Raw genomic sequence first — 56,717 nt, 5'->3', positions numbered from 1 at the left:
GATGGGGCCAGGCCGTAGAGGGCCGCCGCCTTGCCGATCGAGACGCCGAGTGGATCACTCATGGTCGTCAGTTGACATCAAGTCGCCTTGAAGAATCAAGATGGGGGACGAGGTTAGGCATGCCTAAGTTCTGTGTGCCGTCGGGCAGTCGGCGGCCGTCCATGGGAGGAGTCCCCAGACTTGAGCACGACGACGGACACACCTGCGGTCACCGCGCCGGAGACCCGCGCAGACGACGAGCAGTCGGCCGGGCTCGCCAAGCCCGGGGCTCTGGCGCGGCTCTTCGCTCCCATCAGGCCGCACCTGATCGTGTGCGGCGTCCTGTCGGCGCTGTCGGCGGCGTCGGGGATCGTGCCCTATGTCGCCGCCGCCGAGATCGCGCGGATCATGCTCGACGACCGGGCGGCGGCCGCAGTCTGGACCTGGGTGGGTGTCGGGGCCGCCGGTGCCGGGCTGTGGCTGGTGCTGCTGGTCCAGTCTTCTCGGCTGGGGCACTATGCGGACGCGGCGGTCCTGCATGACCTGCGCGTGCGGATCGTGCGCCACCTCGGCGCGCTGCCGCTGGGCTGGTTTCGCGCCGTGGGCTCCGGACGGGTCAAGCGGGCCATGACGGGCGACCTGGAGGAGATGCACGAGGTCATCGCCCACGCTCTGGGGCAGCTGACCGGCGCGGTCACGGTGATGGTCGTCGCGGCCGGATATCTGTTCTTCGTGGACGTCCCCATGGCGCTGGTCGTGCTGGGTGTCATGGGCCTGATGGGGATCTGCTACCGCGTCTCGATGCGGTCAATGACGGCCCATGTGAACCGGCTGATCGCCGCCGAGGGACGGATCAGCGCCGCCGGCGTCGAGTACGCCGACGGCATCCAGGTCGTCAAGGCGTTCGGCACCGGGGGACGCGTCCTGCGCCGCTTCGACGACGCCGTGGACGAGTACGCCGAGGCGTTCGCGGCGTGGGTCGCCGAGGTGCGGTACAGCTCGGCGGCGACGCGGCTGCTCGGGTCGGAGATGGCGGTCCTCACCGCCGTGACGGCCGCCGGGCTGGCCTTCATCGCCGGCGGGTCGCTCACCGTGGCCGACCTGGTGGCGTTCCTGGTCGTCGCTGTCGGGCTGCCGACGTCGATCCTTCCGGCCGTTTCCGCAGCTCAAGGTGTGCGCAAGGGCCGGATGGGCGCGGACAACATCGAGCGGCTGCTGGCCCGTCCGGCGCTGCCCGAGCCTGAACGGCCACAGGCGCCGGACGGTCACGGCGTCGAGTTCGACCGTGTCTCGTTCTCCTACGACGGTGCGACCCTCGCGGTCGAGGACGTCAGCGCCGTCTGCCCGGTGGGCCAGGTGACCGCGATCGTGGGCCCGTCCGGTGCGGGCAAGACGACGCTCGCGAGCCTGCTGCCGCGCTTCTACGACGTGACGAGCGGTTCGATCCGCATCGGCGGCGCCGACGTGCGCTCGATCCCGACGGCCGAGCTGCTGAGGTCGATGTCGCTGGTGTTCCAGGACGTCGCGCTGCTGCGCGACAGCGTGGCGGAGAACATCCGCATCGGCCGTCCCGGCGCCGATGACGCGGACGTCCGCCGGGCCGCGGTCGCCGCGCACGTCCACGACGTGATCGAGCGGCTGCCCGGCGGATACGGCACGCTGCTCGACGCGGGCGGGGGCGGCCTGTCCGGCGGCGAGCGCCAGCGGCTGACGATCGCGCGGGCGATCCTGTCCGGGGCGCCGATCGTCGTCCTGGACGAGGCGACCGCCGCACTCGATCCCGACGGCGAGGCGGCGGTCCAGGACGCGCTGGCCACCCTGGCGGTCGGCAAGACGGTGATCGTGATCGCCCACCGGCTGCACACGATCGCGGGCGCCGACCAGATCCTCGTGCTCGATCGCGGACGGCTGGTCGAGCGGGGCGGCCACGACGATCTGCTCGCGCGGGACGGCCTGTACGCCCGGATGTGGGCCGCCCAGGAAGGGGTGCTCGCATGATCCGCCGCCTCTACCGGCTGTGGCCCGACCCGCGGCTGCTGGCCCGGCTGTGGTCGCTCACGGCGGCACAGGCCGTCCTGCAAGGCCTGTTGCTCGGCCTGCTCGTCCCGATCCTGGACGCCGTCGTCCGACCCGAGCCCGACATCGCCGCGGCGACACCGTGGCTCGTGCTCGGCACGACCGGTGCGGTCGTCTACGGAACGCTGAGCATCATCGCCGACCCGGTGGGGTACGCGGCGGGCGGCGCGCTCGCGGCACAACTGCGCAAGCGGTTGATGCGCCACGTGAGCACGCTGCCGCTCGGGTGGTTCACCGCGGAGCACAAGGCGCGCCTCGCGCGGGGAGTGACCGCCGACGTGGGCGACGCCGCGCATCTGGCCGTGGTGATCGGCAACCCGGTCATCACCTCGGCGCTGCTGCCCGCGACGGTCGTGACCATCGCTTTCGCCGTCGAATGGCGGGTGGCGTTGCTGCTGTGCGCGATTGCGCTGGCCGCGTCCTGGGCGCTGCGGCGGGCCGCACGCGTCGCCGCCGAGGCCGAGATCGAGCTGGAACGCGCGTCGGCCGACGTCGCGGGCCGGGCCATCGAGCTGGGTCAGGCCCAGCCCGTCCTGCGCGCCGCGGGCCACGCCGGCGGCACGCCCCGGATGCATGCCGCGCTGGACGACCACCGCGCGACCTACCGGGACGGCATGGACCGCGCGCGCCGCCCGTTCTTCGTCTACACCGGCGTGATCGCGGGCGGGTTCGTCGCCGTCCTCGCCCTGGTCGCCGGGCTCATGCTCGGCGATCGCGTCGCGGTCGCCGAGGCGATCGCGCTGCTGGTGCTGGCCGCCCGCTTCCTGCAGCCGCTCGGCAACCTCATCGACCTCGTCGGCGCCCTGCGCGCGATGACGAACAAGATCACCCGTATCGAGGACTTCCTCGCCACCGCCGCGCTGCCGGTCCCGGCCGACCCCGTGCCCGGGATCGGCGAGCCCGACGTCGAACTCGCCCGCGTCACGTTCACCTACCCCGGCGGCGACGCCCCCGCGCTGCGGGACGTGTCGATGCGCTGTCGTCCGGGCACCACCACCGCGCTGGTCGGGCCGTCCGGCTCCGGGAAGACGACCGTCACCCGGCTCATCGCCCGGTTCTTCGACGTGGACGCGGGAGCGGTGCGCGTCGGAGGCGTCGACGTCCGCGACCTCGCCCCGGAAGCCCTGGTCGACGAGATCGCCATCGTCTTCCAGGACGTCTACCTGTTCGACGACACCATCGAGAACAACCTGCGCCTCGCTCGTCCGGACGCGACCTGGGACGACCTCCGCGACGTGGCCGCCGCGGCCCGGCTCGACGAGGTGATCGAGCGCCTGCCCGGCGGCTGGCGCACGCGCGTGGGCGAGGCCGGAGCCCAGCTGTCAGGCGGTGAACGTCAGCGCGTCGCGATCGCCCGGGCGATGCTCAAGCGCGCGCGCATCGTGCTCGTCGACGAGGCCGCTTCCGCGCTCGACCCCGAGAACGAGGCCGCGATCACCCAGGCCATCGCCAACCTCGGCGACGACCCCGGCCGCACGGTCATCGTGATCGCGCACCGTCCCGCCACCCTCGCCGCGGCCGACCACGTGGTCTCGCTCGACACCGGCCAGGTCGTGGAGACCGGCACGCCCGCGGAACTGCTGCGCACCGGCGGGACGTTCGCCCGCATCAGCCGCCAGTACGAACGGACCCGGCACTGGCGCATCGCCAACCGCGGATGAACGCGCCCGCTCAGCCGGGGACCTCGCTCGTTTCGGGGTCGGGACGGTCGACTTCGAGGGTGTCGGCCAGGAGACCGCGGGTGTAGGGGTTCTGCGGGTCGGTCAGGACCGACTCGACGGGGCCCGACTCCACGACGCGGCCCTGGCTCAGCACGACGACGCGGTCGCCGATGCTGCGGACGACGGCGAGGTTGTGGGTGATGAAGATCATGCTCAGGCCGTCGTCCTGGAGGCTCCGGAGGAGTTCGACGACGGAGGCCTGGACGGAGACGTCGAGCCCCGAGGTGACCTCGTCGCAGATCAGCAGCGTCGGGTCGCAGGCGAGGGCGCGGGCGATGGCCACCCGCTGGCGTTGACCGCCGGACAGCTCGGCGGGGTAGCGGTCCGCGAGCCGCCACGGGATCTCGACGCGCTCCAGCGCCTCCTGGGCCTTGGCGCGGGCGGCCTTGCCCCGGTGTCCGTAGAAGTGCTTCAGCGGCACCATCACGGCGGTCGCGACGGTCTCGCGGGGGTTCAGCGAACCGTACGGGTTCTGGAAGACGTACTGCATCCGCTGCTTGACCGCCTTGGTCCGGTCGCGCAGCCGCGGCGGGAGCGGCTTGCCGTCCATCTCGAAGCTGCCGGACTGGTCCTCGTGGAGCCCGATCAGGCAGCGGGACATGGTCGTCTTGCCGCTGCCCGACTCGCCCACGACCGCCAGGCATTCGCCGGGCGCGACGTCGACGTCGATGTCGAACAGGACCTGGGTCCTGGCGTAGGACGCGTTCAGGTTCCGGACGCTGAGGACGGACGCCCCCTCCGCCCTGGTCTCGACACTTCGCAGCGGCTCCTTGACCAGGAGCGTCTGGTTCTGTCGGACGTGCTCGACGCGCACGCAGCGCGCCGCCCCGCCCGCGGGCGTGGTGACCAGTGCGGGCGCGGAGTCGCGGCAGCGGTCCTCGGCGAACGCGCAGCGGTCGGCGAACACGCAGCCCTCGAACTCGGCTCCCGGCGCGGGCGCCCGGCCGGGGATGGAGACGAGCGGCAGCCGCTGGCGCGTCGACGGCACCGATTCGAGCAGCGCGATGGAGTAGGGGTGCGCGGCGGAGTGCAGGACCTCCTCGCGCGACCCGGTCTCCAGGATCTGCCCGGCGTACATCACGGTCACCAGGTCGCCGACGGCGCCGACGACCGCGAGGTCGTGCGAGACGAACACGGCGGCCATGCCGTTGTCCGCGCAGAGCCGGGCGACCATCTCCAGGACCCTCGCCTGGGTGGAGACGTCCAGGCCGGTCGTGGGCTCGTCGAAGACGATCAGTTCCGGCCCCTTCGCCACGGCCATCGCGATCGCCACGCGCTGCTGCTGGCCGCCCGAGAGCTCCTGGGGGTGACGCCGCAGGAACGCGTCGTCCGAGGGCAGGCCGACGGTCTCAAGGACTTCGCGGATCCTCGGCAGGTTGTCCTTCTTGTTGCCGAGCAGTCCTTCGTTCAGCTGGGTGCCGATCCGCATCGCCGGGTTGAGCGCTGTCGCGGGGTCCTGGGGCACGAAGCCGATGAGCTTCTTGCGCGCTTCGCGCAGGTCGTTCGGCGCGAGCGCGAGCAGGTCGACGCCGCCCACCACGACCTTCCCGCCGGTGATGTTCGCGCCCTTCTTGGCGAAGCCGAGCAGCGCGAGCGACACCGTGCTCTTCCCCGAGCCCGACTCGCCGACGAGCCCCATGACCTGGCCGCTCTCCAGACTGAACGACACGTCGTCGACGATCACACTGCCGTCGTCGAGCGCAACGGTAAGCCCGGTGACTTCGACCGCCTTCATGAACGAGCCCCTTCGGTGCGGCCGATCACGCGCGCGGCGCCTTCGGCGAAGAGATTGCCCCCGATGGTGAACAGGGCGACGCAGGCGGCGGGAATGAGGACGGCGAGCGGCTGGATGGCGAGGCCGTCCTTGTTCTCGCTGACCATGAGCCCCCAGTCGGAGGCGGGCGGCTGGACGCCGAAGCCGAGGAAGCTGAGCGAGGCGAGGCCGACGACCGACCACATGAGCCTGAGCCCGATCTCCACCATGAGCGGGGACGTCACGCTCGGCAGCACCTCCCGCATGAGGATGTGGCGGGACGAGAGCCCGATCGTCCGCGCCCACATGACGTGCTCGCGCCGCATCACCGGACGCGCCGCGCCGCGCATCACGCGCGCCATCCCGGGCGTGAGGCCGACCGCCACCAGGATCACCAGGATCAACCGGCTCGGCCCGACCATCGAGATGAACAGGATCGCCATGATGACCGTCGGGAACGTCAGCAGCACGTCGATGATCCGCATGAGGATCGTGTCGACGATCCCGCCCGCGAAGGCCGCGACCAGCCCGATGGTGGTGCCGAGCGTCACGCCGCCGAACGTGGCGGCGATGCCCATCCAGGTCAGGTTGGCCCCGCCGCTGAGGATGCGGGAGACGATGTCCCTGCCCAGCGAGTCGGCGCCGAGCAACAGGCCGTCGCCGGGCGACGCGTACGGCTTCGCGATGACCGCGGTCGGCGAGTGTGGCGCGAAGAGGGGGCCGAGGATCGCGAAGAGGATCATGGCGATCAGCATGATCAGCCCGAGCCGGGTCTGCCGGGAGGTCAGGACGCGGCTGGTGAGGTTCTTCGGTGGAGCCTGAACACCCTGCTCCCTGGGTCGCGTTCGGATCATGGCCGCACGCTCCTTCGTCTGTCAGCGGGACTTGTTCAGGGTTCCGAGCACGTCGGCGAGCTGGTTGAAGCAGAAGAACGCGGCCGCCATGAGCATGATGATGGCCTGGACCATCGGCAGGTCGTGGCCGGCGACGGCGTCCACGAGCGCCGAGCCGATGCCCGGGTACGCGAACAGGTACTCGATCACGACCGACCCCGCGATGGTGTAGGCGGCCATGATGCTCGCCGCCGGGATGCTGGGCGCGAGCGCGTTCGGCAGCGCGTGCCGGAACAGGATCCGCCGCATCGACAGGCCCTTGATGATCGCGAGTTGCACGTACTCGCTCTCCAGCACGTCGATGAAGGAGACGCGCACGAGGCGCGACAGGTAGGTGACTCCGACGAGCACCATGACGGCGAGCGGCATCACGAGCTGCCGCGGATGCTGCCAGGGTGCGTCGCCCGGAGGGATCAGCGAGACCGGGGGCAGCACCTTGAAGACGACGGTGCCGAACAGGGCCACCACGAGGCTGCCGATGACGAAGTCCGGCGTCGCCGTCACGACGAGCGAGGTGCCGAGGTAGGACCGGTCCAGCAGCTTGTCGCGGAAGACGGCCGCGAGCAGGCCGACCAGGAGCGACAGCGGCAGGATGAGGATCATCGCGAACACGGTCAGCGTCGCGGAGTTGAAGATCCGCTCGGACAGGAGCTCGGACACGGGTTGACCGCTGACCAGCGAGTTCCCCATGTCGCCGGTGAGGACGCTGGTCAGCCAGTTCCAGTACTGGCTGACCAGCGGTTGGTCGAGGCCCAGGTTCTGATTCAGCTGGGCCACCTGGTCGGCGGTCGCCCCGGGTCCGAGGATGATCTGCGCGACGTCGCCGGGCATCGCCTGCGTCGCCACGAAGACGATGACGGAGATGCACCACAAGGTCACCACGCCCATCAGCACCCGCCGGCCGATGAGCCACGGAAGGGCGGCTCGCCGGGAGCGGCTGGGGGGCGGGGCGGCCTTGACCGCGTTGTCAGTCGTCGTCTCTATGGCCATCGCAACAAATCCCGTTCACCGTGTCCGGTCGCCGACCGTCCTACCTGCTCACTGGTCGAGGCTGGTCTTGCTGAAGTCGTACAGGTTCCCCGAGGGGAATTCCGGGATGAGGCCGTGCACCTTGGAGGAGTACACGCTCACCGTCGGGTTCGTCGCGGTGAGGATGCTCGCGCCGCGCTCGTACTCGATCTTCTTCATCTGCTTCTGGATCTCGCACTGCTCCTGCACGTCGGACGTGGCGTAGAGCTTCTTGGCGAGCGACTTGAACTCCGAGTCGTTCCAGTGGTTGTGGTTGAGCACCGCGTCACCACTGATCATTTCGGGCACGCCCTCCAGGTAGGGGCGCGTGTCGTAGCCGGTGTAGAACGTCCGGTCGCCCCACTTCTCCAGGTAGGCGCCCAGCTCCATCTTCTGCACCTTGATGGTCACGCCGATCTTTTTGGCGTCCTCGGACAGGATCTGGACCAGCTGGAGCATGCCGGGCTTGTTGGCGGCGGTCTCCAGGTCGATGGTGAGGTTCGACTTGCCCGCGTCCGCGAGCAGCTTCTTGGCCTGGTTGAGGTCCTGGACGCGCTGGGGGACGGCCGGCACGCACTTGTCGAAGCCGGAGTGGTCGTTCGCGACCTCCCCGAGGCCGTCGAAGGCGTTGGTGAGCGCGAGCTTGCGGTCGACGATCAGCCGCATCGCCTGCCGGACGCGCACGTCGTTGAAGGGCGGCTTGTCGGCGCGCATGCCGATGGAGACCTTCAGGTTCACGTCGCTCTTCATGACCTTCAGGCCCGGCGTCTTCTCGATCGTCGGCAGCGAGGTCTGGAGGATGTTGGAGCTGGCGTCGATCTGCCGGCCGATCAGCGCGTTGGTCGAGGCCTCCGCGGTCTTGAAGCTGATGATCTTGACCCGGTCGAGCTTGGCCTTCGGCCCCCAGTAGCCGTCGAACCTCTTGACGAGCGTCTCCCGTCCGGGGCTGAACGAGACGAGGCTGAACGGGCCCGTGCCCATCGCCTGCTCGGGCTTGGACCCCTTCTTGTAGAAGATGAGGTTGCTGTTGGTGACGGCGAACTCGAACGGCCCGTACGGCTCGGTCAGCTTGAACTTCACCGTCAGGTCATCGACCTTCTCGATGCCCTTCGGGTCGATGAAGTCGATGTAGTTGCGCTCGATGAGCGCGTTCTTCTTGTCGAGGACGCGCTGGAAGACCGCGATGACGTCGTCCGCGCTGAACGGGGTCCCGTCGTGGAACTTGACGTTCGGGCGGAGCTTGACGGTCCACTCGGTGTTGTCCTTGTTGTGCGTGATGCCGGTGGCGAGCGCCCACTGGTAGCCGCCGTCCTTGGTGCGGTGGGCGAGCGGCTCGAACATCGTGGCGTTGCGTACGTAGAAGTCCTGAGATCGCAGGTTGGCGTAGGCGTCGAGGGTGGAGATCGTGCTGGCGACGACGCCCACGCGGAGCATGCCCCCGGTCCCACCCCCCTTTCCCTCCGACGACGATCCTGACGAACATGCGGCGGCGAGGCTGACGACCATGGCGGAGGCCACGATGGGCGCGAGCATCCGGGGACGTCTCCTGTGCCCCTTGCCGACCAGTCGACTCAACATCCTTCCTCCTTAGAAAGACATTGGTGCGGGTGGGATGGGAGCTCTTGCCCGGAACGAGGTCGGTGGCTGTCCTTGGGTGGCGATGCTCCGTGAACGTGTGAACAGAAGGTCGTCCTGTCCGACCAAGTCTGGCTAGTTTGTATGACGTACCAAAGCAGACGTACTATGCCGCGTCAATGCCGGAAGCGGACAAGCTCGGCCGAAAGGGCAACTTTATCGTGGCTGACCAGTGGAAAAGCCGCAGAGCTACCGTACCGACACATCCGGTGGAGGTTGACCATGGTGTGGGCGTATGACTATCTTACGTCATACAAAAAATGAGGAGACGGCATGTCAGAGCCCGGACCGGACCTGCGGATCGACCGCCCTGCGGAGACCGTGCCGCAGCTCGTCGTGCGCAGGGTCCGGCAGGCCATCCTCGAAGGCACGCTGGCGCCCGGGCGCCGGCTCACCGAACGCGAGCTCATGGAGCTCACCGGCGTGAGCCGGACCTCCATCCGCGAGGCGGTCCTGCATTTGCAGGCGCTGGGCCTGGTGGAGACGTCGGGCCGCAAGGGCGTGCGGGTGGCGGTGCTGGGCAGCGACGACGTCCGGCAGCTGTATGAGGTGCGGGCGGCGCTGGAGTCCGAGGCGGCGTCGCTGTTCGTCCAGCGCGCCACCGACAGCGAGGTCCTGGAGCTGGTCAAGCTCACCCGGCCGGGCAAGAGCGATGATGAGGACCAGCTCTCCTCGATCTACCATTTCGACGAACTGCTGCTGGCGGGGGCGAGGAACGCCCTGCTGACGTCCACTCTTGCGCCGTTGCACGCGCGCATCCACGCGCTGCGCCGGTTGTCGCTCAGCATTCCGGGACGCCGGGAGCAGTCCGAGCAGGAGTACCGCGACCTGGTCGCGGCGATCACCGACCGGGACGCCGACCGCGCCGCCCAGCTCGCCCGGTACCACGTTGCGGCCGCGAAGGAGGCGGCGCTGGCGGCCATCGCGAAGCTGGAAGAAGAACGAGCCTCGGGAGCGTGACCGCCTCGGCGGGGCGCTGGTCCGCCGCGCGCCCCGCCTGACCGGGCGGCGGCGCACCCGAGAAGCCATGCCCGACCCGGGCGGGCGAGCAATGGCCAACCGACCGGAGAGACGCATGCAGCACGAGCAAGCTGAGATCGCCATCGTGGGCGTGGGGCAGTCGGACTTCCGCGCGCTCTACGCCACCACGGATCGGCCCCGGGACGCCTACGCCCTCGCGGCCGGCGCCCTCCGGGACGCGATCGAGGACTGCGGGATCGACAAGGACGAGATCGACGGCCTGCTCTGCTGTCGCGTGCGGTACGACCGGCTGGCCACCGTGGCCGGGCTCAAGCACCCCCGGTTCGTCCACGACCTGGAGGGGACGGGGCGGATGAGCGGCATCGCCCTCCAGGAGGCCGTCGCGCTGATCGCGAGCGGCACGGCCGACGTGGTCGCGTGCGTCTACGGCAACAACGGGCGGTCGGCGAAGGTCAAGTACGGCGGCGACGGCGGCGGCCCGACCGCCGCCTACGACGAGATGTACGGCATGACCTCGCCGGGCGCCTACGTCGGCCTGATGTACCAGCGCTACCGGGGGATGTACGGGGCGGGCGAGGACGCGCTGGCCCCGCTCGCGATCAACAACCGCCGGCACGCCGCGCTCAACCCGGTCGCCGTCTTCCAGGACGAGTTCACCCGCGAGGAGTACCTGGCGTCCCGGTACATCGCCGAGCCGCTGCGGCTCCTCGACTACTGCCTCATCAACGACGGCGCCGTCGCTTTCATCGTCACCTCGATGGAGCGCGCCAGATCGCTGCGCAAGCCGCCGGTGCGCGTCGCCGCGACGGCGGGCATGGCGCACCTCACCAACCACTACACGGCCGAGGACTTCTTCTACTCCGCCTGCCAGGACGTGGCGGGCCGGCTCTACCGGCAGGCCGGCATCGCGCCGGAGGAGGTCGACTGCTTGCAGATCTACGACAACTTCACGCCGACCATCCTGTTCACCCTCGAAGGCTTCGACCACGCGCCGCGCGGCGAGGCGTGGCAGTGGGTGGACGAGAAGAAGATCCGCCACGACGGCCCGCGCCCGCTGAACACGGCGGGCGGGCACACCAGCGAGAGCTACATGCAGGGCTGGGCGCACCACGTCGAGTCGGTGCGCCAGCTGCGCGGCGAGGCCGGTCCCAGGCAGGTGCCCGGATGCGCGACGGTGCAGTACATGTGCGCGTCGCCGATCGTCACCTCGCACATCCTCACCAACGACGAGGCGGCCACCCGATGAGCGTCGAGACCCCCAAGAGCCCTGTGAGCCCCGAGAGCCTCGCCGAGGACTACGAGCGGCTGCTGCCCGAGATCACCCCGGAGAACCGGCCGTACTGGGACGGCCTGGCCGCGAACGAGCTGCGGCTCCAGCGCTGCGACGCGTGCGGCGAGTACCGCTTCCCCGACAGCGAGGTGTGCCCGCGCTGCCTCTCCGCGTCCTTCAGCTGGCGCGCGGTCAGCGGGAAGGGACGGCTGTGGTCCTGGATCAAGATGCACCAGCGGTACCTCAGCGCGTTCGACGGGGTCAGGCCGTACCTGGTGGCCTACATCAAGCTCGACGAGGGCCCGCCCGTCATCAGCACGCTCGTGGACGTCGCGCCGGACGAGCTCGCCTTCGACCTGCCCGTCCGGGCCGTGTTCGAGCCCGGCTTCAGCGACCGGACGATCCTCAAGTTCGCCGCTGACCGCTCAGAGCCCGCCGGACAACCGGAGCCCGTCGAACGCCCGGAGCCCGCGGCATGAGCGCCGACCCACCCTTCACGAACAGCTTCCTGTACTGGATCTCCCTCGACTTCGCCGGCTCGGACCCGGCGGACGTCGCGCGCTTCAACCGGTTCTACGACGAGACGCACGTCCCCGAGGTCCTCGACAGGTATCCGGGCTTCGCGGTCGCGCACCGCTACGCCCTCCAGATCCAGGACCGTCGGGGCGACTTCGGCGGCGCGTACCTGGCGGCCTACGAGGTCGAGAGCGAGCAGGCGGTCGCCGAGTACCTCGCCGGGACGACCGCCCCAGGCGGCACCCGTCCCCCCTACTCCGCCGACCCGCCGCTCTGGCCCGACCTGCTCACCCATCGATGGCGCGTGGTCTACGAGAAGGTCGCGGAGACCGCGCCCTCGACGGGGAACCCGGGCGCGATCTACATCATCGGGATCGAGCCGCCCGCCGGCATCGGCGGCGACGAGCTGGCCGAGTTCGACGAGTTCTACACGAACGTCCACATGCCGGAGGCGACGGCCGTCGGCGGCTTCAGCCGGGGGACCAGGTACACGCTGCGGCGCTCGCTGGAGCATCCGGACCCCGGCTGCCCGCGCTACCTCGCCGTCTACGAGCAGGCGGGCGGCAGCGACGAGGAGTCGCGCGCGACGCTGCGCACGCTGGTCGAGTCGGACGACTGGACCCCGGGCCCCGCGTCCTGGTCCGGGAAGACGACGCCGTGGCGGCTCTGGTACCGGCACATCTCGGTCATTCCACGGACGACGTCGCCGGCCGGTGCGACCGTCCGGAACCCTTAGCGACCGTCCGGCAACCTCAGGAGGGGTAGGCGTGTTCATTCTCGACACCCAGATCCATATGTTCCTGCCCAACACTCCGGACCGGCCCTGGCCGGACATCGGCGAGACCTACACCGGGAAACCGGAGTCCACGCCGAAGCAGATCCTGCCCAGGATGGACGAGCTCGGCATCGACGCCGTGGCGATCGTCCCGGCCATCTGGGCGGGCGACGACAACTCGCCGCAGCTCGCCTGGGCCGCGGAGCACCCGGGCCGGTTCGGCGTGATGGGCAGGTTCAACCTCTGGGACCCGGACCGGGAGCGCATCGAGCGCTGGTTCGACGACCCGTGGATGCGCGGCATCCGGATGAGCTACCCGGACTTCCGCGGCCGCGACTGGATGGACGTCGACACGTTCCCGTGGTTCTGGGAGGCCGCGGAGCGGCTCGGCATCCCGCTGATGCTGCTGATCTACGGTCCTGAGGTCCGCAAGGTCGCCGGGATCGCGGAGCGGCACCCCGACCTCAAGCTGATCGTCGACCACATGGGCCTGATCATCGGCGACCCGGACAAGCAGGACCTCTGGGCGCACATCGACGACATCTTCCCGCTCGTGAAATACCCGAACGTCTACATGAAGTACTCGGCGATCCCCGACTACACGAACGAGCCGTACCCGTATCCGTCGCTGACGCCGACGCTGCGCCGCGTCTACGACGCGTACGGGCCGCAGCGGCTGATGTGGGCCTCGGACACGACGCGGGTGCGCGGGGCGACCTGGCGGGAGAACCTCGACCACGTCCGGTACACGCTCGACTTCCTCAGCGAGGAGGACAAGGTCTGGATGCTCGGCCGGACGGCGGCCGAGGTGCTGAAGTGGCCCCGTCCCGAGGGCGGTTTCGAGTGGGAGCGCGCCGATCCGGGCGCCCCCGGAGCGGCGCGCTAGCCCATGACACCCCCACACGAGGAGCGGGCCGCCGACCCGGGGACGCTGCGGGTCGTCGAACTGTCCGGCGGCGTCGCCACGAAGGTCTGCGGCCGGCTCCTGGCCGGGCTGGGACACGACGTGGTCCTGTGCGAGCCGCCCGGCGGGGACGCCCTGCGGACGCGAGCTCCCCTGGACGAGCACGGCGTCGGCTTCGCCTTCTCCAGCCTCGACGCGGACAAGCGCAGCGTCGTCGCCGACCTGGACACGCCCGACGGCCGGACGGCGCTGCACCATCTGCTGGACCGTGCCGATCTCCTGCTCACCGGCCTCGGCCCCGACCGGGCCCGGGCCGCCGGACTGACCGCGCCGGAGATCCGCGACGCCTGGCCGGGCCTCGTCGCCGTGAGCATCACGGCGGCGGGCCTCGACGACCCGCGCTCCGACCACCCGGGCGACAGCCTGCTCGCCGAGTGCTACGGCGGCCTCGCCTCAATGATCGGCGAGCCAGACCGTCCTCCACTGAGTCTCGGTGGGGAGCAGGCGGCGCACGCCGCCGCCTTCGCGGGCCTCCTCGGCGGCATGCTCGCGCTCAGCCGTCGCGCCCGCGCCGGTCAGGGCGACGTCGTCGATGTCGCCCTATGCGACGTCGCGGCGTACATCGACTGGAAGAGCGACATCGAGAGCGCCGTCGCCGGCACCGCGCCGACGCGCACGGGGGCCACCGCGGGGCAGTGGCGGATCGTCCGCGCGGCCGACGGCTGGGCCGGCGTCATCTTCGCGCCCGAGCAGTGGGATCTGCTGATCGAGCTCGTCAACGGGTCGGCGCCGGCGGTACCGGCCGATCCGGAGCGGTGGTGGCCGGTGATCGAGAGGTGGGCGGCCCGCCTGCCCAAGCGGACGATCTACGAGCGCGCCCAGGCGCTGGGGCTCGCCGTCGGCTTCAGCGCCGACCTGGGCGACCTGCGCGCCGACGGGCAGTACCGCTCGCGCGGCTTCTTCCGCGGCCCCCGGCAGGACGGGCGGACGTCCGCGCCCGTCGGCCCTCCGGCCCACGCCGCGGGCCTGCCGTGGCGCGCCGGCCCGCCCCCGGCACTCGGCGACGGCGCCCCGGCCGCGGCGCAGGAATGGGAGCATCCCAGGCGGCAGGCGCCGGTGCGCTGCACGTCCGCTCCGGCCCTTCACGAGGGGACGACCCCCCACACCGACCCGGTCGCATGCGGCGGGACGGCCCCCCTCACCCCCCGGAACGGAGCGGACGCGCCGCTCGCGGGCGTGACCGTGCTCGACCTCGGGACGATCACGGCGGGCGCGGCCACCGGACGGCTCCTCGCCGACTACGGCGCCACGGTGATCAAGGTCGAGTCGGCGAGCCATCCGGACCCGTTCCGGCACTGGCCGGTGGCGGGCCAGGCCCCGGACACGGACGTCTCGCCCATGTTCGAGTCCAACAACGCGGGCAAGCTGGGCGTGGTCCTGGACCTCAAGACCGGGGCCGGTCGCGAGACGCTGCACCGGCTGGCCGCCCGCGCGGACGTCGTGATCGAGAACTTCACCGTGGGCGTGACCAAGCGGCTCGGCGCCGACTTCGAGACGCTGCGCGCCGTCAACCCGCGGCTGGTCTACCTGTCCCTGTCCAGCCAGGGGCAGGACGGCCCCGAGGCGGGCCGCAGGTCGTACGGGTCGACGCTCGACCTCCTGTCCGGGCTGGCCTCCGTGACGGGATACCCGGACGGCGGGCCGATGTGGTCGTCCGGCGAGGTCAACTACCCCGATCAGGCGGCGTCCCTGTTCGGCGCCGCGCTCGTCGCGTACTGCCTGGAGCGCGGCGTCCGCGGCGTCCACCTGGACGTCTCCCAGCGCGAGCTCATCAGCTGGACGCTCGCCGACCGGATCGCCGAGCACGCGGCGACGGGCGTGCTCCCCGCGCCCACCGGCAACCGGCGCCCCGCCGGCACCCCGCACGACGTCTACCCCTGCGCGGGCGACGGCCAATGGGTCGCGGTCGCGTGCCACGGCCAGGCCGAACGGGACGCGCTGGCGGACCTCGTCGCGCCCGGCGAACTGGCGGGGAGGTCCGAGGAGTGGTGGTGGGAGCACGAGGATCTCGTGGACGAGCTGATCGGGTCGTGGACCCGCGCCCGTTCCCGGGAGGAGTGCGTCCGCGCACTGACCGAGGCGGGAGTGGCCGCCGCGCCGGTGCTCTCGGCGGCCGAACGCGGACGCGAACCACGGTTCGGTGAGCGGCGGGTCTTCCTGGGCGACCGCGGCTCCCGCCGCAAGGGATTCCCGTTCACGATGCGCGGCTACGCTCCGCCGGACCCGGCTCCGGCGCCGGCCCTGGGACAGGACCAGGAGGCGGTACTCGCGGACCTGAGCTTCACCGGCAGGAAGGGATCATCATGACACTGACCTCGCCTTCGGGCGCCGACTCCTTCGCGTCCTGGATCGACGGGTCGTGGAGCGAAAGCGACACGCAGTACCCCGCGATCAACCCCGCCGAAGGGCGGCCGTTCACCAATCTGGCGGCGGCGTCGATTCACGATGTGGACGCCGCCGTCGCCAGCGCGGGAAAGGCCTTCCAGAAGACCCGCACCGCACGGCCCGCCACCCGCGCCGAATGGTGCCGCTCAGCCGCCCAGGCGCTGCTCGCCAAGCACGAGGAACTCGCCGAGGTGCTCTCCACCGAGCACGGCAAGCCGATCGCCGAGGCGCAGGGCGAGATACTCTTCGCGGTTCGCGGGCTGGAGATGGCCGCGGAGACCGTCCTCGCCCTGGGCGGGGAGACGCCGCACGTGCAGGACGCGAACAAGCGGGCGATCGTACGCCGCGAGGGCCTCGGTGTGTGGGCCGTCATCACCCCGTGGAACTTCCCGGTGAACATTCCGGTCGAGTACATCGGCCCGGCCCTCGCGGCCGGCAACGCCGTGGTGTGGAAGCCGGCTCCGACCACGGCCGTCGTCGCGGCGAAATTCCGGGAGATCCTCCTCGCCGCGGATTTCCCGCAGGAACTGCTGCAATTGGTGATCACGAATGAGGTCGCGGTCGCCAGCCATCTGGTGACGCATCCGGGAATCGCCGCGGTCGGCTTCACCGGCGGCAGCGGGACGGGTCAGTCCATCGCCAAATCGGCCTGGGACAAGAAGCTCCTGCTGGAACTGGGCGGAAACTCGCCCATCGTGGTCCTCGGCGATGCCGACCTCGACGTCGCCTCGGCGGCGATCTCGAACGCGGCGTTCTGGAACGCCGGCCAGGTGTGCAGCGCCGCCGGCAAGGTGCTGGTGGCGGCGTCGTGCGCGGACGAGCTCGCCCCCCTGCTCGCGCAGCGGGCGACGGACACGGTGCTGGGGTCCCCGCTGGATCCCGAGGTCACGATGGGACCGGTCCACCTGGAGTCCAGCATCGCCCGCTACGACCGGCTGATCGAGGACGCCCAGCAGCACGGCGCGAACGTCGTGGCCGGTGGCGGACGGCTCCAGGACCAGGACGGCTTCTTCTTCCCGCCCACCGTCCTCACCTCCGTCGGCCGTGACGCCGCCCTCTTCGGCGAGGAGACCTTCGGCCCGGTCGCGTCGCTGTCGGTCTTCGACGACGAGGACGACATGATCGCGGCCGCGAACGCGGGCGACTACGGGCTCGTCGGCTCGCTGTTCACGTCCGACGTGTCGAAGGCCTTCAAGATCGGCGAGCGCATCGACTGCGGGCTGGTCGTGGTCAACGACACCTCCAACTACTGGGAGTACAGCCTGCCGTTCGGCGGCGCCGCCGGACGCCGGTCCGGCCGGGGCCGGCTCGGCGGCCGCTGGGTCATCGACGAGTTCAGCCAGGTCAAAACCCTCGCGATCGACATCCGCTGAGCCGGGAAGGGCGGCGGGCACCGTTGGCGCGCCAAGGGTGCCCGCCTGACCCTGTCCTATTCGGTGGGCGGGAAGGTGGGGAGGCCTGGCTCCGGCTGGACGTTGATCGTGTTGAGCATCGCGGCGACCGTCCAGTAGCGGCCGATGACGGCGATGAGGTCCAGGAGCTGGGCGTCGTCGTAGGTCTTGGCCAGGGCCGTCCAGGTGGGGTCGGTCAGGCGGCCGTGGGCGTGGAGCTCGTCGACCGCGTGGAGGAGGGTCGTCTGGAACTCCGTCCAGCCGTCGGCGGCGGGGCCCTGCGGGACGCGGTCGATCTCCTCGGGCGTCAGCCCGGCGGCGCCGCCCATCCGGACGTGCTGGCCGAAGGCGTACTCGCATCTGCTGAGCCAGGCGACGCGGAGGATGGCCAGCTCGCGGTCGCGGGCGGGGAGCGGCGACTGGCCGAGCAGGTAGTTCTGGAGCGGTCGCTGCGCCTTCGTCAGCCCGGGGCTGTGCGCCCAGGTGCGGGACACGTGGGCGGTGCCGGTCAGGGCGTCGTCGCCGAACAGCTCGCGTTCGAGCCGGTGGTAGGCGTCCACGTCAACGGGGCTTATGCGCGGGTCGGTTTCGCTCATGTCACGTCCTCCACGTCGTGGCTTGCGGTGCTCCGCACATGGCCGTCAGGGGTGCGGTCTACGTTGACGATGGTCGGGAGAGGGAAATGCGGGGCGAGGATCTTCGCGTTGCGGTCGGCGGCGAGGGCGGCGATGCGCTCGCGGCTGCGTATCGATTCCGAGGGCGCGTACTCGACGGACGGGAGCCAGCACGGATGGTCCACGTGCGCGGGATGGTGGAGGGCGTCACCGGCCAGGATCGCGGCCCCGTCGCCGTCCGCGACCAGCACCGACACGTGGCCGGGGGTGTGGCCGTGCGTCGGCAGGACGGTCATCGCGTCGGACAGGCGGAGTTCGCCGTCGAAGGTGTGCAGGCGCCCGGCGTCCTTGATGGCGCGGAGGCGGGCACGGACCTCGCCGGCCCCGTTGCGGTTGAACGCGATGGCGTCGACCTCGTCGCTCGTCCAGTAGGCGACTTCGCGCTCGTTGACGAGCACGGTCGCGTTCGGGAACGTGAGGGCGCCTTGGTCGTCCTTGGTCAGCCAGCCGCAGTGGTCGGTGTGCAGGTGGGTCAGGACGACCTGGTCCACGTCGCCCGGCTCGACGCCGAGCGCGGCCATGGCGGACGGCATCGCGCCCGCGTCCGCCAGCCCGGGGATCTCGTGCGCGCGGTGGCCGTAGCCCGCGTCCACCACGGTGACGTGGCCGTCGCCGGTGACGACGAATCCGCCGAACGTTACCGTGAACGGCGCGTCGGGCTGGGTGACGCCGACCGCGGGCATCCACTCGTCCGGGTCGGCGCCGGTGAACCAGTACTGGCGCGGCCCCCGCGCCACGCCGTCGCTGACGTGCGACACCCGTGTGCGGCCGACCTTGATCGTCGCCGAAGTCATCCCGTCCCTCTCCGTTCAGACCGCTCGCCGGTACTTGACCCGCCACCGGACCTGGCGTTCCTCCCACGCGCGCGGCCCCGGGCTGAGCGGCGGGACGCCGGGCGGCCTCGGCTCAGGGTCCTCCGCCTCGTAGACGGCGTTGTAGCGGGGGCTGCCCGGCGCGGGGTGCGTGAACTCGTGCCAGAGCAGGAAGCGGGTGCCCCGGTCGTAGCCGAGCCCGGAGACGATCTCGGGGAGGTGCGTTCCGGTGTAGAAGTCGTCGAACTCGGCGATCTCGGTTTCGGTGGCGTCCGCGGCCGGGTTCATGCCGATCATCGCCATCTTGCCGGGGGTCAGCTCCCCCGCGCCGGTCGAGCCTGCGCTCTCCCAGATCATCCGCCACACGACGGCGGCCCGGTAGAACGCGGGCGGGCCGGTCGTGTAGACCGGGCGCCGTTCACCCTGGCGGGCGACGAACGCGCGCGCGGCGTCCGCGTTCTCGATGCCGTAGACGGCCAGCCAGGACGGGACCGCGTCGTCGTCCAGCGGCTCGGTCAGCTCGTACCGCGCGCCGCTCACGAACCCCTCGTTGAGGCGGACGACCTCCGCCAGGTGGACGGTGTCGTAGAAGTCGGCGAGCGCGCGGAGCTCCGCCTCGGGCTCGTCCGGACGGGGCCTGAGCCCCACCGCCAGAAAGAACGGGCAGCTCAGCGGTTGCCTCCCCATGGACCGACCCCACCTCCGCTCGGAACAGTTCACTACAAACCATACATTTCAGACGGTCTGCCTCCGAACGGCGGGGGGTCGTTTCAGGATGTGGTCAGAGGGCGGCGAAGAAGGCCCTGACGTCCTTCAGGTAGAAGTCGGGCTGTTCCAGGGCTAGGAAGTTGCCGCCGTGTTCGAGTCCTCGACCGTCTTCTGGACGGCTTCCAGCCAAGGCTCGCGGACACCCCCGCCACCGGGTGACGACGGTGCCCGATCGTGTGGAACGGTGCAAGACGGTCTTCGGGCGGGAGTTCGTTCATGCAGGTCAAACGGCGTTCTGCGCGTCCACATCGGCAATCTTCGCCAGTCGTCCGCTCAATGATCAGAGAATTCTGACAATTCTTTGGAGCGGTCGAGAGTGGTTCAGTTCTCGGCCTGCGCTGGTCATGCGCACTCGAACGGTTCGTCCTGATCAGGCCCTTGCCTGCAATCGGACGGAGCGTTAACGTTCAGCTACCCGATAGGAAAGTTTCCTATCAGATGGAGTCCCGCATGCCCCGCTCCCCTCCATCGCTCCCACGGACGCGGCCGTGCCGCCCGCGAAGACGCGGCAGTCTCCCCGGCCCGGGGCCGTCACGCGGCCCGAGGCCGTCCCGGCCCGTCCACGCCACGATCATGACCACCCCAAGGCAAGGACCCCCCGCATGAAGAAGTCACAGCGCAGGCTCGCCGCCGCAGCGGCGGGCGTCGGAATCGCCCCGCTGATCGCCGTCATCCCGGCGAGCTCGGCCTTCGCGCACGGCTACGTCTCGGCGCCGATGAGCCGCCAGGCGCAGTGCGCCAAGGGAATCGTCCAGTGCGGCGCGATCAAGTACGAGCCGCAGAGCGTCGAGGGCCCCAAGGGCCAGCGCACCTGTAGCGGCGGCAGCCGCTTCACCGAGCTCAACGACGACAGCAAGGGCTGGCAGGCCACCAACGTCAGCAACTCGCTCACCTTCACCTGGACGTTCACCGCCCGGCACCGCACCACGAACTACGAGTACTACGTCGGCGGCAGGAAGGTCGCGGACATCAGCGGCAACAACCAGCAGCCGCCCTCCACCGTCTCCCACCAGGTCAACCTCGGTGGCGTGAGCGGACGCCAGAAGGTCCTGGCGATCTGGAACATCGCCGACACGTCCAACGCCTTCTACGCCTGCGTCGACGTCAACGTGCAGTGACGCCCCCGCCGGAGCGCCGCCGGAACCGCCGGCGGCCCCGGCGAACGCCGCGGCGGCCGCAGGCGCTGGAAGCGCCGGAAGCGGCTTGAAATGGTGAGACGGCCGGCTCGCCCCGGACCCCGGGGCGGGCCGCACCGCGTGAACTCTCAAGGACGTGATGTGGTGCATCGCACTAGGACGCTGCTCGGCGCCGCGCTGCTCGCGGCGGGGGCGCTCTCGGCCGTTCTGCCCCTGTCGCCGGCCGCCGCCGCGGACTGCGCGACGGAATGGAACGCCTCCACCGTCTACAACGGCGGCGCGGTGGCGTCCCACGGCGGGCACAACTGGACGGCGAAATGGTGGACGCGGAACGAAGCCCCGGGCAACACGATCGTGTGGGCAGACCAGGGGAGCTGCGGTGGTCCCAGCGGTCCCACCGACCCGCCCGACACGAGTGCCTTCGTGGTGACCGAGGCGCAGTTCCAGCAGATGTTCCCGAGCCGCAATTCCTTCTACACCTACAGCGGCCTGACCGCCGCCATGGCGTCCTTCCCCGCGTTCGCCAACACCGGCAACGACACGGTCAAGAAGCAGGAGGCGGCCGCATTCCTCGCCAATGTCAACCATGAGACCGGCGGGCTGGTGCACATCGTCGAGCAGAACAAGGACAACTACCCGCACTACTGCGACAGGAGCCAGCCCTACGGGTGCCCCGCCGGGCAGGCCGCCTACTACGGCCGCGGTCCCATCCAGCTGAGCTGGAACTTCAACTACAAGGCCGCGGGCGACGCCCTCGGCATCGACCTGCTGAACAACCCGTGGCAGGTCGAGCGGGACGCGGCCGTGTCCTGGAAGAGCGCCCTCTGGTACTGGATGACGCAGAACGGCCCGGGCACCATGACCCCGCACGACGCGATGGTCAACAGCCGCGGGTTCGGCGAGACGATCCGCAGCATCAACGGCAGCCTGGAATGCAACGGCGGAAACCCGTCCCAGGTGCAGAGCCGGGTGAACGCCTACAAGCGGTTCACCCAGCTTCTCGGCGTCCCGACCGGCGACAACCTGACCTGCTGAGCTGCCAATAGGACAACCTGACCTGCTGAGCCGCAGATAGATGGACCGATCGCGAATCGACCCCCTCGCGCGCGATCGACCCCGCGGTCGACCCGCGCCCGGCCGCCACCGGGCGCGGGTCGATCGCTTCTATCGCCTTTCCTCGCCGGGGACGTAGAGGCGGATGTCGTCGACGTACGCCGAGCCCTCGTAGTAGTTCAGGTGCGGGTCGCCGATGATGAACGAATCGGGATAGGCGGAGCCCTTGGGCCAGCTGTGCTCGGTCGTGTACGTCCCGGCGGGGCCGGTGTGCTTCAGCGTCCGCTCGAATCGGCCGTCGTATTCGCCCGGCGTCTGGTTGTAGTGCCAGATCGGACGGCCGTCCTCGACGAAATCGTGGTGGACGCGGAGCGTCGTCTGCCCCGTGTTGAGGAATGGGCCGCTCATTTCGAGTGTGTATCCCGTGCGGTCGCGTTCGATGGCGAACCTGTAGGACGCCTTCGGCAGCAGTTCCGGCCGCAGTTCGGCGCTGGTGAGGTGCTGGCGGAACTTGCCGCCCGGGCCGTACGGCTGGTCCATGGAGACGTTCCCGCAGGCAGTCTTGATGTAGTACTCGTTGCTGATGTTGTTGTTCGCCGCCTCGCGGAATTTGTCGCCGCGGACGAACAGCGCGTTGACGCCGTTGAAGGTGCCGTCGAACGTGCGGTAGATCTTCCTGGTCTTCGGGTTGCAGGTCCCGGCGTCCTTCCAGCGCTGGTCGTCGCTGTAGTAGCCGTCCATGATGACCTTGCGCCGGTAGTGGATGCCGGGGTTGCCGTGCGGCGCCGGGTTCCTGTAGTCGAGGATCGTCAGGTAGTAGAACCCGTTCTCTCTCGTCACGTCCGGATAGTCGCAGCGGGACTTGCCGGGCAGCGCGCCCTGGAACGTCCACGGGTACCGGGTCTTGCAGGGCTCGCGGGTGTAGCCGTTGTGCTTGCTGTCGTAGTCGAAGGTGCCGCCGCGCTCGCCGCCGAAGTCGATGCCGCGCAGCGTCATCTCCACGCGGTAGCGCGGCGGGAGCGGGCGCGTGGGCCGGATGAGGACCCCGGCGTCCCAGCTCGGCTCGGAGATCCGCGCGGCCCGCTGCCCGCCGGGCAGGGACGCGGTCGACAGGCCTGGACGCGAGTCGGGACGGCCGTCGCGGTCCTTGTCGACGGCGGCGACCTCGGCGGTCAGCCAGCCCTCGCGGCCGAACGCGACGCGCTTGCGGAACACGTTCAGGGTGGCGAGCTGCCGCGCGAACAGCGGTCCGCTGATCTTCTTCCAGGCGTCGCCGTCGTCGTCGAACGCGTCGACGTGCCACGGGCTGCCGGGACCCTGCGGGTCGATCCGCCACGGGGACTCGTCGACCTTCAGCGGCCGGTCGAAGCCCTCATGATCCAGTAGAACCCAGCGTCCCCGCCCGGCGGCGCCGGACGCGTCCCGCGCGCCGCCCGGCCAGGCCCCCGGGACGACCGCCGGCGGGACGACAGCCGCCGCCGTCGCTCCCGCGGCCGCCAGGGTGAGCTTCCACGATCTCCTCAAGACGAGCCCCCTCTCTCGCGGGGACCCTACGGTCGCCGGGGCCCGCGCCCGGGGGCGCTACACGGGCGCTTGCCCGCCCCTTTGCCCACCCCTTGCCCGGCTCGGGGATCTCTCTTGCAATAAAGTTGCATTTGCGGGATGGATGCACCAAGTGTGCCGTTTGTGAAGGGGTGATGTGCGGCGTGCCGAGCGGTACTACGCGGCGTGGGTTTCTCGGGCTGACGGGAGCGGCCGGGGCCGTCCTGCTGGGCGCGTGCTCGTCCGGCGGGACGGGGCCGGACGCGCCGCGCAAGGGCGGCACGCTGCGGGCGGTGTTCCCCGGCGCCGGCGCCAAGGAGACCATGGATCCGCACGCCCAGCGCCAGTTCGTCGACATCGCCCGGCACAAGGCGGTCTTCGACAAGCTCGTCGACCTCGGCCCCACCCTGCGGCCGGTGCCGCGCCTCGCGCAGCGCTGGGAGACCAACGACGACGCGACCGTCTGGCGGTTCCACCTGCGCGCCGCGACGTTCCATGACGGCCATGCGCTGGACGCCGACGACGTCCTCTACAGCCTCGCCCGCATCCTCGACCCGAAGGGCGTCGACCGCAGGGCGCGGGCCTCGCTGGCGAGCATCGACCTGAGGAGGTCGCGGGCCGCCGGAAAGCAGGTCGTGGAGATCGTGCTGACGCGGCCGAACGCCGAACTGCCGTCGCTGCTGGCCATGACCGGCACCGCCGTGGTGCGGCGCGGGTACGCGGACCCGTCGAAGCCGGTCGGCACTGGACCGTTCCGATTCCAGTCGTTCACGGCCGGCCGGTCGTTCGCCGCCCGCCGGTTCGACGACCACTGGGAGGGCGCGGCGCACCTGGACGAGCTCCGCATCCTGTCCGCCGAGACGGAGGCGCGGGCCAACGCCGTCCAGGCCGGGGAGGTCGAGTACGCGCACGAGATGACGCCCACGTTCGCCCGCGTCGTCAAGGCGGACCGGAAGGTGCGGATCATCGCCGCGCCCCGCAGCGGCGCCGAGGGCATCGTGATGAAGACCGACCGGCCGCCGTTCGACGACCCGGACGCGGCCATGGCCGTCAAGCTCCTCGCCGACCGTGCCCGCCTGGTGGAGGTCGTCTTCGGCGGACGCGGCGCCGTCGGCAACGACATGTACGGCAAGGGCTTCGCGTACTACCCCGGGAACGTGCCACAGCGCGAACGGGACGTCGACGAGGCCCACGCCCTCCTCCGCAAGACGGGCCTGCTCAACAAGGAGGTCGACTTCTACACGTCCACGGCCGCGAACGGCTTCGTGGACGCGGCGCACCTGTTCGCCGAGCAGGCGGGCGAGGCCGGGCTGCGCGTCAAGGTCGTCACCGGCCCGCCGGAGAGCTACTACACCGACCAGCTCAAGACGGGTCTGCTGGGCAGCCACCGCTGCGGGGCCATGCCGATTCCGACCTACATCAGCGACCGGCTCCTCACCGGCTCCCCGCAGAATGCCAGCGCCTGGGAGCGCGCGGACTTCGACAAGCAGTTCCGCCAGGCCCAGTCGATCGTGGACGAAGACCAGCGCACGCAGCGCTACGGCGTCCTCCAGCGGCGCATCCACGACGAAGGCGGCCTGCTGATCTGGGGGCATCCCGACTGGCTGAACGCGGTGTCCACGCGGGTGCACGGGGTGAAGGCCGCCCAGCCCAACACCGTCGACTGGGCCCGGTTCGACAACGTGTGGCTGGCCTGAGCGGTGCTGCGTCATGCTTTGCGGCGGGTGTTGCTGGCTGTTGTCCAGCTTGCGTGCCTCGCCGTCCTGATCTTCCTGCTGACCTCGCTGCTGCCGGGCGACGCCGCCGAGGTCCAGTTCAACGAGCAGGCGGGGCTCGGGGAGGTCGCCCAGCTGCGCGAGCAGCTCGGCCTCGACCGTCCGCCGGCCGAGCGGTTCGCCGACTGGGCGGGCGCGCTGCTGTCCGGCGACCTCGGCACGTCGCTGGTCGGCGGGACGCCGGTCAGCGAGATCGTCACCGGCTCGCTCACCGCGACCGTGGTGCTCGCCGCCGTCACGGCCGCGCTGCTGGTGCCGCTGGCGATGCTGCTCGGCCTGGCGATGGGGCTGCGCGCCGGCGGACGCCTCGACCGGACGATCACCGCCGTGACGCTCGCCCTCAACTCCATTCCGGACTTCGTCCTCGCGCTGGCGCTGGTCGCGGTGTTCTCGCTGAAGCTGGGGTGGCTGCCGTCCACCTGGCTGGGGGCGGAGGGCGGGCAGCTGCTGAGTCGGCCCGTCCTGCTGGTGCTGCCGGTCGCGGTGCTGCTCGCCCGGACGATCTGCACGCTGTCCAGGCAGATCCGGGCGGGCACGATCGCGGCGCTGGAGGCGGGCTACACCGTCCAGGCGCGTCGGCTCGGCGTGCCGCGCACGCGGCTGGTGCTGCGGCACGTGCTGCCGAACGCCGCCGTCCCCGGGGTCCAGGAGCTGGCGCGGACGGGCGACCAGCTCCTCGGCGGGGTGCTGATCGTCGAGGCGGTCTTCGCGATCCCCGGCACCGCCACGGCGCTGATCGAGGCGGTGCAGAGCCGCGACGTGCCGACCGTCCAGGCGCTGACGCTGCTGCTGGCGGCGGTGGCGCTGACGCTCAACATCGCCGCCGACCTCGTCAGCGAACGCCTCGCGCCCCGCGCGGAGGTCCTGCGATGACCCGCCGCCTCCCGGCGATGCCCCGCCGGTTCTCGACGATGACGCTGGTGGCGGCGCTGCTGCTGGCGGTGCCCGTCCTCGTCGCCGTCCTCGGGCCCCTCCTCGCCCCGGCGATCACCCCGGACGACGGCGCCCCCTACATCAGGGGCGACGGCCACCCGCTCGGCACCGACGGCACCGGACGCGACGTCCTCGGCCTGCTGCTCCGCGGCGGACCCAGCGCGCTCGGCGTCGCCTGCTGCGCGGTCGCGCTCGCCTACGTCCTCGGCGGGACGCTCGGGCTCGCCGCCGCCACGACCCGCCGCCGCTGGCTGGACGAGCTGGCGATGCGGCCGGTGGAGCTGATCCTGCCCGTCCCTTCGCTGCTGATCATCAGCGTGGTCGGGGTCGGGTGGCGCGGACGTCCGGAGGCCGTCGCGCTCGCGGTCGCGGCGATCAACGTCCCGGCGGTGGCGCGGCTGGTGCGGGCGGCGGCGCTGGACGCCGCCAGCGGCCCCGTCGCCGAGGCGATGCGGATGCAGGGCGAGTCGCGCGCCCGCGTCCTGTTCGGCCACGTCGGACGGGCCGTCCTGCCCGTCGCCGCCGCCGACGCCGGAACCCGCGTCTCGCTCGCCGTCTTCACCGTCGCCGCCGCCAACTTCCTCGGCCTCGGCCTGGACCCGAACTCGCCCGACTGGGGCGTCACCATCGCCGCCGGCCGCGAGGCCCTGCTCATCCAGCCGTGGGCGGTGTGCGCGCCCGCCGCGATGCTCGTCATGTTCACCGTCGGCCTCAACCTCCTGGCCGACCGCCTCGTCGCCCCCCAGAAAGGCAGGGCCCGATGATCGAGGTCAGGGGACTGATGGCGCGGGCCGGGGCGGTCGAGTTGGTGCGCGGGGTTGATCTCGGGGTGCGGGGCGGGGGTGTGACCGCGCTGGTCGGGCCGTCCGGCAGCGGCAAGACGACCACCGCGCTCGCGCTTCTCGGCGAGTCCGCGCCGGGCGTCGAGCTGCGCGGTTCGGTCAAGGTCGCGGGCGTGCCCGTGGTGGACGAGCGCGGCGTCACGCTCGAGGCCGCCCGCCTGCGCGGCGGGACGATCGCCTACCTGCCGCAGCATCCGGGCAGCGCCCTCAACCCCGCCCGCCGCACCGGCGCCGTCATCAAGGAGCTGGCGCGGCTGCACGGAGCCACGACCGTCACCGACGCGGTCACCAAGGCGCAACTGTCGCCGGAGAGATCCGTGCTGCGCCGATTCCCGCACCAGTTCTCCGGTGGGCAGCGGCAGCGCGTCGCCCTCGCGCAGGTCCTGGCCTGCGGGCCCGAAGCGCTCATCCTCGACGAGCCCAGCACGGGCCTGGACACCGTGACCCGCATGCGACTCGTCCAGGAACTCGCCGCGCTGGCCGCCGACGGGATGGCGCTCCTGCTGCTGAGCCACGACCACGACATTGTCAGGGCCCTGGCCGACCATGTCGTCATGCTGGACGACGGCCGCGTCACCGCCCAGGGCACGCCCCAGGACGTCCTGCCCGCCCCGGCCGCCCCGGCGCCCCGCCGCAAGCCCGCGCCCGCCGCGCCGCCACGCCTGGAACTCCGGAACCTGACCGCCTGGCTGCGCGCCGGAGGACGCGGCGAAGTCCTGCACGACGTGTCCCTGTCCCTCCTTCCGGGCGGTTGCCTGGGCATCGCCGGGCCTTCGGGCGGAGGCAAGACCACCCTGGCCCGATGCGTGGCGGGCCTCCACGAACGGCATCGCGGAAGGATCCTCCTCGACGGGACGGCGCTCCCGCCGCTCCGCCGCCGCGACCGTACTCAGACGCGCCGCGTCCAGTACGTGTGGCAGGAGGTCCGCGGCTCGTTCGACGAGCGCCGCACCGTGCTCGACCAGGTGGCCCGCACCGCCGTCAGGCTCCGCGGAACGTCCCCGGAGAACGCCGCCGCGGAGGCCGCCGATCTCCTCGCCCGGCTGGGCGTCGCCCCGGACACCGCCCGCCGCCCCCCGGCGGCGCTGTCCGGCGGGGAGCTCCAGCGCGCCGCGTTCGTCCGGGCCGCGCTGGCCCGTCCCGACGTCCTGGTCTGCGACGAGATCACCACCGCGCTCGAAGACGCCGCCACCGGCCGCGTCCTGGACGAGATCGCACGCCTGCGCGCGGACGGGACGTCCGTCCTGTGGATCGGCCACGACCTGGCATTGCTGGCCAGAGTCGCGGACGAGCTGGCCGTCCTCGACGGAGGCCGCGTCGTCGAGCACGGCGACCTCGGCCGCGTCCTCGAAGCACCCGAGTCCGACACGACCCGCCTGCTGATCCGGGCGGCGCGACCAGAGAAGGAGTGACCCATGACGGAGACCGCCGCCTGGCAGGCCTGGCAGGACAGCTGGGACCGCCAGCAGGAGTGGTACATGCCCGACCGCGAGGAGCGCTTCCGCGTCATGCTCGACACGGTCGAGGCCCTCGCCGGGCCGGAGCCGGTCGTCCTCGACCTCGCGTGCGGGACGGGCACCATCACCGACCGGCTGCTGAAGCGCTTCCCCAAGGCCCGCGCCACCGGCGTCGACATCGACCCGGCCCTGCTCGCCATCGCCCGCGGCCATTTCGCCGGCGACGACCGGGTGGAGCTGGTGACGGCCGATCTGACCGACTCGTCCTGGCGGGACGCACTGCCGCACCGCTCGTACGACGCCGTCCTCACCGCCACCGCCCTGCACTGGCTGGACACCGAACCGCTCCGCGTCCTGTACGGGGACGTCCACGGCGTGCTCATGGACGGCGGCGTCTTCCTGAACGCCGACCACATGACCGACGAGTCCGCGCCACGCCTCAACGCGGCGGCCGAGGCGTTCCACGCCGCCCGCCAGGAACGCGAGCAGGCCGCGGGCGCCCTCGACTGGCCGAACTGGTGGACGAAACTCGCCGCCGACCCCGTCCTCGCCGAGCCTGCCCGCCGCCGGTTCGAGATGCTCGGCGACCCCCGCAGCCCGGACGGCGCGCACCGGGCCGACCGTCCGACCACCACCCGGTGGCACCTGGACGCCCTCCGCGAACAGGGCTTCGCGGAGGCCCGCCAAGTCTGGTGCTCCCACAGCGACGCCTTGATCGCCGCCCTGCGCTGACCAGTGCGGGCGGGTCAGCCGGTGGCGGGGCTTGGTGCGGGGCGGCGTGGGGCGCTGACGGCCAGGTAGAGCAGCACCATGCCCGCGATCTGAGCGAGGTGGTAGACGGACGTCGGGTCCAGCGCGACGCGCCCGGTGACGTCCGGGTCGAGCGCCTTGGTCCCGGCGGCCGCGCCGCTCGCCGCCAGCGCGACGATCATCGGACCGGCCATCGGGTTGCGCCGCCGCGCCGCCACCCCCCACAGGATCAGGATGCTGATCATCGTCAGGCTCTCGCAGGCCAGCAGCGCGGCGACGCCCGCGTGCCCGGTGACCGCGAGACAGGCGTAGGCGATGATCCCGATCGAGCGCAACAGCCAGAACGTCCGGTGGTGGCGCGGGCCGAGAACCTCCGCGACGGTGGCGGCCAGCAGGTACGACACCGCGATGACGACCATGGCGCTGATGACGGCCCAGCTCGGCGCGTCCCATCGGTCCGAGTACTTCACGAAGCCGTGGTGGACGAACCCCGCCAGCGCCGCGAACCCCGCCCACCAGAACGACGTGCGCCAGTGCCGGTTGGCGAGCGGCGCGCGCCCCAGCCGGACGGCGAGCGCCAGCACGACCAGTCCGAGCGCGAGATCGCTCAGCGCGGGCGCGGGTTCGGCGAGCATACCTGCACGGTACCGGGCAAATTACTCACTAAGCGTGGCGGCCTCGCGTATAGCATGAACGGTGACCTCGTCAGGGGGACGCACCGTTGGGGAGCGGAGCGTCCACCCGTCCCCACGCCCGCGCCGCCGTGGAGTTTCCGCCATGAGCTCTCCCGCACACTCCCACCGGAGGGTCCACAGAGCGATCACCTGCGTCGACATCGAGAAGTTCGGCCGCTCCGTGCTCAACGACTCGCAGCGGGCCGACATGCGCGAGGGCCTCTACGCGCTGCTGGAGCGGTCCTTCGGCAGGGCGGGGATCGGCCCGGGGGACCGCTACCACGAGGACCGCGGGGACGGGGCGTTCTTCCTCGTCCCGACGGAGGGCCCGCAGTCCCGGCTGGTCGAGCCGCTGCCCTTCCATCTGGCCAGCGAGCTGCGCCGCTACAACCAGGGCGCGGACGCCGACACCCGCCTCCGGCTCCGCGTCGCGCTGCACGCCGGGTACGTCCACCACGATCCGAACGGCGTCGTCGGCACGGCGGTCAACGAGGCGTTCCGGCTCCTGGACGCCCCCGAGCTGAAGCGCGCGCTGCGCGACGCGTCCTGCGACCTGGCGTTCATCGCCTCGGCGCAGTTCCACCGGGACGTCATCAGATCGCGCGGCGCCCCCGGCCCCGACGTCGACCTCAGCGTCCGGGTCACCCTCAAGGAACCGCACGTCGAGGGGCTGATCTGCGCGTTCACCGAGCAGACCCGCGCGGGCCTGGAGTACCGCGAGGGGCTGGCCCGGATCCGGGACGCCCTCGCGTCCGCCGACGCGACGCTGCGGAAGGCCCGCGAGGTCCGGGCGGAGACCGTGGCGAAGGTGTCCTCTCCGGTCCCTGACGTCTCCGACCCCGCGGCCGGCCTGCGGGAACGCCTCGCGGCGCTCGACGAGCCCCGCGCCGCCCACCGGTGGCGGCGCCTCGTCACCGGGGTGCGGCAGCTCGAACGGGCCGCCGTCGCCGCCGTGGACCAGGCCGCGGCGGCGCTCGCCGTCGTCCAGGAGCCCCTCGACGTGCGGGAGGAGCTCCGCGGCCGCCTGGCGTCGCTGCAGGTGATGGCGCGCGACCTCGGACGCGCCGAGGACCCGCGCCTCGACGACCGGTACCAGGAGGCCCACGACCTGCTCTGGACGGCACCCTCCGATCTGGAGGCCGCCGAGTCGGCTGTGCTGCGCTACCTGCAGGCGATCCAGGAGGGATAGCCCATGAGGGAGTGCACGCATTGCCACGAGGGCGTCATCGGGCCCGCCGGTTTCTGCAACCGCTGCGGCATGGCGCCACCGCCACCGGAATCGTCGTTACCCCCGGCGCCGCCCGCGCCCCCAGAATCGCCCGCGCCGCCTGCTGCGTCGACGGCCGCGATGCCCACGGAAAGCGCCCCCGCAGACTCGCCGCCGGACGGTGAGCACCGGGACAGGCGGTCTTCGGCGAGGCGGGCCGCCACCGCGCCGTGGCCCGAACCGCCGATGCAGACCTCGTCCAGGCGCCTCACGCCCTACGGCCTGCTCGACATGGCCGGGGTTCCGTCCGTGGAGTACCGCGACCCCGAGTCGGCCGTCCTGCAGGACGCGGCCGTCGGCGAGCCCGCGCCGACGCTCCGTCCCGGCGACATGGTCGGCGGCCAGTACCAGGTGCAGGGCTGCCTGGCGCACGGCGGCCAGGGCCGCATCTATCTCGCGCACGACAACAACGTCGGCCACTGGGTGGTGCTGAAGGGCCTCCTCGACGCCGCGGGCGCGGACGTGTCCGACGTGCCGGAGTCGGAGCGGGCCGCGCTCGCCGCGGTCAGCCACCCCAACATCGTCAAGATCCACAACTTCGTCCGGCACCCCGCCGGGACGCCCGGCGCGCAGCGCTACATCGTGATGGAGTACGTCGGCGGCCGGACGCTCCAGGAGCTGCTGCACGACCGGCGGCGCGCCGAGGGCCCGCACGCCGTGCTGCCCGTCGACCACGTCATCGCCTACGGGATCGAGATCCTCTGGGCGCTGGACTACCTGCACGCCCGCCGCATCCTCTACTGCGACCTCAAGCCCGCCAACGTCATGCAGTGCGAGCAGCGGATCACGCTCATCGACCTCGGCGCGACCTGGCGGATCGACGGCGCCGCGGCGGACGCGCCGATCTACAGCACGCACGGCTTCGGGGCGCCCGAGCTGGCCGAGCGCAAGCCGTCGGTCAGCTCCGACCTCTACACGGTCGGCCGGACGATGGCGGTGCTGAGCTTCGACTTCGACTACACCGGCGAGTTCGAGACCGGGCTGCCCGAGCGCGACGAGGTGCCGGTGCTGCGCCGGTTCGACTCCTACGACCGGCTGCTGCGCCGCGCCACCCACCCGGACCCCGGACGCCGGTTCACCGACGCGGCGGAGATGGCGGAGCAGCTGTTCGGCGTCCTGCGGGAGGTCATGTCCGCGCCGCGCAACGCCGATCCGTGGCCGGTGCCGTCCACGCTGTTCGGACGGGAGCGGGTCGCCGTCGGCACCGAGATCGACCACGCGTCCGGCGGGCCGGTGCTCGGCGCCCTCACCCCGGACGCGGCCGCGGCGGCGCTCCCGGTCCCGGTGATGGCCGAGCCCGACGAGGCCGCAGGTCTCGTGGACCTGTCGGCGCGGCCGCCCGGCGAGATCGTCGCGACGCTGACCGCCAGGGCCCGGCGGCAGTCCCCCGCCCCGGAGGAGCGGCTGTTGCTGATCCAGGCCCAGCTGGATCTCGGCGACCGGGCCGAGGCCGACCGGCTGCTCCGCGAGCATCCGCCCTCGGATCACGACGTCGACTGGCGGGTCCTGTGGTACCGGGGCGTCAGCGCGCTGCTGGCGGGCGAGTACGCGGCGGCGCGGCGGCTGTTCGACGGCCTGTACGACCGGATGCCGGGCGAGGCGGCGCCCAAGCTGGCGCTCGCGTTCTGCTGCGAGGCCTCGCACGACATGGACGCGGCGGCCCGCCGCTACGAGAGCGTCTGGCGGACCGACCGCGGCTACCTCAGCGCCGCGTTCGGGCTGGCCCGCGTCCGGCTGGCGCTGGCCGACCGGGGCGGCGCCGTGGACGCCCTGGACGAGGTCCCGTCGCTGTCCAGGCACTACGGCGCGGCGCAGCTGGCCGCGATGGCCGCCACGCTGCGCGGCCGTCCGTCCGTCCAGCTGTCCAAGGAGCACCTGCGGAGGGCGGCGGAGCGGCTCGACCACGCGCGGGTCGACGGCGAGCGGCGCCGTCAGCTCGTCGCCGAGGTGCTGGAGGCCGCGCTGGGCTGGGCGGAGGCGGCCGGGGAGGAGCACCCGGACACCACGCTGATCGACGCGCCGCTCACCCGCGACGGGCTGCGAAGGGAGCTGGAGAAGACCTACCGCGCCCTCGCCCACGTCGCCGACGGGAGGGACGCGCGGCACGCGCTGGTGAACAAGGCCAACGCGGTCCGCCCGAGGACGTTCTTCGGCCCTTGACCCCGACCCCCGACCCGGCACCCCCGACCCCGGCCCGCGGCAAGCTCCGCGACCGGTCCCGAGACCCTGGCCCCAAGATGTCCGCGACCGCCTCCATCGAGCAGGAAGGTGACCGATGAGCGCCCGCCCCGACTTCGCGGTCAAGATCTACCAGAACCCGTACCTCCCGGTGGACGGCACGCAGGTCCACGCCATCGTGCGGGTCGAGGCCAGGACCGGCTCCCCGGCCCTGGGCGCGGCGGAGGTCATCATCGTCGACACGTCGGCGTCCATGGCGGGCGAGCGGCTGGTCGAGGCCAAGCGCGCCGCGAAGGCGGCCGTGGACGCGCTGCGCGAGAACGTCGACTTCGCCGTCGTCGCCGGGTCCCGCGAGGCCGTCATGGTCTACCCGGACGGCGTGCGGCTGGCCCCCGCCGACGACCGCGGCAAGGCCGCCGCCAAGGACGCGATCTCCACGCTGTCCGCCAGGGGCGGCACCCGGATCGGCCGGTGGCTGGCGCTCGCCGGCGACTTGTTCGACGCCTCGCCGCACGCCGTCCGGCACGCCGTCCTGCTGACCGACGGCCAGAACGAGCACGAGAGCCGCGACGAGCTCGACGCCGTCCTGACCCGCTGCACGGGCCGGTTCGTCTGCGACTGCCGCGGCGTCGGCGCCGGCTGGGACCCCGCCGAGCTGCGGGAGGTGGCCGTCCGGCTGCTGGGCCGCTTCAAGATGGTCGCCGATCCGCGGCACCTCACGGCCGACTTCACGGAGATGATCGGGCAGACCATGGGCAAGGCGGTCGCCGACGTGGCCCTGCGCGTCTGGACGCCGCACGGTGCCGCGGTGCGGTTCGCCAAGGAGGTGCACCCGGGGCGGCGCGACCTGACCGGCAAGCGGATCGAGCGGGAGCCGTCCGTCAAGGGGACGGCCGCAGGCGACTACCCCACCGGCATCTGGGGGACGGAGAAGCGCGACTACCACCTGTGCGTCACCGTGCCGCCCCGCGAGCCGGGGATGAAGATGCACGCCGCGCAGGTGTCGGTGGTGCTGCCGGGCTCCGGCGACCCGCCCGACCCGCCGGAGGAGACCCTGGCCGAGGGCATGGTCCTCGCCGAATGGACGGACGACAGGGCGCGCCCGACCGGCCGCCACCCGTCGGTCGAGCACTACTCCAGGCAGGAGGAGCTCGCCGACTCCGTCAGCCAGGGGCTGCGGGCCTACAAGAAGGGCGACGACGAGGCCGCGGGCGGCGAGCTCCGGCGGGCGCACGAGCTGGCCGAGCGGAACGGCGACACGGGGACGTCCAGGCGGCTCGCGCGGATCGTCGTCCCGGACACGGGCGAGATCCGGCCGCGCGAGGAGGTCGACGCCGCCGACATCCTCGCCCTGGACACCGATTCGAGCGAGACGGCGCGGCGGCCGCGCGGGGACGAGGACTGACGTGGCCCGCGGACTGTTCAGGCTCCATACCGTCCCGCGGCGCGTCCAGGCGCTGGCGGCGCTCGTCCTGCTGGCGCTGGTCGTGCTGTTCACCGTCACCGGCGTGGCGCTCTGGGACGCGCGGTCGGCGCTGCGCGCCATCGGGCACGACGAGGGGCCGATGGTCGTCGCGACCAACGACGTCTACCTGGCCCTCAGCGACATGGACGCCCAGGTCACCAACGTGCTGCTGACCGGCGCCGAGCGGGACTGGCTCTGCGACGTCGAGCAGGACGACCACAAGGACGAGGCCCAGAACGAGACCCCGAACGGCACCCGCGGCGGGGCCCCGGGCAAAACCCGCGACGGCGCGCGGGACGGCGGCCCGCCGTGCGAGCGGAGCCAGTCGCGCTACTTCTACGACATCCGCCGCGAGGACGCCCAGCGGGCGGCGCTGCAGGCGGCGCGGCTCGCCGAGGACGACCCGGTGCGGCAGCGGACCGTCCAGTCCGTGCTGGACGGGCTGCACCTGTACGACGAGCGCGTCCAGGCGGCGATGGAACGCGGCGGCGAGGCCCGGCACGCGTTCGGGCTCCTCCCGGAGGACGCGGCGGGCGAGTACCGCGCCGCCACCAGGATCATGACCGAGGAACTGCTGCCGAAGGCCGGCAACCTCACGCTGGGCGGCGCGGCGGACGTGGAGGCGTCCTACGGGAACCCGCTCTCCCGGATGGAGACCGGCCGGATCTGGGTGCTGGCGCTCGGCCTGGCGGTGCTCGCGGCGCTGGCGGGCCTGCAGATCTACCTCGCCAAACGCTTCCGGCGGGTGATCAGCCTGTTCCTGGTCGCGGCCGCTGTGGGCACGGCGGCGCTGACCGCGGCGGCCGCGTCGCTGCTGGCCACCGAGGCGGACTACCTGCGGATGGCCAAGGAGGACGGCTTCGACCCCGTCCTCAGGCTGTCGCGGACGCGGGCGACCGCCAAGAGCCTGGACGCCGACCGCACCCGCGCCCTCCTCGACCCGTCCGGCGCCGACCGGTACGACCAGACCTATTTCGAGAAGGCCCAGGCGATGCTGTACATCGCGGAGGCGAACGATCTCGGCGCCTACTACGCCATGCTCGACGAGCGGTTCGAACGGCACGGCGACGACGGGCGGCGGCAGCGCTCCTTCGAGGGCTTCTTCGGCGTCGAGGCGGCGGAGGCGGCCGTGCGGGGGGATCGGGGGCCCGTCCAGACGCTGCTGGCGCGGTACCGCGCCTACCAGCAGAACGACCGCCGCGTCCGCGTCCTCGCGCGGGGCGGCGAGCTGGAGGGCGCCGCCAGGGCGCACGTCGACCCGCGATGGCACTACCTGACACACCCCAGTTTCCGGGAGCAGGACGACGCGCTCGACGCGCGGGTCGTCCGCCACCAGGTCGTCGTGAACCGCATGGTGCGGGACGGGGAGGGGGCGCTGCGGCCCTGGGCGTGGGTGCTGCCCGTGTCCGCCCTGGCCATCGCCGCGCTGGTGGTCGGCGGCGTCTGGCCGCGGCTGGCGGAGTACCGCTGATGGAGGGAGCGACCGTGCGCGCACTCAGGAACGCCGTGGTGGTGATCGTGGCGGTGCTCGTCGCCGGCGCGGCGCTGGCCGTGTACCGCGCCGGCGGCGACGCGGACCCGGCGTCGATCGTCGGCAAGCGGAAGCTGCGGATCGGGGTCAAGGCCGACCAGCCGCGGCTGGGCCTGCGGATGACGGACGGCAAGATCAGGGGCTTCGACGTCGACGTGGCCACCTACCTCGCGGGCCGGCTCCACGTCGCCGCCGACGACATCACCTGGGTCGGGCTGACCTCGGACGGCCGGGAGAAGGCCCTGAGCGACGGCACCGTCGACATGGTCGTCGCCACCTATTCGATCACCCCGAAGCGCAAGAAGGAGGTCACCTTCGGCGGGCCGTACTACGTGACGCACCAGGACATCCTCGTCCGCACCGCCGACAAGAAGTCGATCAAGAACGTGAGCGATCTGGCGGGCCGGCGGCTGTGCCAGGCGGCCGGGTCGAACTCGTGGCGGCGGGTGACGCAGGAGCGCCAGGTGCGCGCGACGCTGGTGCCGGCGAACTCCTACAGCGAGTGCGTCGCCGACCTCGTCAAGGGCCGGGTGGACGCCGTCTCGACCGACGACCTGATCCTCGCCGGGTTCGCGGCCTCGACGGTCGGCACGGGCACCACGATGGTCGGGGCGCCGTTCACCAACGAGAAGTACGGGGTCGGGCTCAGGAAGGGCGATGTGGCGGGCTGCCGGGCCGTCAACCGGCACCTGACCGAGATGTACCAGAACGGCACCGCGAAGACCCTGCTCAGCGAGTGGTTCGGGTCGGTGGACTTCGCCGTCGCGACCGGGGTCCCGGAGTTCGAGGGCTGCGCCTGACCCCGGGAAGGCTGAACCTCCGTGCGGCCCCTGGAAACGCCGTACGGCGGGCGCCCCCGAGGGGACGCCCGCCGCACGGTCGACGGAGCGGGTCAGGCGGGAACGATGTTCTCCGCCTGGAGGCCCTTCTGGCCCTGGGTGACGTCGAACGACACCTTCTGGCCCTCCTGGAGCTCGCGGAAGCCCTGCGCCGCGATGTTGGTGTAGTGGGCGAAGACGTCGGCGCCGCCGCCGTCCTGCTCGATGAAGCCGAAGCCCTTTTCGGCGTTGAACCACTTGACCGTGCCGGTGGCCATGGTCATCTCCTCTGGTCGGTCAAGGCCGCACACCCTGTGCGACCGAGAACGCCGCGATGGCCCATCCGGAAGATCCAGAACAACAAAAATGCGCCCTAGGTTCAGATCCTACAGGCGCACGAACATGTCTATGGGAACCGCAACTACTCGCACGGTACCACACGATTCCGGTGCCCGGACGGAGCCCCTGATCACCGCCTGTCCGGTACGACCATGAATTCCGTTTCGGGTGCGGGGGAGTTCCCCGGACCGCGCTGTTGGGAGCATAATGCGGTAATGAAGCGCTCCGGACCCGCCAGGCGGCGACATCTTCCCACCAGCCCCTTCAAACCCCCGCCCGCTGCCCCACCCGCCAAGGAGTTCGCACTCCAGGACCAGGTCACCCACGACAAGTACGGGCTCGGGCGCATCCTGGAGGTGGAGCCGGGACGCGCCGTCCTGGTCGACTTCGGGACGCGCCGGGTCAGGATTCTCGCCCCGTACGAGAAACTCTTCAAGCTCTGAAACCCCTGCCGCGCACGCGCTGAGCGCGTCATCGAACGGCCAGGTGGCGTTCATTTTCGTAAAAATCGGTGCCGGCTCAGTCGCGCCGTAGAAAAGCATCTACCGGAGTCCCCGCCCGTTTTCAGTCGGTGGCGACCCCGTCGGTCCGCCACCAGGTGAACCGGTGGACGTACCGGACGCCCGCGCCGCCGCGGTCGGGCCGGCGGCCGTAGGTGAGGACGATGATCCCGCGCCCGCCCGCGCCGCCGTCGGCCGTGCCGCCGGTCCCGGTCCTGGCGGGCAGCGGATGGATCTCGCCGAGCAGCATCCGGGCGGACGCCCGCAGCTCCAGCCGGAGGTCGATCGTCCCGCGTCCCCGCATGGGGCTGCGGGCGAGGACGTCCTGGACCAGTGCCGTCAGCTGGTCGGCGAGGTCGTCGGCGGCGGCGCCGAGCCCCCACCGCCGCAGCGCCCGGCGGATCGCCCGGCGGGACTTCCGGCCCGTCGCGCGCCCGCCAGGCAGCTGCCAGCGGCCGGTGCGCAGCGCGGGTCGCGGTGCGCCGGCGTGGTCTAGCGATGACGTGGGCACAGGGGTTCTCCGGGTCGTAACAGCCAGGACGGGGACGCTCGGCCGACGTCGCCTGCCCCGGCGCGGTCTGGTCGTGTCACCGCACTTGTGCCCGGCATTCGCCCGCTCATGCAAGCCGTCCCAGAACATGATGCCGTCCAATTCTTGACTGGTTCCAGAAAGTGGGCCAGCCTGTGGTGCGTGGCGACGGCCTTGGACTTTCGGCGGATGCTGCGCGGGGCCGCCTTGCGCGTGACCCGTCCGCGGCTGGCCGTGCTCGAAGCGGTGCACGCGCACCCGCACGCCGACACCGACTCGATCATCGACGCGGTGCGCGGTGAGCTTCCGAAGGTCTCCCACCAGGCCGTGTACGACTCGCTGCGCACGCTGACGGCGGCGGGCCTGGTGCGCCGCATCCAGCCGGCCGGGTTCGTGGCGCGCTACGAGTCCCGGGTCGGCGACAACCACCACCACGTCGTGTGCCGGTCGTGCGGGGTCATCGCCGACGCCGACTGCGCCACGGGCGAGGCGCCGTGCCTGACCGCCTCCGACGACCGTGGCTTCACGATCGACGAGGCCGAGGTCGTCTACTGGGGCCTGTGTCCCGAATGTTCCGCAGCTTCCACCACCGGGAGCGCCTGAATCACCACCGCGTGTAGCCCTGGGAGGATCCCGTGTCCGAGAACAAGGAAAATGTCGCTTACAACACGAATGCGGAGAGTGAGGGCGGGTGCCCGGTCGCGCACACCCGCGCCCCGCACCCCACCGCGGGCGGCGGCAACCGCGGCTGGTGGCCGAACGGGCTCAACCTGAAGATCCTCGCCAAGAACCCGGCCGTGGCGAACCCCCTCGGCGAGGACTTCGACTACGCCGCGGCGTTCGGCGGCCTCGACCTGCCCGCCGTGAAGCGGGACATCGCCGAGGTCCTCACCACCTCGAAGGACTGGTGGCCCGCGGACTTCGGCCACTACGGCCCGTTCATGATCCGGATGGCGTGGCACAGCGCCGGCACCTACCGCGTCCATGACGGCCGGGGCGGCGCCGGGTCCGGCCAGCAGCGCTTCGCGCCGCTCAACAGCTGGCCCGACAACGCGAGCCTCGACAAGGCCCGCCGCCTGCTGTGGCCGGTCAAGAAGAAGTACGGCGAGAGCCTCTCCTGGGCCGACCTGCTGGTCCTCACCGGGAACGTGGCCCTGGAGACGATGGGCCTCAAGACGTTCGGCTTCGCCGGCGGCCGCCGGGACGCCTGGGAGGCCGAGGAGGACGTCTACTGGGGCCCCGAGACCACCTGGCTCGGCGACGAGCGCTACACCGGCGACCGGGAGCTGGAGAACCCGCTGGGCGCCGTCCAGATGGGCCTGATCTACGTCAACCCGGAGGGCCCGAACGGCAACCCGGACCCGCTCGCCGCGGCCCGCGACATCCGCGAGACGTTCCGCCGCATGGCGATGAACGACGAGGAGACCGTCGCGCTGATCGCCGGCGGCCACACCTTCGGCAAGACGCACGGCGCGGGCCCCGCCGACCACGTCGGCCCCGAGCCCGAGGCCGCGCCGCTGGAGCAGCAGGGCCTCGGCTGGAAGAGCACCCACGGCACCGGCGTCGGCCCGGACGCGATCACCAGCGGCCTTGAGGGCATCTGGACGCCCACCCCGACGACCTGGGACAACACCTTCTTCGAGACGCTGTTCCGCTACGAGTGGGAGCTGTTCAAAAGCCCCGCGGGCGCGTGGCAGTACCGGCCGAAGGGCGGCGCGGGCGCCGGCACCGTGCCGGACGCGCACGACCCGTCCAAGCGGACCCACCCGACGATGCTGACCACCGACCTCTCGCTCCGCTACGACCCGATCTACGAGCCGATCTCGCGCCGGTTCCACGAGAACCCGGACGTGTTCGCGGACGCGTTCGCCCGCGCCTGGTTCAAGCTGACCCACCGCGACATGGGCCCGATCGCGCGCTACCTCGGCCCGGAGGTCCCGGCCGAGACGATGGTGTGGCAGGACCCCGTCCCCGCGGTGGACCACGATGTCGTCGACGACGCGGACGTCGCGGCGCTCAAGGAGCGGATCCTGGCCTCGGGCCTGTCGGTGTCGCAGCTGGTGTCCACCGCGTGGGCGTCGGCGGCGTCGTTCCGCGGCACCGACAAGCGCGGCGGCGCCAACGGCGCCCGCATCCGGCTCGAACCGCAGAACGGCTGGGAGGTCAACGACCCGGACGAGCTGCGGACGGTGCTGCGCACCCTGGAAGGCGTCAAGGAGGCGTTCGATTCTGCTCAAACCGGCGGAAAGCGGATATCGCTCGCCGACCTGATCGTCCTCGGCGGCTGCGCGGCCGTCGAGCAGGCCGCCAAGGCCGCTGGGCACGCCGTCACGGTCCCGTTCACCCCGGGCCGGACGGACGCGTCGCAGGAGCAGACGGACGTCGAGTCCTTCGACGCGATGGAGCCGTCCGTCGACGGGTTCCGCAACTACCTCGGGAAGGGCAACCGGCTCCCGGCCGAGTACCTGCTGCTCGACCGGGCGAACCTGCTCACGCTCAGCGCGCCCGAGATGACGGTCCTCGTCGGCGGGCTCCGGGTGCTGGGCGCGAACCACCAGGGGACGTCGCTCGGCGTGTTCACCACGACGCCGGGGTCGCTCACGAACGACTTCTTCGTGAACCTGCTCGACATGGACACGACGTGGCAGCCGGTCGCGGAGGACGCCGAGACCTTCGAGGGCCGCGACGCGTCCGGCGCGGTCAGGTGGACGGGCAGCCGCGTCGACCTCGTCTCCGGGTCGCACGCCGAGCTGCGCGCGCTCGCGGAGGTCTACGCGAGCGACGGCGCCGAGGCGAAGTTCGTGTCCGACTTCGTCGCCGCGTGGGACAAGGTCATGAACCTGGACCGGTTCGACCTCGACTGACGAACCCCAGAACCGCCGCCCGGAGCCCAGGTCAGACGGGCTCCGGGCGGCGGTTCTGGCGTGTGGTGGTTCGGTCAGGCGGACGCTGTGCGGCAGGTTGGGCAGAGGCCCCAGAACGTGATGTCGGCCTCGTCGATCAGGTATCCGGCGTCGTCGACCGGGTCGAGGCAGGGCGGGTGCCCGACGGTGCAGTCGACGTCCTTGACGGCGCCGCACTTCCGGCACACCAGGTGGTGGTGGTTGTCGCCGACGCGTCCCTCGAACCGGGCCGGGCTCCCGGCCGGTTCGATGCGGCGCACCAGCCCGGCGGCGGTGAGCGCGTGGAGCGCCTCGTACACGGCCTGCAGGGAGATGTGGCCGACCCTGTCGCGCACCCCGGAGGCGAGCGCCTCTACGCCGAGGTGGTCGCCCGCCCGGACGGTCTCCAGCAGCGCGACCCGCGCGGCCGTCACCCGCAGGCCCACTCCGCGCAGGTCTTCGGCGGTGGTCGGGGGCGGGCTCGGGGGCGTGGCCGGGGGCGGGGATGCGGTCATGGCGCCGAACCTACCCTCATAAACACAAGCGGCTTAAGACTGTGAACGACACAATTCTATTCGGACATTCGACGCATGCCGCACTTCCCGGGCTGGGGCGGGCGGCCGGCCGGCGGTCGGGGAGGACCGCCGGCCGGCGCGGACAGGTGGCCGAAGTGCCTGGCCAGACGGTTAGACGGACGGCTGGCCAGGCGGCTGGACGGACGGCCCTCAGCGGACGCGGATCAGCCCCCACAGACCCTCGGTCAGCGCCCAGCGGAACACGCCCGTCCGGTAGGCGTAGTCTCCGGGCGGCCCGGCCCTGAACGTCAGGGTGCGGAGCGTCCCGTTGGTCAGGCCGCCGATCGCGCCCACGCGCGGGTTGTCCAGGTGCTCCTCCATCGGCCAGGTCTCACCGTGGATCTGGAAGGAGTGGTTGCGCGGACGATCCGCCCCCACCGCCAGATGGACCCGGACGACGTCGCCCGGACGGCACCGCAGGATCGGCGTGCCCGGGTCGTCCACCGCCAGCGACGGGCGGTGCGGGAACAGGTGGGCGCTCCGGTAGTTGAACGCCTTCTGCCCTGAGTCCTCCGGCTCGTCTTCCAGGTCGGTCACCGGCTGGGTGGGGTCGCCGTGGTGGTACTGGCGCACGCCGTCCTGGAGGATCAGGACGAGTTCGTGGACGTCCTCAGCGCCGCGGCGGCGGATGATCGCCTGGTGGCCCGTCCACGTCCCGCCCACCGGGGCGGAGCCGGGCGGTTCCACCACCAGCGCGCCCACCAGGCCGCGGTGGCGGTGGGTGCGGAGGTCGGCGCGGTCCTCCAGGAGGATCACGCCGGGGGTGTCGGCGTACCAGCGGTAGGTGACGTCCGCGCCCGGCTTGACGGTGCCGTCGCCGTTGCGGCCGACGAACGCGCCGTCGCTGTCGCGGACGTCGTAGCGCAGCGGACCGACGGGATGCAGGGACACCCGTTCGGACACCTCCCGGTCGGCCGGGTCGTCCAGCGCCGGGAGGGGCGGGTCGTAGGGCGTCGGCTGCGGCGGGACGTCCACCTCGTTCGCGAGGGTCAGCTCCACCCACTCACCGGCGCGGCACCGCAGGACGAGCGGTTCGCCCTCCGGCGCCCCGTCCACGACGTAGGCCAGGCCGTACGGGTCGCTGCGCCGGTCGCTGTAGTGGATCTCGCGGGCGACGGCCCGGACGTGGTAGCGCCGCGCGTTGCCGGCGTCGAACGGCGGCGGGCCGTCGTCGGTGAACGCGTCCGGCAGCGGCGGGAGGTCGTTCTGCTGCTCCTCGTGGAGGCGGAACAGGCCCCAGCAGCCCAGCCATGTGTCGTCGATGGCGGAGAAGGCCCACATGTGGTCGCCCGGGCTGTGCGTCGGGTCGAGGTGCAGGCTGAACGCCTCCGAGATGCCGAGGGTCTGCTGCGAGCGGAGCGGCGAGCGCGGATCGTCCCGCCAGGCGTGCCAGCGCATGCCGTGCATGGTGAATCCGTGCTGCTCCTCGTGCGACCCCTGGTAGAGGCGGACGCGGAGCCGCTCGCCCGGGTAGGCGCGCAGCAGCGGCGTCTGCGGGTCGCCGTGCGCGGCGCTGGAGAACCAGTCGGACGGGTCGCCGGGCCGCTCGTGCAGCGGCTCGCACCGGTACCCGACGGCCATGGTTCCCTGGTCGTCCAGGGAACCGGGGAAGGACGGCGGGTTGATCGGCTCGCTCTTCTCCCCGGCGCCGTGCTTGACCAGCGGGACGAAGTCGGCGACCGGGATCACCTGCTCGCGGAAGGCGGTCCCGTCCGGGAGCTTCACCACGGCCTGCGCCGCGTTGCGGACCTCCCGGGCGTGGTCGCGCGGGTCGACCCAGACGGCGCCCTCCGGCTCGGCGATCATGGAGCCGAACAGGCCGTGCCGCTGCCGCTCGTTGGCCAGCAGGTGGTCGTGGAAGAAGACGACGCCGAACTCCTCGTCGCAGTACCACCGGTACATCCAGGAGCGGTACCGCTCGTGGTCCTCCGGGCCGGCGTCGGCCGTGGTCGTCCCGGACAGGTAGTTCCAGCCGACGCTGGCGCCGTCCGACACCAGCGGGTCGAACTTCACCAGGTGGACGTGCAGCCCGGCCTCCGGCTGGAACGGCAGGACGGCGTCGAACGCCGTCTCCGCGTGGCAGCCGGGCGGGAGCGCGTTGGTCAGGGTGAACTCGATGATCTCGCCCTTGCGGCCGCGGATCGCGATCGGCTCGATCTTCCGGGTGCCCTTGGCGAGCTCCTTCCGGAAGGTGTCGATGCCGCCCGCGGCGTCGAGCTCCTCCTGGAGGACGAAGAACACCCCGCGATGATCATGCCAGGTCTCCTTGTGCCCGCCGTCGTGGTCGCCGTCGTGCCCGCCGCCGTCGTGGTCGCCGTCGTGCCCGCCGCCGCCGTGGCCGTGGCTCTCGAAGTAGTGCAGCGTGCCCTGCATGACGACGAGGTGGTAGCGGCGGACGGGCGCGTCCGGGTCCAGCGTGATCTTGGTGAACGCCTCGCCCGGCTGCGGGTCGGGGACGAACGCCGCCCGCTCCAGCGCGGACGGCTCCCGTCCCATCCCCTCCGGCATCGCCGGCGTGCGCGGCGGGCGGGGCGACTTCTGCGGGAACGTCCCGTCGATGAACGCGGGGAAGCCCGGACGCTCCGCCGTGGGCGCGGGCGGCTCCGGACGTCCGGGGAGCGGGCGGAGCGGCGCGATGGGGGTGCCGTCCGGGTAGCGTCCGGCGCCGTCCTGGCGGACGTCGAAGACCCGCCACATCCCCCACATGCCGGAGTGGAAGTGGGGATAGAGGTGGCAGTGGAAGATGATGTCGCCGGTCGCCGCCTGCACCGAGCCCGCCCCGCCGATCGGCTCGATCGTGAACGCCTGCTGCGGGCTGATGGTGATCGAGTCGATGATCGGCGAGTTCCCGTTCCCGGGGACGGCGCGCCACTGGTGCAGGTGGAGGTGGAAGACGTGGGTCTCCTTCACCCCGGCGTGCACGAGCCTGATCTTCGCCGGGTCGCCGCCGTAGGCGCGGAAGATCGGGGTGTCCGGGTCGCCGAACAGCCAGGAGCTGTGGTGCTGCTCCTCGCCGACGATCGCGTCCCGCGCGGGGTCGAGCTCGCCGGCTTCGAGCATCCGCTCGTAGGCGAGGGACCGCCAGCCCATCGGCTCGGTGCGGTAGCTCATGAGCATCATCGACGCGGCGTGCTCGTCCTGCGGGTGCTCGTGCCCGCCCCCGTGGTCGTCGTCGTGCTCCGGGAACAGGACCGGGGCCAGCCGCTCCCCGCCCGCCGCGGGCGCGTGCGTGTGCGGCCGCGGCCGCTCGCACTCGTAGATCGGGTGCGGCGGGAGGACGGGATTGTCGTTGGGCGACTCGTCCTGCATGAACAGCGCGTACTCGCGGAAGCTCGGCTGCCCCGGGACGTGGACGTCGGCGTACAGGCCGTCCAGCAGCGGATCGCCGGTGACGGGGTCGGTCCAGGTGGCGTCCTCGGGCTCGACGATCAGCGCGCCGAACAGGCCGTGGGCCTGGGAGCCGTCCTCGCCGCCGCGGAGGTCGGCGAGGTCGCCGAGGAAGAACACGCCCTCGTCCGCGGCGTCCCATTCGTAGGTGAGGCTGCCGCCGGGCGCGACGGCCGAGTCCGGGTTCCGGCCGACGGCGCCCCCGTCGGCGGTGACGACCCGGTATCCGACGCCCTGCGCGTGGATCCCGGCGCGGTGCCGCAGCTCGTTGCGGAACCGGACGACGACCCGTTCGCCCGCGCGGGCCCGCAGCACGAGCGGGCGCACGAGCGGATGCGGGTCGGGGAGCAGTTCCGGATGCTTCACCGGGTCGGGAAAGGGCGTGGGAAAGCTTTCCCTGACCTTGTTCAGCTCCGGCTCGTGTTCGGCTAGCGTGAAGATCATTCCGTTGCGGTCGTGGTCCCCGTGTGCGTCGAAGACGATGGGCACGTGCAGCGCCACGACGTCGTACACCCTCTTCACGGGCATCTGTGAATCCCCCTGGACTCCCGTTGTCTCGGAGGCCGCCTCTGGTCAGGGCGGCCCTCGGCCTACGCGGGGTGCGCGGGGTATGCGAGGTGCGCGGGGTATGCAGTGCTCGCGGGGTATGCGGTGCTCGCGGGGTCCTTGCGGGGTGTTGACAGTATGACGAACTGGAGAGTCAGGATGTTCCGGCCGAATCCGGTCAGCCCGGGGCGAGCATGGGACGAAACCACCCTAAGGCCCATCCTTAAAGAGGATAGAAAACGCGAAGTTAATTGTTAATAAGGCGCAAAGGCAAAGTGTTGACCAAGTCGGCGGGGCCCGAATACCCTCTCGGATGATTCTCCAGACCGAGAGGATCGCCATTGACGAGTTGACGTCAAAGTCGCCGTAAATGCGCTGGAAACGACCGGCGCGACGTGTACACGGCGACACGGGCGTCGGCCGACTACCCCCTGAGAGACCCGACCCATGAAGAACGCCAAACGTGCGGCGATCGCGGTGGGCGCAGCTCTGCTCCTCCCCACCCTGGCCACGGCCACCACCGCCTCCGCATCAATCGACCCCCCCGCCTCCTCCGAGACTGCGCCCCCTCCGGGCAAGGTCACCATCGGTGTGGAGACCATCAACGGCTCGGGTTGCCCGGCCGGCACGACGAAGGTCGAGCCCTCCCAGGGCAACGCCGCCTTCACCGTCGTCTACGACAAGTACGTGGCCTGGGCCGGCGGCGACGCACCGCCCACGGAGTTCAGGAAGAACTGCCACATCAGCGTGGACGTCAACGCCCCCGAGGGATACACCTACGCGGTCGTCGGCATCGTCTCGCGCGGCTTCGCCCACGTGGAAGAGGGCGCCACCGCGCAGCGGCGGACGAACTACTACTTCCAGGGCGACGCGAAGAACACGTCGGTGAGCCACGAGCTCAAGGGCCCCTACGACGACAACTGGCGGTTCGCCGACCGGACCGACCCCGCCCAGCGCGTCTACAAGCCGTGCGGCGCGGAGCGCAACCTCAACATCAACACCGAACTGCGCGTGAACAAGGGCAGCTCGTCCAAGTCCAGTTTCATCGCGATGGAATCCGCATACGCCAACGCGGTCTACCAGCTCGACTGGAAACGCTGCGACAGTTGATCGGATGGTCGCCGGGCGATCACACAACGTCGTGTGATTCGGACAACTGAGCGAGCGTTCCACAACGCCTTGAGTTTCATGCGAACGCCCGGCCGGGTCATGCCCGGCCGGGCGTTCGCTTTCCGTTCCGAAGCGGTTACAGCGAAGCGGTTACAGCTTCGTCGGGCGGTACGCCTTGTATTCGCTGCCCGAGTCGAGGCCGTAGTCGCGCGTCCGGTGGTCGGTGCCGTACCGGCCGCGCTGCTCGTACGCCCAGTAGGACGTGCGGTCGCTGTTCGCCCACTTCTCGAAGATGACGACGTGGCGCGTGGTGTTGGTGCCCTCCGCGTCCATGACGAGGTCGCCCTTCTTCAGCTCGGACATCTTGATGCGCTCGGTGTACCGCGACGAGGTGAGGCCCACGGTGTTCGGGCCCGGCTTGGGCAGGCCCAGCGTCATCGCCACGAAACCGGAGCAGTCGGCCCGGTATCCGTTGTGGCTGCGAAGCTGGCTGTAGCGCACCCGGTCGTCGGTCCCCGGGTTCCAGGTCCTGGCCCGGGCGATCACCTCGGACCGCTCGACCTTGCCGGACGTTCCGTTCGACCTCTCGTTCGACGCCTCGGACTTCTCGCCCGACTTCTCGCCGGACTTCTCGCGGGACTTCTGGTCGGACTTCTCGTCGTCGGACTCCTTGCCGGAGCCGCCCGGCGAGGTCCGGTCGGACTTCTGCTTCTGGGGGAGGACCTCGACGGCGGCCACCTTGTCGCCGGGGTCGGTGCCGTCCGACAGGACCGACGCGTGCGCGGTGGACGCGACCACGCCGAAGAAGGCGAGGCCGAACAGGGCGCCGGTCGTACGGGGGCCCAGGGGAAAACGGTTCTTGCCGTGCTTGCCTTGCAAGGGGGTCTCCTTGGCTTCCAGGACGCCTACCGGGTTAGCTGACGGGTTCGGGCGTGGAAGTCGCCCTACGGCCTGGAGGACAGGCCGATTCACCCCAGTGCGGGTGAATGCTTTTCATCCGGCCTGTCTGCGACGGCCTGGCCGCGCAGGGCGACCGAGGATGAAAGGTATTCAGGTGGGTCCCCGGCTCCGCGCGACGGCGGACTCGGCGTTGCCGCTGCGATCCTGTGGGCACGACGGCCCGTCCACGGGACCCTTGTGTCCCGGGTGCGAAAGAGCGGCGCTGATGGTGTGGCACACCCCGTGGCGGGGCGCGGCTCCGAGAGCCGGTCCTGGCTTCGCTCAGCGCCAGCACGCTGCGGCGTGCACATGGTCGGGCCGAGGGGCGGGGGTCTTGGCGAGACCCGCGCGGCAGGACGTCACGAGACGACGCGTGGGTCGCGCCGCCGCCACCCCCGTCCGACGTCGTCGTCGGCCCGGGGGACGATCGTGTCCGAACGGACACGGTCCGGCAAAACGCCTGGCGAGCGCCTTGGTGAGCGACAAGCTACTCCCTACGTCAAAAGAAGGCAAACCCGGACAAAATCAGCAATGCCCCAGCTCAGCGTGCTGCCCACCGGCCGGCCGCCCTCCCGCGGCGGGCGGCGGCTCGCGGACGCGGCTACTTGATCACGGTTGAGTTGCGGAGCGATCAGCCGTCCTTGTCGAGGTCGGGGCGGTTTCGTAGATTCACCGGCAACGGGGTCCTGTTCCTCGCGGCGCCCCCGTCCGGACGGCTCGAAACCCGGGCCCGCGGAACGGGCACGGCGTCCTGATCTCCCCGAGGAGACGCCCATGTCCGAGGTCCACCGCCGTGACCTGCTGGCCGGAGCCGCGGCCTTCGCCGGTTTCGCGACCGTCGGCCTGCTTCCCGGCACCGCCGCCGCCGCGACCCGGCAGCGACCCGGCGCCCTCCTGCCGCCCTCCCTCACCATCGGCGACAAGGCCGTCGTCGGCCGCGTCGACGCCCGGCGGGCGCTGCGGCACCTGAAGGTGCTCAGCGACGGGATCGGCTGGCGCATCGCCGGCACCGAGTCCGAGCACCGCGCCGCCCGCTACATCGCCGGGGTGCTCCGCGACCTCGGTTACAAGGTCGAACTGCAGCCGTTCCCCGTCGCTGACAAGTACCTGGCGGAGATCCGCGCCAGGGGCGAGCGGCTCTGGCAGGCCAGCGCCTCGCCGCAGGGCGCGACCGACTCCGTCCACGGCAGGGTCGTGGACGTCGGCAAGGTCGTCGACGTCCCCGGCGACGCGCGCGGAAAGCTGGTGCTGTTCGACCGCGTCGTCGGCAAGGAGACCGACCAGGCCAAGGCGGCCGCGGCCGCGGGCGCCAAGGCGGCGCTCATCGTCAACGCGCGCTCGGACACCTTCCCCGAGCGCAAGGCCGCCTCGTTCGCCCCGGCCCTGACCGAGCAGGTCGCGATCCCGGTGCTCGGCCTCGCCGGGTACCACGGCGAGCGGATCCGCGCCGGGGCCAAGCGGCTGTCCTTCGAGATCACCCACCACAGCGGGCTGACCTCGTACAACGTCCTGGCCGAGCGGAAGGCGACGCTGCCGAACCCCGACGGCAAGGCCGTCATCGTCAGCGCCCATTACGACAGCGTCCCCGGCTCGCCCGGCGCCAACGACGACGGCAGCGGGACGGTGCTGTGCCTGGAACTGGCGCGCGTCCTGAAGCGGCTGCCCACCCAGCAGGCGATCCGGATCTGCCTGTGGGGCTCGGAGGAGTACGGGCTGATCGGCGCCCGGCACTATGTGAAGCAGCTCGACGACGCGGGCGCGAAGCGGATCACCGGCTGCTTCCAGAACGACATGGTCGCCACCAGCCATCCGCCCGCGGAGACGTACTGGCTGCTGTCCGTGGACGGCAAGGACAACACCACCACCGCCGCGGTGAACGCCGCCGCGCGCCGGCTCGGCTACGTCGACCAGGTCCAGGGCCCCACCGCCCGCGGCTCCAGCGACCACGAGGCGTTCTTCGAGCGCGGCATCGCGGCGGGCAACTTCAGCTGGCGCGGCAACGAGGCGCCGAGCCAGCTCGAACCGATCTACCACACGCCCGAGGACACGATCGCCCAGAACATCAGCCTGAAGCGGCTCCAGGTGTCCCTCGAACTGATCGGCTGCGCCGCGTACGACGTGGCCCGCCACAAATAGCGGCGGGGATGGCGCGGCGTCACCATACACGTCCGGTCCGTGACGCATGTCCGGACTGCGGCGCTGTAGGAGACATCGGCGGTCCCCCGTAGGTGCACGGCCGCCGGTGGGCCGCCCCGTCCTGGGAAGAGGTGCGGGGCGGCCCGGCCCCGCCCCCGTTTCCGCCCAGGTCACGCCGGGGCGGGGCCCTGCGGAGCCCGGCCGCGCCGTCAGCCGCCGGCCATCGCGCCGACCACGATGAAGGGCTCGGCGCCCGCGGTCACCGGTCCAGGCAGGACGGTCTCGACGGGCTCGTTGGAGAGGTCCTCGGCGCAGGCGTAGAAGCGCACGAACGCACGGCGCCGTCCGGTGGCGTGGTCGCGGATCGTGCCGCGCAGCACCGGGTGGCGGGTCTCCAGCGCGTCCAAGACCGAGCGCACCGTGACCGGCCCCGGCACCTCCAGCTCGACCTCGCCGTGGACCTCGGCGAGCGTGCGCAGGTGCGCGGGCAGCACCACGCGGATCATGGCAGGGTCTGGACTTCGACGGACAGCACGGCCGGCAGGTCGCGGACGATCGGCGCCCACGTGTCCCCGGCGTCGGACGACGCGTACACCTGCCCGCCCGTCGTCCCGACGTAGAGGCCGCACGAGTCGAGCGAGTCGACGGCCATCGCGTCCCGGAGCACGTTGACGTAGCAGTGCTCCTGCGGCAGCCCGCTGGTCAGCGGCTCCCACTCGTGCCCGCCGGCGCGGCTGCGGTACACGCGCAGCCGCCCGTCCGGCGGGTAGTGCTCGGAGTCGCTCTTGATCGGGACGACGTACACGGTGTCCGGCTCGTGCGCGTGGACGGCGACCGGGAACCCGAAGTCGCTCGGCAGGTCGCCGCTGATCTCGTACCAGGTGTCGCCCGCGTCGTCGCTGCGCATGACGTCCCAGTGCTTCTGCATGAACAGCACCTCGGGACGCGCCGGGTGCATCGCGACGCGGTGGACGCAGTGCCCGGTCTCCGCCTCCGGGTCGGGGATGCCGTCCGAGCGAAGGCCCCGGTTCACGGCCTGCCACGTCGCGCCGTCGTCGTCGCTGCGGAACACGCCCGCCGCGGAGATGGCCGCGAACATCCGCCCGGCCTTCACGGGGTCCCGCACGATCGTGTGCAGGCACATCCCGCCCGCGCCCGGCTGCCAGGACGGCCCCGAGCGGTGCTCGCGCAGCGCCGGCAGCTCGTGCCACGACGCGCCGCCGTCGACCGTGCGGAACAGGGCGGCGTCCTCGACCCCGGCGTAGACGGTGTCCGGGTCGGACGCGGACGGTTCGAGGTGCCAGACCCGCTTGAACTCCCACGGCCGCTGCGTGCCGTCGTACCACAGGTGGGTGCCGGGCTCGCTCTCGTACCCGAACTCGTTGCCCACCGGCTGCCACGTCGCGCCGCCGTCGTCGGAGCGCTGCATCACCTGCCCGAACCAGCCCGTCGACTGGGCCGCGTACAGCCGGGACGGGTCGGCGGGCGATCCGGCGACATGGTAGATCTCCCAGCCGCCGAAATGCGGGCCGCTGACCTCCCAGTCTTCGCGCGCGCCGTCCGACGTGAGGATGAACGCGCCCTTGCGCGTACCGACCAGAACCCGTACTCCGGTCATGGCTGCTCCCTCCGATGGGGCTGTCCGGCATGACTTCACCATTGATACGGACGGCCGCCGCCCGGGAAACTCATCGGCGCCGCGTCCATTGCTAGGGATTTCCTATGAGCGGGCCGAGGCAAGCCCGGCCGGACGGCCGCAGCCCCCGCCCCAGGCCCACTCCGGGCCCGCCCCGGACGGTGGATTCACAGGATTCTCTCTGAAGCTCCCAGAATCCGGCCAGCCCGGCCTTGCACGCTCTCTTCCATGACGACGATCGAAGTACGCGGGCTGACCAAGCGGTACGGGCCCGACACCGTGGTGGACGACCTGTCGTTCACCGTCGAACCCGGGCAGGTGACCGGCTTCCTCGGCCCGAACGGCGCGGGGAAGTCCACCACCATGAGGATGATCATGGGGCTGGCGGCGCCCACGCGCGGCACCGCCGTCATCGGCGGCCGTCGCTACGGCGACCTGCCCGTCCCGCTGACCGAGGTGGGCGCGCTGCTGGACGCCGCCGCCGTGCACGGCGGCCGCAAGGCGTACGACCACCTGCTCGCGCTCGCCGTGAGCAACGGCCTGCCCCGCCGCCGCGTCGACGAGGCGCTCGCCAGGACCGGCATCGAGAGCGTCGCGGGCCGCCGCGCCGGCGGGTTCTCGCTCGGCATGCGGCAGCGGCTCGGCATCGCGGCGGCGCTGCTCGGCGACCCGCGCGTGCTGATCTTCGACGAGCCGGTGAACGGGCTCGACCCGGAGGGCATCCGCTGGATCCGCGCGTTCATGCGCTCGCTCGCCGCCGAGGGCCGGGCGGTGCTCGTCTCCAGCCACCTGATGAGCGAGATGGCGCAGACCGCCGACCACCTGGTCGTCATCGGCCGCGGACGGCTGATCGCCGACACCGGCATGAGCGACTTCCTGCACGCCAACGGCGAGGGCACGGTGCTCGTCCGGACGCCGGACCCGGCCTCGTTCGCGCGCCGCCTGACCGAGGCCGGGGCCACCGTCCGGGACGGGCTCGAATCGTCCCTCGTGGTCTCCGGCATGACGGGCGAGGAGATCGGCAAGCTGGCCGCCTACCACGGCGTCGCGCTCAGCGAGCTCAGCCCGCAGCGCCCCTCGCTGGAGGACGCCTTCATGGAACTGACCAAGGACGCCGTCGAATACCACGGCGCTGTCGAAAACGGCGCTGTCGAAACCGGCGCCGTCCAAAGCCATGGAGCCGCCCTGTGAGCTCGCTCGCCACCGCGCCGAAGGTGACCTTCGCCCGCACCCTCCACGCCGAGTGGATCAAGCTCCGCAGCCTCCGCTCCACCTGGCTCACGCTGGCCTGCCTGCTGATCGTCGGCCTCGGCGTCACCGGCCTGTCGATGAGCTCCGCCGGGGACGACTACGCGTCCGCGACCACCGCGGAACGGCGGGACTGGGACCCGACCGCCCTCAGCCTCACGACGTACATCATCGCCCAGCTGATCATCGGCGTGCTGGGCAGCCTGGTCGTGACGTCCGAGTACGCGACCGGCCTGATCAGGACGTCCCTGAGCGCCACGCCGCGCAGGCACCGGCTGCTCGCCGCCAAGATGGTGCTCGCCACCGGGATCGCCCTGGTGGCGGGCCAGACGCTGATGTTCTGCTCCTTCTTCCTCGGGCAGCTCATCCTGGGCGCGCAGGACGTCCCGAACGCGGCGCTCGGCGACCCCGGCGTGTTCTCCGCCGTCGCGGGCGGCGGGCTCTACCTGTCGGCCATCGCGCTGCTCGCGGTCGGGATCGGTGCGCTCCTGCGGGCCACGGCCGGGGCGATCGGCACCCTGGTCGGGATCCTGCTGCTGGTGCCCGCGCTCGGCGGGCTGTTCCCGTCGTGGCTGCACGGCCTCGTCGACATCTGGCCGACGATGGGCGCGGCGGCGGTCCTCAGGACGGTGCCCGATCCGGAGTTCCCGCACCCGTGGCTGAACCTCGGCGGGATGTGCCTCGCGGTCGCGGCCGTGCTGGCCGCGGCGTTCGCCGTCCAGCGCCGCCGCGACGTGTGATGCGCGCGCGCCCGCACGCCGCCGGGTCCCGGGCCCGCGCCTACATATCCTGGTCGGCGTGCGAGGACAAGGGCCAGGTCAGGCGATGACGCCAGGGGAAGGCGCCGAGCGGCTCCTGGTGGTGGACGACGAGGACACCGTCCGGGAGCTGCTCTCCGCGACGCTGCGTTTCGCCGGGTTCCGGGTGACGTCGGCGGGGACCGGCGCCGGCGCGGTCGCCGCCGCCGAGGAGCCCCCCGACCTGGTGCTGCTCGACGTCATGCTGCCGGACATGGACGGTTTCGAGGTCGTCCGGCGGCTGCGGGAGCGGCGCCGGGAGAGCCGCGGCGGGCCGGTGCCCGTCCTGTTCCTCACCGCCAGGGACGGGCAGGCCGACAAGGTCGCCGGGCTCTCCCTCGGCGCCGACGACTACGTGACGAAGCCGTTCGACCTGGAGGAGCTGATCGCCCGGATCCGCGCGATCCTCCGCCGGACGACGGGCCACCACGCCGGCGTCCTGACGGTGGGCGCGCTCGCGCTCGACGCCGAGGGGCACCAGGTGACGCGGGACGGGCGTCCCGTCCGCGTCTCGCCCACCGAGTTCCGGCTGCTGCGCTACCTGATGGAGAACGCCGGGGCGGTGGTGTCCAAGGCGCAGATCCTCGACCGGGTGTGGCACTACGACTTCGGCGGCGACGCGAGCATCGTCGACACCTACATCTCCTACCTGCGGCGCAAGGTCGACACCGGGGAGCCGAAGCTCATCCACACCGTCCACGGGGTCGGCTACGTCCTGCGCGAGCCCCGCCGATGACCTATCCACCGGGCCGGTTCTCGCCGCGGCTGAGCCGGTTCTCGTTGCGGACGAGGCTGCTCCTGCTCACCGCGGCCCTGCTGCTGACGGGGCTGACCCTCATCAGCGCGGTCGTGTCCGACCGGCTGGAGCGCTACCAGATCGGCCGGCTCGACAGCCAGCTGCGCTCGCTCACCATGCTCCTGTCGCGCGTGCCGGAGACCGGGCCGCCGGAGATGGAGGGCGCGCTCGCCCGTCCCGACCTCCTCGATCCCGGCCTCGACCTGTTCGGCACCGCCTACCTGGTGTACCTGAACGCGGACGGCACGGTGGCGCGGAGCGTCCACACCCCCAGGCTGGACCCCGCGACCCTGCCGCCGCCGGACGCCCTGCGGAAGATCCCCGCCGGCGGAAAGGCCGCGGACCTGCGCGCGGCGGACGGCTCCGCACGCTGGCGCGCCGCCGCCCACCCCGCCGTCGGCTGGACCGGGACGGTGATCGCCGCCACCCCCCGCACCGAGGTGGACGCCACCATCGACCGCCTCCGGACGAGCAGCCTGGTCAGCGGCTCCGTCCTGCTCGCCCTGCTGACGGCGGCCGGCTGGTTCGCGCTCGGCCGGGGCCTGCGGCCGCTGCGCCGGATCGAGCACACGGCCGCCGCGATCGCGGACGGCGACCTCACCCGCCGCGTGCCCGGCATCGCCCCGCCCGGCACGGAGATCGGGCATCTCGCGGCGTCGCTGAACGGGATGCTCGGCCAGCTCGAACGGGCCTTCGCCGACCGGGCCGCGTCCGAGGAGCGGATGCGCACGTTCCTCTCGGACGTCAGCCACGAGCTGCGCACCCCGCTGTTCGGAATCAAGGGCACGACCGACCTGTACCGGATGGGCGCGCTGCCCGACCGGGCGGGCGTCGACGAGGCGATGCGCCGCATCGGCCACGAGGCCACCCGGCTCACCGCGCTCACCGAGGACCTGCTGCTCCTCGCCCGGCTCGACGAGTCGCCCGAGGGGCAGCTCGACCCGGCGCCGATGGACCTGCGCACCCTCGCGGGCGACGCCCGGCACGATCTTCGGGCGCTGGATCCGTCGCGTCCGGTGGAGCTCACCGGGCCGGACGGCGTCGGCCCGCCCGGCCCGGCCCCCGTGCACGCGGACGAGTCCCGGCTGCGGCAGGTCGTCGTCAACCTGGTGGGCAACGCCGCCGCCCACACGCCGCCGGGCACGCCCGTCCGCATCGGCGTCGGCACGGCGGGCGGCCGCGCCGTCCTCGAAGTGGCGGACGAGGGCCCCGGCATGACGGCCGAGCAGTCGGGCCACGTCTTCGACCGCTTTTACCGGACCGACCGCTCCCGCAACCACGCGGGCGGCGCCAACGCCGGGCTCGGTCTCGCCATCGCCCGCTCCCTCGCCCGCGCCCACGGCGGCGACGTCGAGCTGCGGACCGCCCTCGGCGAGGGCGCCTGCTTCCGCCTGACGCTGCCCGTGCCGACCCAGGACTAGCCGCTCATCGCGGCACGTCGCCGACCGCCTCCCTCCGTTCGTCGACGGCGGGCGCCGGGCCGCGCGGGCGCGCGAGGCGTCCCGGCCACCAGATGCGGGGGCCGACGTCCAGCGCCAGCGCGGGGACGAGCAGCGACCGGACGACGAACGTGTCCAGCAGCACCCCGACCGCCACCAGCGCGCCGAGCCCCGCCATGAAGGTGATCGGCAGGTTCATCAGCACCGAGAAGGTGGCGGCGAGCACCAGCCCGGCGCTGGTGATGACGCCGCCGGTGGTGGTGAGGCCGCGCAGCACGCCCGTCCGGTGGCCGGACGCCAGCGCCTCCTGCCGCACCCGGTGCATGAGGAAGATGTTGTAGTCGATGCCGAGCGCGACCAGGAAGATGAAGCCGAGCAGCGGGGTGGAGTTGTCCAGCGCGTCCACTCCGAGCGGGCCCTTCAGCAGCAGCCACGCGGCGCCGAGCGCGGCGAAGTACGACAGGACGATGGTGCCTAGCAGCAGCACGGGCGCGGTGACCGCGCGCAGCAGCAGGATCAGGATCATCAGGACCACGATCAGCACCAGCGGGATCACCAGCAGACGGTCCCGGGACGCGCCCTCGGAGCTGTCGAGCGACTCCGCGGTGGGCCCGCCGACGACGGCGTCCGCCCCGTCTACGCGGTGCACGGCGTCGCGCAGGCGTTCCACGGTGCGTTCGGCGGCGGCGCTGTCGGCGGCGTCCCGCAGCGTCACCGAGATCTGGACGAGCCGTCCGTCCAGGGACCGCCCGCTCTCCTGGACGGCGACCACGCCTCGCGTCGCACGGGCCGCGTCCAGCACGGGCCCGGCGGACGGCGCGGCCGCGATGACGTCG

Annotated in this window: 48 protein-coding genes and 1 riboswitch (2 of these 49 cut by a window edge); of the genes, 30 read left to right on the top strand and 18 right to left on the bottom strand. The window is 71.8% G+C overall.

All coding sequences use genetic code 11. The annotated features are described in order from the left end of the window. On the bottom strand, positions 1-62 hold the beginning of the coding sequence (locus tag ACH34T_RS06470) for a MerR family transcriptional regulator (RefSeq protein ID WP_395991046.1). Its footprint begins 583 nt before the window's first position; only the first 62 of its 645 coding nucleotides appear in the window; it begins with the start codon at positions 60-62; the stop codon falls past the left edge of the window. Positions 63-180: 118 nt separating this feature from the next. Between ACH34T_RS06470 and ACH34T_RS06465 the strand changes: the two genes are divergently transcribed. Then, positions 181-1,977, top strand: coding sequence for an ABC transporter ATP-binding protein (locus tag ACH34T_RS06465; protein WP_395991045.1), 1,797 nt, complete (start codon positions 181-183; stop codon positions 1,975-1,977). Next, positions 1,974-3,716 (top strand): ABC transporter ATP-binding protein, encoded by a 1,743-nt coding sequence (locus ACH34T_RS06460; protein WP_395991044.1) that lies wholly within the window; start codon positions 1,974-1,976, stop codon positions 3,714-3,716. Before ACH34T_RS06465 ends, ACH34T_RS06460 begins: the two co-directional genes overlap by 4 nt. Positions 3,717-3,726: 10 nt before the next feature. On the opposite strand, the gene ACH34T_RS06455 is transcribed toward ACH34T_RS06460, so the two are convergent. From ACH34T_RS06455 to ACH34T_RS06440, 4 genes are read right to left on the bottom strand one after another with little or no spacing between them, the layout of a single operon-like run. Next, the gene (locus tag ACH34T_RS06455; RefSeq protein WP_395991043.1) at positions 3,727-5,511 is read right to left on the bottom strand and encodes an ABC transporter ATP-binding protein; all 1,785 of its coding nucleotides are present in this window, start codon (positions 5,509-5,511) and stop codon (positions 3,727-3,729) included. Next, complete coding sequence (locus ACH34T_RS06450; protein ID WP_395991042.1) at positions 5,508-6,383, bottom strand: ABC transporter permease; 876 nt, start codon at positions 6,381-6,383, stop codon at positions 5,508-5,510. The genes ACH34T_RS06455 and ACH34T_RS06450 overlap by 4 nt, the downstream gene beginning before the upstream one ends. A 21-nt stretch (positions 6,384-6,404) precedes the next feature. Then, on the bottom strand, positions 6,405-7,412 hold the full coding sequence (locus tag ACH34T_RS06445; protein WP_395991041.1) for an ABC transporter permease: 1,008 nt from the start codon (positions 7,410-7,412) through the stop codon (positions 6,405-6,407). A gap of 48 nt (positions 7,413-7,460) precedes the next feature. Continuing rightward, the gene (locus ACH34T_RS06440; RefSeq protein ID WP_395991040.1) at positions 7,461-8,864 is read right to left on the bottom strand and encodes an ABC transporter substrate-binding protein; all 1,404 of its coding nucleotides are present in this window, start codon (positions 8,862-8,864) and stop codon (positions 7,461-7,463) included. Between the two features lie 474 nt (positions 8,865-9,338). On the opposite strand from ACH34T_RS06440, the gene ACH34T_RS06435 reads away from it, so the two are divergent. The 7 genes from ACH34T_RS06435 to ACH34T_RS06405 all read left to right on the top strand — a co-directional run bounded on the left by ACH34T_RS06435 (position 9,339) and on the right by ACH34T_RS06405 (position 17,329). After that, on the top strand, positions 9,339-10,025 hold the full coding sequence (locus ACH34T_RS06435; RefSeq protein ID WP_395991039.1) for a GntR family transcriptional regulator: 687 nt from the start codon (positions 9,339-9,341) through the stop codon (positions 10,023-10,025). A gap of 115 nt (positions 10,026-10,140) precedes the next feature. Continuing rightward, the gene (locus ACH34T_RS06430) at positions 10,141-11,292 is read left to right on the top strand and encodes a thiolase family protein (RefSeq protein ID WP_395991038.1); all 1,152 of its coding nucleotides are present in this window, start codon (positions 10,141-10,143) and stop codon (positions 11,290-11,292) included. Further along, the gene (locus ACH34T_RS06425; protein ID WP_395991037.1) at positions 11,289-11,795 is read left to right on the top strand and encodes a Zn-ribbon domain-containing OB-fold protein; all 507 of its coding nucleotides are present in this window, start codon (positions 11,289-11,291) and stop codon (positions 11,793-11,795) included. Before ACH34T_RS06430 ends, ACH34T_RS06425 begins: the two co-directional genes overlap by 4 nt. Continuing rightward, positions 11,792-12,568 (top strand): hypothetical protein, encoded by a 777-nt coding sequence (locus ACH34T_RS06420; protein ID WP_395991036.1) that lies wholly within the window; start codon positions 11,792-11,794, stop codon positions 12,566-12,568. Before ACH34T_RS06425 ends, ACH34T_RS06420 begins: the two co-directional genes overlap by 4 nt. A gap of 31 nt (positions 12,569-12,599) precedes the next feature. Further along, positions 12,600-13,493 carry an amidohydrolase family protein gene (locus ACH34T_RS06415; RefSeq protein ID WP_395991035.1) on the top strand — a complete coding sequence of 298 codons (894 nt, stop codon included), beginning with the start codon at positions 12,600-12,602 and terminating at the stop codon, positions 13,491-13,493. 3 nt (positions 13,494-13,496) lie between these two features. Continuing rightward, on the top strand, positions 13,497-15,878 hold the full coding sequence (locus ACH34T_RS06410; RefSeq protein ID WP_395991034.1) for a CoA transferase: 2,382 nt from the start codon (positions 13,497-13,499) through the stop codon (positions 15,876-15,878). Beyond that, a complete protein-coding gene (locus ACH34T_RS06405; RefSeq protein ID WP_395991033.1) occupies positions 15,875-17,329 on the top strand; it encodes an aldehyde dehydrogenase family protein in 1,455 nt (484 codons plus the stop codon). The genes ACH34T_RS06410 and ACH34T_RS06405 overlap by 4 nt, the downstream gene beginning before the upstream one ends. Before the next feature lie 56 nt (positions 17,330-17,385). On the opposite strand, the gene ACH34T_RS06400 is transcribed toward ACH34T_RS06405, so the two are convergent. Genes ACH34T_RS06400 through ACH34T_RS06390 form a run of 3 tightly spaced genes read right to left on the bottom strand, consistent with a single transcriptional unit; the run spans position 17,386 to position 19,520 of the window. Beyond that, positions 17,386-17,943, bottom strand: a complete 558-nt coding sequence (locus tag ACH34T_RS06400) for a carboxymuconolactone decarboxylase family protein (protein ID WP_395991032.1) — start codon at positions 17,941-17,943, stop codon at positions 17,386-17,388. Next, positions 17,940-18,815, bottom strand: coding sequence for an MBL fold metallo-hydrolase (locus tag ACH34T_RS06395; RefSeq protein ID WP_395991031.1), 876 nt, complete (start codon positions 18,813-18,815; stop codon positions 17,940-17,942). The genes ACH34T_RS06400 and ACH34T_RS06395 overlap by 4 nt, the downstream gene beginning before the upstream one ends. A 15-nt stretch (positions 18,816-18,830) precedes the next feature. Then, a complete protein-coding gene (locus ACH34T_RS06390) occupies positions 18,831-19,520 on the bottom strand; it encodes a hypothetical protein (protein WP_395991030.1) in 690 nt (229 codons plus the stop codon). A gap of 683 nt (positions 19,521-20,203) precedes the next feature. On the opposite strand from ACH34T_RS06390, the gene ACH34T_RS06385 reads away from it, so the two are divergent. Beyond that, complete coding sequence (locus tag ACH34T_RS06385) at positions 20,204-20,719, top strand: lytic polysaccharide monooxygenase auxiliary activity family 9 protein (RefSeq protein ID WP_395991029.1); 516 nt, start codon at positions 20,204-20,206, stop codon at positions 20,717-20,719. A 162-nt stretch (positions 20,720-20,881) separates the two neighbouring features. Continuing rightward, positions 20,882-21,772 (top strand): glycoside hydrolase family 19 protein, encoded by an 891-nt coding sequence (locus tag ACH34T_RS06380; protein WP_395991028.1) that lies wholly within the window; start codon positions 20,882-20,884, stop codon positions 21,770-21,772. Positions 21,773-21,901: 129 nt separating this feature from the next. On the opposite strand, the gene ACH34T_RS06375 is transcribed toward ACH34T_RS06380, so the two are convergent. After that, positions 21,902-23,314 carry a hypothetical protein gene (locus ACH34T_RS06375; RefSeq protein WP_395991027.1) on the bottom strand — a complete coding sequence of 471 codons (1,413 nt, stop codon included), beginning with the start codon at positions 23,312-23,314 and terminating at the stop codon, positions 21,902-21,904. 182 nt (positions 23,315-23,496) lie between these two features. Here ACH34T_RS06375 and ACH34T_RS06370 point away from each other — a divergent pair, with 182 nt between their 5' ends. The 5 genes from ACH34T_RS06370 to ACH34T_RS06350 are packed head-to-tail and all read left to right on the top strand — an operon-like array spanning position 23,497 to position 29,071. After that, the gene (locus tag ACH34T_RS06370) at positions 23,497-25,029 is read left to right on the top strand and encodes an ABC transporter substrate-binding protein (RefSeq protein ID WP_395991026.1); all 1,533 of its coding nucleotides are present in this window, start codon (positions 23,497-23,499) and stop codon (positions 25,027-25,029) included. Between the two features lie 3 nt (positions 25,030-25,032). Next, positions 25,033-25,980, top strand: a complete 948-nt coding sequence (locus ACH34T_RS06365; protein ID WP_395991025.1) for an ABC transporter permease — start codon at positions 25,033-25,035, stop codon at positions 25,978-25,980. Next, a complete protein-coding gene (locus ACH34T_RS06360) occupies positions 25,977-26,804 on the top strand; it encodes an ABC transporter permease (RefSeq protein ID WP_395991024.1) in 828 nt (275 codons plus the stop codon). The genes ACH34T_RS06365 and ACH34T_RS06360 overlap by 4 nt, the downstream gene beginning before the upstream one ends. Continuing rightward, a complete protein-coding gene (locus tag ACH34T_RS06355) occupies positions 26,801-28,294 on the top strand; it encodes an ABC transporter ATP-binding protein (protein WP_395991023.1) in 1,494 nt (497 codons plus the stop codon). The genes ACH34T_RS06360 and ACH34T_RS06355 overlap by 4 nt, the downstream gene beginning before the upstream one ends. A gap of 3 nt (positions 28,295-28,297) precedes the next feature. Next, entirely contained in the window at positions 28,298-29,071 is a 774-nt protein-coding gene (locus ACH34T_RS06350) for a class I SAM-dependent methyltransferase (RefSeq protein ID WP_395991022.1), read from the top strand. A 14-nt stretch (positions 29,072-29,085) separates the two neighbouring features. On the opposite strand, the gene ACH34T_RS06345 is transcribed toward ACH34T_RS06350, so the two are convergent. Continuing rightward, positions 29,086-29,724 carry a DUF6962 family protein gene (locus tag ACH34T_RS06345; protein WP_395991021.1) on the bottom strand — a complete coding sequence of 213 codons (639 nt, stop codon included), beginning with the start codon at positions 29,722-29,724 and terminating at the stop codon, positions 29,086-29,088. 142 nt (positions 29,725-29,866) lie between these two features. Between ACH34T_RS06345 and ACH34T_RS06340 the strand changes: the two genes are divergently transcribed. The 5 genes from ACH34T_RS06340 to ACH34T_RS06320 all read left to right on the top strand — a co-directional run bounded on the left by ACH34T_RS06340 (position 29,867) and on the right by ACH34T_RS06320 (position 37,004). Continuing rightward, the gene (locus ACH34T_RS06340; RefSeq protein WP_395991020.1) at positions 29,867-30,952 is read left to right on the top strand and encodes a hypothetical protein; all 1,086 of its coding nucleotides are present in this window, start codon (positions 29,867-29,869) and stop codon (positions 30,950-30,952) included. Positions 30,953-31,111: 159 nt separating this feature from the next. After that, the gene (locus tag ACH34T_RS06335; RefSeq protein WP_395991019.1) at positions 31,112-33,190 is read left to right on the top strand and encodes a tetratricopeptide repeat protein; all 2,079 of its coding nucleotides are present in this window, start codon (positions 31,112-31,114) and stop codon (positions 33,188-33,190) included. 115 nt (positions 33,191-33,305) lie between these two features. Then, positions 33,306-34,613 (top strand): VWA domain-containing protein, encoded by a 1,308-nt coding sequence (locus ACH34T_RS06330; protein WP_395991018.1) that lies wholly within the window; start codon positions 33,306-33,308, stop codon positions 34,611-34,613. A 1-nt stretch (position 34,614) separates the two neighbouring features. Next, positions 34,615-36,144, top strand: coding sequence for a hypothetical protein (locus ACH34T_RS06325; protein WP_395991017.1), 1,530 nt, complete (start codon positions 34,615-34,617; stop codon positions 36,142-36,144). A 14-nt stretch (positions 36,145-36,158) separates the two neighbouring features. Further along, positions 36,159-37,004 (top strand): glutamate ABC transporter substrate-binding protein, encoded by an 846-nt coding sequence (locus tag ACH34T_RS06320; RefSeq protein WP_395991016.1) that lies wholly within the window; start codon positions 36,159-36,161, stop codon positions 37,002-37,004. Between the two features lie 92 nt (positions 37,005-37,096). On the opposite strand, the gene ACH34T_RS06315 is transcribed toward ACH34T_RS06320, so the two are convergent. Beyond that, complete coding sequence (locus ACH34T_RS06315) at positions 37,097-37,300, bottom strand: cold-shock protein (protein ID WP_328361559.1); 204 nt, start codon at positions 37,298-37,300, stop codon at positions 37,097-37,099. A gap of 276 nt (positions 37,301-37,576) precedes the next feature. Here ACH34T_RS06315 and ACH34T_RS06310 point away from each other — a divergent pair, with 276 nt between their 5' ends. Then, the gene (locus tag ACH34T_RS06310; RefSeq protein WP_395977487.1) at positions 37,577-37,804 is read left to right on the top strand and encodes a hypothetical protein; all 228 of its coding nucleotides are present in this window, start codon (positions 37,577-37,579) and stop codon (positions 37,802-37,804) included. A 121-nt stretch (positions 37,805-37,925) separates the two neighbouring features. On the opposite strand, the gene ACH34T_RS06305 is transcribed toward ACH34T_RS06310, so the two are convergent. Then, positions 37,926-38,372 carry a hypothetical protein gene (locus ACH34T_RS06305; protein WP_395991015.1) on the bottom strand — a complete coding sequence of 149 codons (447 nt, stop codon included), beginning with the start codon at positions 38,370-38,372 and terminating at the stop codon, positions 37,926-37,928. 180 nt (positions 38,373-38,552) lie between these two features. Here ACH34T_RS06305 and ACH34T_RS06300 point away from each other — a divergent pair, with 180 nt between their 5' ends. Beyond that, positions 38,553-38,993, top strand: coding sequence for a Fur family transcriptional regulator (locus tag ACH34T_RS06300; RefSeq protein WP_395991014.1), 441 nt, complete (start codon positions 38,553-38,555; stop codon positions 38,991-38,993). A gap of 32 nt (positions 38,994-39,025) precedes the next feature. Next, complete coding sequence (gene katG / locus ACH34T_RS06295; RefSeq protein WP_395991013.1) at positions 39,026-41,254, top strand: catalase/peroxidase HPI; 2,229 nt, start codon at positions 39,026-39,028, stop codon at positions 41,252-41,254. Between the two features lie 74 nt (positions 41,255-41,328). Here the strand turns inward: katG and ACH34T_RS06290 are convergent, their stop codons facing one another. Both ACH34T_RS06290 and ACH34T_RS06285 read right to left on the bottom strand, forming a co-directional pair. Beyond that, positions 41,329-41,787: a Fur family transcriptional regulator gene (locus ACH34T_RS06290; RefSeq protein ID WP_395991012.1), complete on the bottom strand. Its 459-nt coding sequence runs from the start codon at positions 41,785-41,787 to the stop codon at positions 41,329-41,331. Positions 41,788-41,997: 210 nt separating this feature from the next. Continuing rightward, the gene (locus tag ACH34T_RS06285) at positions 41,998-45,762 is read right to left on the bottom strand and encodes a multicopper oxidase domain-containing protein (protein ID WP_395991011.1); all 3,765 of its coding nucleotides are present in this window, start codon (positions 45,760-45,762) and stop codon (positions 41,998-42,000) included. A gap of 465 nt (positions 45,763-46,227) precedes the next feature. Here ACH34T_RS06285 and ACH34T_RS06280 point away from each other — a divergent pair, with 465 nt between their 5' ends. Next, a complete protein-coding gene (locus ACH34T_RS06280; protein WP_395991010.1) occupies positions 46,228-46,890 on the top strand; it encodes a DUF4360 domain-containing protein in 663 nt (220 codons plus the stop codon). A 150-nt stretch (positions 46,891-47,040) separates the two neighbouring features. Here the strand turns inward: ACH34T_RS06280 and ACH34T_RS06275 are convergent, their stop codons facing one another. Beyond that, on the bottom strand, positions 47,041-47,769 hold the full coding sequence (locus ACH34T_RS06275) for a hypothetical protein (RefSeq protein WP_395991009.1): 729 nt from the start codon (positions 47,767-47,769) through the stop codon (positions 47,041-47,043). Positions 47,770-47,777: 8 nt separating this feature from the next. Then, positions 47,778-47,990, bottom strand: a riboswitch (cyclic di-AMP (ydaO/yuaA leader). Positions 47,991-48,603: 613 nt separating this feature from the next. On the opposite strand from ACH34T_RS06275, the gene ACH34T_RS06270 reads away from it, so the two are divergent. Further along, on the top strand, positions 48,604-49,965 hold the full coding sequence (locus ACH34T_RS06270) for a M28 family peptidase (RefSeq protein WP_395991008.1): 1,362 nt from the start codon (positions 48,604-48,606) through the stop codon (positions 49,963-49,965). A gap of 209 nt (positions 49,966-50,174) precedes the next feature. Here the strand turns inward: ACH34T_RS06270 and ACH34T_RS06265 are convergent, their stop codons facing one another. Next, positions 50,175-50,471: a MoaD/ThiS family protein gene (locus ACH34T_RS06265; RefSeq protein WP_395991007.1), complete on the bottom strand. Its 297-nt coding sequence runs from the start codon at positions 50,469-50,471 to the stop codon at positions 50,175-50,177. Next, positions 50,468-51,583, bottom strand: coding sequence for a WD40/YVTN/BNR-like repeat-containing protein (locus ACH34T_RS06260; RefSeq protein ID WP_395991006.1), 1,116 nt, complete (start codon positions 51,581-51,583; stop codon positions 50,468-50,470). The genes ACH34T_RS06265 and ACH34T_RS06260 overlap by 4 nt, the downstream gene beginning before the upstream one ends. 246 nt (positions 51,584-51,829) lie before the next feature. Between ACH34T_RS06260 and ACH34T_RS06255 the strand changes: the two genes are divergently transcribed. The 4 genes from ACH34T_RS06255 (at position 51,830) to ACH34T_RS06240 (ending at position 55,863) form a co-directional block, all read left to right on the top strand. Continuing rightward, positions 51,830-52,792: an ABC transporter ATP-binding protein gene (locus ACH34T_RS06255; protein WP_395991005.1), complete on the top strand. Its 963-nt coding sequence runs from the start codon at positions 51,830-51,832 to the stop codon at positions 52,790-52,792. Further along, the gene (locus ACH34T_RS06250; protein ID WP_395991004.1) at positions 52,789-53,589 is read left to right on the top strand and encodes an ABC transporter permease; all 801 of its coding nucleotides are present in this window, start codon (positions 52,789-52,791) and stop codon (positions 53,587-53,589) included. The genes ACH34T_RS06255 and ACH34T_RS06250 overlap by 4 nt, the downstream gene beginning before the upstream one ends. Before the next feature lie 85 nt (positions 53,590-53,674). Beyond that, positions 53,675-54,382, top strand: coding sequence for a response regulator transcription factor (locus ACH34T_RS06245; protein WP_395991003.1), 708 nt, complete (start codon positions 53,675-53,677; stop codon positions 54,380-54,382). Then, positions 54,379-55,863 carry a sensor histidine kinase gene (locus ACH34T_RS06240; RefSeq protein WP_395991002.1) on the top strand — a complete coding sequence of 495 codons (1,485 nt, stop codon included), beginning with the start codon at positions 54,379-54,381 and terminating at the stop codon, positions 55,861-55,863. The genes ACH34T_RS06245 and ACH34T_RS06240 overlap by 4 nt, the downstream gene beginning before the upstream one ends. 4 nt (positions 55,864-55,867) lie before the next feature. Here ACH34T_RS06240 and ACH34T_RS06235 read toward each other — a convergent pair whose 3' ends face one another. Further along, positions 55,868-56,717, bottom strand: the end of a protein-coding gene (locus ACH34T_RS06235; protein WP_395991001.1) for an MMPL family transporter. It continues 1,310 nt past the right edge of the window; 850 of the gene's 2,160 nt are visible here — the last part of the coding sequence; the start codon falls outside the window, past its right edge — the gene reads right to left on this strand; it ends in the stop codon at positions 55,868-55,870.

Source organism: Actinomadura sp. 9N215 (assembly GCF_044326345.1).
Taxonomy (GTDB): domain Bacteria; phylum Actinomycetota; class Actinomycetes; order Streptosporangiales; family Streptosporangiaceae; genus Spirillospora.
The sequence above is the reverse complement of the archived record's forward strand: the minus strand, read 5'-3'. Positions and strand labels throughout refer to the sequence as shown.

Bases quoted from the DNA above. Each gene is read 5' to 3' on its own strand.
- ACH34T_RS06460 (WP_395991044.1), top strand. From the start codon at position 1,974: ATGATCCGCCGCCTCTACCGGCTGTGGCCCGACCCGCGGCTGCTGGCC.
- ACH34T_RS06455 (WP_395991043.1), bottom strand. From the start codon at position 5,511: ATGAAGGCGGTCGAAGTCACCGGGCTTACCGTTGCGCTCGACGACGGC.
- ACH34T_RS06450 (WP_395991042.1), bottom strand. From the start codon at position 6,383: ATGATCCGAACGCGACCCAGGGAGCAGGGTGTTCAGGCTCCACCGAAG.
- ACH34T_RS06445 (WP_395991041.1), bottom strand. From the start codon at position 7,412: ATGGCCATAGAGACGACGACTGACAACGCGGTCAAGGCCGCCCCGCCC.
- ACH34T_RS06440 (WP_395991040.1), bottom strand. From the start codon at position 8,864: ATGCTCCGCGTGGGCGTCGTCGCCAGCACGATCTCCACCCTCGACGCC.
- ACH34T_RS06435 (WP_395991039.1), top strand. From the start codon at position 9,339: ATGTCAGAGCCCGGACCGGACCTGCGGATCGACCGCCCTGCGGAGACC.
- ACH34T_RS06430 (WP_395991038.1), top strand. From the start codon at position 10,141: ATGCAGCACGAGCAAGCTGAGATCGCCATCGTGGGCGTGGGGCAGTCG.
- ACH34T_RS06425 (WP_395991037.1), top strand. From the start codon at position 11,289: ATGAGCGTCGAGACCCCCAAGAGCCCTGTGAGCCCCGAGAGCCTCGCC.
- ACH34T_RS06420 (WP_395991036.1), top strand. From the start codon at position 11,792: ATGAGCGCCGACCCACCCTTCACGAACAGCTTCCTGTACTGGATCTCC.
- ACH34T_RS06410 (WP_395991034.1), top strand. From the start codon at position 13,497: ATGACACCCCCACACGAGGAGCGGGCCGCCGACCCGGGGACGCTGCGG.
- ACH34T_RS06405 (WP_395991033.1), top strand. From the start codon at position 15,875: ATGACACTGACCTCGCCTTCGGGCGCCGACTCCTTCGCGTCCTGGATC.
- ACH34T_RS06400 (WP_395991032.1), bottom strand. From the start codon at position 17,943: ATGAGCGAAACCGACCCGCGCATAAGCCCCGTTGACGTGGACGCCTAC.
- ACH34T_RS06395 (WP_395991031.1), bottom strand. From the start codon at position 18,815: ATGACTTCGGCGACGATCAAGGTCGGCCGCACACGGGTGTCGCACGTC.
- ACH34T_RS06390 (WP_395991030.1), bottom strand. From the start codon at position 19,520: ATGGGGAGGCAACCGCTGAGCTGCCCGTTCTTTCTGGCGGTGGGGCTC.
- ACH34T_RS06385 (WP_395991029.1), top strand. From the start codon at position 20,204: ATGAAGAAGTCACAGCGCAGGCTCGCCGCCGCAGCGGCGGGCGTCGGA.
- ACH34T_RS06360 (WP_395991024.1), top strand. From the start codon at position 25,977: ATGACCCGCCGCCTCCCGGCGATGCCCCGCCGGTTCTCGACGATGACG.
- ACH34T_RS06355 (WP_395991023.1), top strand. From the start codon at position 26,801: ATGATCGAGGTCAGGGGACTGATGGCGCGGGCCGGGGCGGTCGAGTTG.
- ACH34T_RS06350 (WP_395991022.1), top strand. From the start codon at position 28,298: ATGACGGAGACCGCCGCCTGGCAGGCCTGGCAGGACAGCTGGGACCGC.
- ACH34T_RS06345 (WP_395991021.1), bottom strand. From the start codon at position 29,724: ATGCTCGCCGAACCCGCGCCCGCGCTGAGCGATCTCGCGCTCGGACTG.
- ACH34T_RS06340 (WP_395991020.1), top strand. From the start codon at position 29,867: ATGAGCTCTCCCGCACACTCCCACCGGAGGGTCCACAGAGCGATCACC.
- ACH34T_RS06335 (WP_395991019.1), top strand. From the start codon at position 31,112: ATGCCCACGGAAAGCGCCCCCGCAGACTCGCCGCCGGACGGTGAGCAC.
- ACH34T_RS06330 (WP_395991018.1), top strand. From the start codon at position 33,306: ATGAGCGCCCGCCCCGACTTCGCGGTCAAGATCTACCAGAACCCGTAC.
- ACH34T_RS06315 (WP_328361559.1), bottom strand. From the start codon at position 37,300: ATGGCCACCGGCACGGTCAAGTGGTTCAACGCCGAAAAGGGCTTCGGC.
- ACH34T_RS06310 (WP_395977487.1), top strand. From the start codon at position 37,577: ATGAAGCGCTCCGGACCCGCCAGGCGGCGACATCTTCCCACCAGCCCC.
- ACH34T_RS06290 (WP_395991012.1), bottom strand. From the start codon at position 41,787: ATGACCGCATCCCCGCCCCCGGCCACGCCCCCGAGCCCGCCCCCGACC.
- ACH34T_RS06285 (WP_395991011.1), bottom strand. From the start codon at position 45,762: ATGCCCGTGAAGAGGGTGTACGACGTCGTGGCGCTGCACGTGCCCATC.
- ACH34T_RS06280 (WP_395991010.1), top strand. From the start codon at position 46,228: ATGAAGAACGCCAAACGTGCGGCGATCGCGGTGGGCGCAGCTCTGCTC.
- ACH34T_RS06270 (WP_395991008.1), top strand. From the start codon at position 48,604: ATGTCCGAGGTCCACCGCCGTGACCTGCTGGCCGGAGCCGCGGCCTTC.
- ACH34T_RS06265 (WP_395991007.1), bottom strand. From the start codon at position 50,471: ATGATCCGCGTGGTGCTGCCCGCGCACCTGCGCACGCTCGCCGAGGTC.
- ACH34T_RS06260 (WP_395991006.1), bottom strand. From the start codon at position 51,583: ATGACCGGAGTACGGGTTCTGGTCGGTACGCGCAAGGGCGCGTTCATC.
- ACH34T_RS06255 (WP_395991005.1), top strand. From the start codon at position 51,830: ATGACGACGATCGAAGTACGCGGGCTGACCAAGCGGTACGGGCCCGAC.
- ACH34T_RS06245 (WP_395991003.1), top strand. From the start codon at position 53,675: ATGACGCCAGGGGAAGGCGCCGAGCGGCTCCTGGTGGTGGACGACGAG.
- ACH34T_RS06240 (WP_395991002.1), top strand. From the start codon at position 54,379: ATGACCTATCCACCGGGCCGGTTCTCGCCGCGGCTGAGCCGGTTCTCG.